Genomic DNA, 57,458 nt, shown 5'->3' on the forward strand with positions numbered 1-57,458 from the left:
GCTAAGAAAATCGCCGATTCGTTAACTGAAAACGGATATGATAACGTCTTGGAAATTGGTCCTGGTATGGGAGTTCTAACAAAATACTTGTTAGAAAAAAAGCCAAAAGTTACGGTGATGGAACTAGATTCTGAGTCAGTAACTTATTTACAAGAAACTTTTCCTGTTGAACATTTTAAATTAAATACTTCAAAAGAAAAGTTTACCATTATTGAAGGTGATTTTTTAAAAAAGAACTTTACTGAAATATTTGACAAACAACAAGTAGCTATCATAGGGAATTTCCCTTACAATATATCTTCTCAAATTGTTTTTAAGGCAATTGAAAATCGTGAATTTGTTCCTGAATTTTCAGGAATGTTTCAAAAGGAAGTAGCCCAACGAATTGCCGAAAAAGAAGGCAGCAAAACCTACGGAATTTTATCCGTATTAACACAAGCATTTTACGATGCTGAATACTTGTTTACCGTCCCTCCTTCAGTCTTTAATCCGCCTCCAAAAGTAGATTCTGGGGTTATTAGACTTACCAGAAAAGAGAACTACACACTTCCTGTTGATGAAAAATTATTCTTTAGGGTGGTAAAAACTGCTTTCAACCAACGAAGAAAAATGTTACGTTCAAGTTTAAAATCTTTTAATCTTTCGGATACCTTAAAAGAAGACCCTATATTTGCGATGCGTCCCGAACAATTATCGATACAAAAATTCATTGAGTTGACACAAAAAATAGCTCAAATTAATAGTTAAGAGCTTATTTTAAATAAGATAAGTCACCTTTTTGAATTAGATTTCGGAATATTCAAATCTCGATTATCGAGCAAAATTGCAAGCAATGGCATTAGAAATCACTAAAGACTTATTAGTAAACGTACAAGAACTGATTCAAAACCAAAAAGACACTGCTCTTTCTGATATTTTTTCAGATATTCACTATGCTGATATTGCTGAAGTTTTAGATGAACTATCTTTTGAAGAAGCTGTTTACATTATACGTTTATTAGATAGTGAAACAACTTCGGATGTATTAATGGAAGTTGATGAAGAAGTTCGTGAAAAAGTTTTTGAACAATTATCTGCCAAAGAAATTGCTGAAGAGGTTAATGAGCTTGATACCGATGATGCTGCCGATGTTATTGCAGAACTTCCTGAAGAGCGAAAACAAGACGTAATTCAGAGAATTGAAGACCGTGAACATGCCAAAGAAATTGTAGAATTACTACGTTATGATGAAGATTCTGCAGGTGGATTAATGGCAAAAGAGCTTGTAAAAGTAAATGAAAATTGGAATGTACTTACCTGTGTGAAAAAAATGCGTCAACAGGCAGAAGAAGTTACTAGAGTTCACTCTATTTATGTTGTTGATGATGATGGTAAATTAAAAGGACGTTTGTCTTTAAAAGATTTATTAATGGCGTCTACTCGTGCTAAAATTTCAGACGTTTATATTCCGCAAGTAGATTTTGTACATGTACATGATGAAGCGGAAGATGTAGCTAACATCATGCGTAAATATGATTTAGAAGCCATTCCTGTGGTAGATGAATTAGGCGTTTTGGTAGGTAGAATTACTATTGATGATATTGTTGATGTTATTAAAGAAGAAGCTGAAAAAGATTACCAATTAGCAGCAGGTATTACCCAAGACGTTGACTCTGAAGATAGTATTTTACAATTAACCAGAGCACGGTTACCATGGTTGTTTTTGGGTTTAATTGGAGGTATTGGAGCTGCAAGAATTATGGGCTTTTTTGAAGGTGCTTTAGAAGAAAATGCTATTCTTTTTATGTTTACTCCTCTTATTGCTGCTATGGCAGGTAACGTTGGAGTACAATCATCAGCAATTATTGTGCAAGGGTTAGCGAATGATGATGTAAAAGGGAGTGTTTCCAATCGCTTACTTAAAGAAATGTCTCTAGCAGCTGTTAACGGACTTGTTTTAGCTATTATTTTATTTTTCTTTATTTGGGCTTGGAAGTCAGATATGATTATAGCTTCTGCTATCTCAATCTCATTATTTGCTGTTATTATAGTAGCTGGTTTAGTAGGTACTTTTATTCCTTTGTTTTTAGACAAGAGAGGTATCGATCCTGCAATTGCAACAGGACCTTTTATTACGACAAGTAATGATATTTTTGGAATTTTAATCTACTTTTGGATAGCAAAAATGATTATTGGCTTCTAATCGATAGATTCTACTTTCTCAATCAGATTATCAATCTTACTTTCAGGGATAAACCCTTTTAACATTAACACAGCTCCAAAAACGATTAATAACACACCCATTCCTCGTTTTATTCGATAAATTACCAATGGAGTTAACCTACTTTTAAGCTGTTTGGCAAGTAGTATTTTTCCTAAATCAGCAATAGCATAACCAACTATTACAGTTCCAAAATACCAAATTAAATACTTTGGATTCATATCATACGTAGGCCCTATAACAACAATTAAACCTAACCAAAAGGCTAGTACTCCTATATTTATAAAGTTCAAGAAAAAACCTTTAAATAATAATTTTAAGTAATTATTGCTTTCTGGCAACATTACATCAGGAGCTTTTGCTTCTTTTTTATTGTTTTTATCTAAATACGTAATTAAACCGTAAACTATAAGCACCAATCCACCAATAAGAAACAAACGCGGATCATCTTTTATTTTTTCTAGTAGACTTCTACTTCCAAAATAGGCTATTAACATAAAAGAAATATCTCCTAAAATCACTCCTATATCAAAGGCAATAGCTGCTCGAGCACCTTTTAAAATACTAGTTTTAATTAGCATAAAAAATACTGGCCCTATCATAAATGCCATGAATACACCTACAAGAAATGCGTTTTTAAAATCGTGGAAGTCCATTTTATAAAGTTACGGTTTTAACTAAACATCATCAAAATCTACCACAACTTTCTGTGTTGTAGGATGTGCTTGACAAGTAAGTACCAAACCTTCTTCTAATTCATCGTCAGTTAAAATAGAGTTTTTAGTCATGACAGCTTTACCCTCGGTAACTTTTGCAATACAGCTACTACAAACTCCTCCTTGACAAGAATATGGAGCATCTAATTTATTTCGCAAGCTCGCAGCCAAAATAGTATCGGTCTTTTCCATCATAAAAGCATGCTCTTCATCATCTAACAATACCTTAACTTCAGATTTTCCATCTGGGATGTTTAGCTGAGCTTCTTCTTCTGAGATACTTGCAGTAAATAGTTCAAAATAAATATTTTCTTTGTCAAACCCGTTTTCTTGAAGTGTTTCTGAAACTGTTTGAATCATTGCTTCAGGTCCACACAAGTATGCTGAGTTAAAAGAAATATCTTTATGAATATTCTTTACAAAATAATTTATATGTCCTTTATCAATTCTACCAAACTTACTGTTGGTTCTCACCTCTTGACTGAACACATAGTGCAAGTTAAATTGAGTAGGATACTTTTCTGCTAGCTCATTTAATTCTTCATAAAAAATCGTGCTCTCAGCTTTTTTATTTCCAAAAACTAATGTAATTGTTGAAGTCAATTCGTTTTCTAGCACCGTTTTCACCATTGATAAAACCGGTGTAATACCACTTCCAGCAGCAAAAGCAATATAATTTTTGCCTGCTTGCGGCTCTAAAATAAACTTTCCTTCTGGTTCAGAAACCTCTAAAAAAGTATCTTCTTTTAGCTTCGTCGTTGCATAGGTTGAAAATGTTCCGTGGTCAACTGCTTTTACTGCAACCTTAATTTGATTGCTATTAGGTGAAGCACATATAGAATATGCTCTTCTTATTTCCCTATTATCTAAGGTAGATTTTATAGTAATATATTGTCCGGCAATAAAAGTATAGGCTTCTTTTAACTCTGCTGGAATAGCAAATAAAATAGAAACAGCATCAGCAGTTTCTTTTATTATTTTTTCAATACGTAGTTTATGAAATGTAGACATGTATTCTTTTTAAAGAGCTACAAAAATAAGAAACTCAGCACGAACAAAAGTTAGGGTTATTATAAAATATATACCTAAAAATCTTATGTATAAGAAAATTAAGTATATTTGCATACCTAAGATTTTTAGGTATATGGCAGAAACTTGTTTTTATGGGCAATCAAAAATTATACAAAGGTTCTTTACAAACCATCATTTTAAAGCTACTAGTACAAAATGATAAAATGTACGGGTATGAAATCACTCAAAAAGTAAAAGAACTTACAAAAGGGGAATTAAAAATCACAGAAGGTGCTTTGTATCCAGCTCTACATAAACTAGAAGCTGAAGGCTTATTAGATGTTGAAGTTGCCAAAGTTGGAAATCGCTTACGTAAATATTATAAACTTACTGAAAATGGGACTAAAGAAACTGCAAACCGACTCTCAGAAATGCAAGAGTTTTTAAACACCATGCAACAATTGGTAAACCCTAAATTTAGTTTGGAGTAAAAATAATTAGCTATGGAATTAACAAAAGAACAAATTAAAAAAATAGACCTTTTTTTAGAAGGAATAGGAATTGAGTATATAGATATTCGTTTTGAAATGGTAGATCATATTGCTACTGAAATTGAAAATAATATTCAAGATACTAATGCTTTTTTTAAAGGTAGAGGTTTTCAAGTGCCTTTTATAAAATATATGTTGAGTAGAAAAAAAGCTTTTAAAAATCGGTATAAGAAACAAACTAAAAGATTGCATTGGTACTACACTAAAACAATTTTAAAAGACATTCTTAAAAAAGCTATGCTACCTAAAAACATGCTAGCAATAATTTTGCTTTCATTTTTTTGCTTCTTTTTTGGCTCAAAATATGTTAAAGGAACTTCAATTTTAATTTTTAGTTCTTTAATCCTAAATCTCTTATACACTTCATTTATAACGTATAAATTCACAAAAAAACATAAAACTCTTAAATTTGTAAAAACCTATTCTTTTATTAGCTCATTGCTTATTATAGTCCCTCTTAATCTTCCGAATTTTTTCAATATTTTTTATAACGGAAGCTATCATGAAGAAGCTATATATATTTATTTAGTAGCTTTTATTTTTAACTACTTGCTTTCTCAAAGTTTTTTAGAGAAAAAAGATTTTATTGAAAAAAAATACAAGTATTTAATTCAGTAACTATGAAACTAACCGACCAACATATAGAGCAACTCTACGAGTTTACACGTCAACATTATGTAGAACATTACGATGTGCAAACCGAATTGGTAGATCATCTAGCCAACGATATAGAGCAAATTTGGAAAAAAAAGCCAACACTTACTTTTAAACAAGCACGTGACAAATCTTTTAAAAAATTTGGTGTGTTCGGGTTTATGGATGTTGTTGAGGAAAAGCAAGGTCAAATGAATAAAAAGTACTTTAAAATCATTTTAGGTTTCGTAAAAGAATGGTTTTCTATTCCTAAAATATTATTAACAATAACAATGTTTTATTGTTTTTATTTTCTCTTACAATTTCCTTTTGCACAATATTTATTTCCTGGATTTTTCTTTACCATTTTAATAATTGAATTTATTGTAATGTTTAAAAAAAGAAAAATGCTAAACGCTAAATTTAAAAAAACAGAAAAAAAATGGATGCTAGAGGATATCATTGAAACACAAGGTCATGGGAATATTGTGCTTGTATTATTCTATGTGTTTCAGTTTTTAACCCCAAACTCATATGAAAGCTTAAGTACATTAGCCAGTATAATTATTGCTGTAGCAACAACTTTTGTTTTTATTATTGGATATGTAAGTTTAGTAGTCGTTCCTAAAAAAGCAGAAAACCTATTAGAAGAACATTACCCTGAATACAGATTAGTGAACCCTACAACAATCTAATTTACTTTTTCCCATCAACTACAACTACGATTTCACCTTTAGCTGGTTTTTCAGTATAATATGCTAGTACTTCTTTTACACTTCCTCTTTTGGTTTCTTCAAACAATTTTGTCAATTCTCTAGAAACCGATAGTTGTCTGTCCTCTCCAAAATACTCTGCAAAATTTGCGAGTGTTTTCAGCAACTTGTGTGGACTCTCATAAAAAACCATGGTGCGAGTTTCTTCTGCTAAGAATTTTAACCGTGTTTGACGTCCTTTTTTTACAGGTAAAAAACCTTCAAAAACAAATTTATCATTCGGTAACCCCGAATTTACCAAAGCTGGAACAAACGCAGTAGCTCCTGGTAAACACTCTACATCAACACCATGCTGTACACATGCTCTGGTTAATAAAAAACCAGGATCGGAAATAGCGGGAGTTCCAGCGTCGGAAATCAGTGCAAATGTTTCACCGCTTTGTATACGTTTTACAATGGTATCCACTGTTTTGTGTTCGTTGTGCATATGGTGTGACTGCATAGGTGTAGCAATATCAAAATGCTTTAGCAGTTTTCCACTGGTACGCGTATCTTCCGCTAAAATATAATCTACTTCTTGTAAGACTTTAAGCGCTCTTAACGTAATGTCTTCTAAATTCCCAATCGGTGTAGGCACCAAGTACAATTTGCTCATACAACAAAACTACAAAGTTTTTAGTCTAAAAAGTTAGGAATCTCTACCTTTTTGTACTTTTGCTATATGTCGAACGACCTTTTGAAAAACATTCAAATTCCCGCTGATTTGCGCAAGCAAACATCAGAAGAATTACCACAACTCGCCCAGGAATTGCGTGAGTTTATTATTGATGTGGTTTCCACAAAAGAAGGGCATTTAGGTGCAAGTTTAGGTGTAGTAGAACTCACCATCGCCCTTCATTATATGTTTGATACCCCGAACGATTTATTGGTTTGGGATGTGGGGCATCAGGCCTACGGACATAAAATTTTAACAGGAAGAAAAGATATTTTTCATACCAATCGTCAATTTGATGGTATTTCTGGTTTCCCTAAACGCTCAGAAAGTGAATACGATACCTTTGGTGTTGGACACTCCTCTACTGCTATTTCAGCAGCTTTAGGAATGGCAATTGCTTCAAAACTTCAACATATTGAAAAACATCATATTGCTGTTATTGGTGATGCTTCTATTGCAAGCGGAATGGCTTTTGAAGCCTTAAATCATGCAGGAGACACGAATGCAAACCTTTTGGTTATACTCAATGATAATGCTATTGGAATTGACCCTTCAGTAGGCGCATTGAAAGATTATTTAACAAAAATTAAAGCTCCGCGATTAGAGATTGAACAACACAATATTTTTGAAGCATTAAACTTTGACTATTCAGGGCCTATTGACGGACATAATTTTGGTGAACTATTATCAGAACTAGAACGTTTAAAAAACATACAAGGACCTAAATTTTTACATGTAATTACTACCAAAGGAAAAGGACTACGACAAGCAGAACAAGACCAAGTAAGATATCATGCTCCTGGTAAATTTGATAAAATTTCTGGCGATGTACTACCAAAAGAAGAAAGTAAATACACCAAATTTCAAGATGTTTTTGGAAAAACTATTGTTGAACTAGCACAGAAAAACGAAAATATTGTAGGGATTACTCCCGCAATGTTAACGGGAAGTTCTTTAAAGTTCATGATGCAAGAATTTCCTGACCGGGCTTTTGATGTCGGTATTGCTGAACAGCATGCAGTGACCCTAGCTGCGGGTATGGCAACTCAAGGACTGATTCCTTTTTGTAATATCTATTCTACCTTTTTACAACGTGCTTACGACCAAGTAATTCACGATGTTGCTTTGCAAAACCTACCTGTAATTTTTTGCTTAGATAGAGCAGGATTGGTAGGCGAAGATGGAGCGACACATCATGGGGTTTTTGACTTGGCTTATTTACGTTGCATACCCAACCTAATTGTATTTGCCCCTCGTAACGAAATAGAGCTACGTAACATAATGTTTACCGCTCAACAAGGGTTGGAGCATCCAATAGCAATTCGTTACCCAAGAGGAAAAGGTAAATTAGAACAATGGCAGCTTCCTTTTAAAAAAATTGAAATTGGAAAAGGAGTTTGTTTAAAAAAAGGAACTCAAATAGCAGTGCTATCTATTGGAACAATAGCTGATAATGTCTCAGAAGCAATAAATCAACTTGAAAGCAACGAATCGGTTGCACATTACGACCTACGCTTTGTAAAACCTTTAGACAAACAACTTTTAGACACTATTTTTAAAAAATTTGATACTATTATCACTGTTGAAGACGGCACTATCAAAGGTGGATTTGGAAGTGAGGTATTAGAGTATGCTTCCGAAGCAAACTATCAAGGAAAAATCAAACTATTAGGAATTCCTGATGAGTTTATACATCACGGTACGATTCAACAATTACAAGAAGTATGTGGGATAGACACTACTTCTATTAGAAAAACAATTCAAGATTTATTATAAAAAAGGTGAAATACTAATAATATTTCACCTTTTCAACTATTAAAAAATTTCTATTTCTTAATTATTTTTTTAGATATCTTCTTCTCTCCTAATTCATCATATATTTCAACAATGTAGATTGAGTTACTTGAAATCGTGGAAATATCTATTGAATTATTAATCACAGGAGTCTCTATTACTTTTCTACCTGATACATCTACTATTTTCGCTATCCAGAAAATCGTATTCTTTCCTCCTTTAATATAAACTCTATCAATCGTTGGATTCGGATAAATACTTATTTTTGAATTATTTGTTGCTTTCTTTTGCTTACTTCTTAATTGTGTTTTTGCAGAAGTATTCAAACAAACTTGTTTCGTTTCAGAAGAGTCAAAATTCCCTCCTGATGCTAATGTATCATTATTACTATTCGTTATTTTATACGAACCGTTTCCATAACTACAGCAAATGCCATCACCATATGTATCATTAATTGTAAAGTCGTAACACCCTACTGGTAAGCATTTAGACACAGTTATTGCTTCTCCATTTCCTTCGGTATAATCTTCCCCACTCATTACAGTTTGTCCTGTACTATCCTTTAAATTCCAAGAAGTTTCTGAAGAATACTTGTCGAAGGTAATTATTACGTTTACATCCTCACAATTTGGGGTTTCTCCTCCTCCATCTCCATTATCTGGATTTCCAGTACTGTAAGTAATTACTAATTTTGGTGCACTCGCACTAGTTCCATCATATGATTCTGCTGTTCGTTCTCCTGTTCCAGAAATATAAAACATCATTGAATTACCTGTTGCCCAATTAGACTTGTTTACAACGTATTGTACCAATGATTTTAAATCTGGTGTTCTTTGTGCAGTCCCTGAAGCTCCAACTGAACTCCAAGAACTAGGATTCCAAGCAACCGATTGACTGTAATAACTTCTTGACGTAATATTATAGCTTTGAGAAGTAATGTCTGGCGCATTTGACGAATCTTGAATTTTGATGGCTAAAGATGTACTCCCTGAATTTGTTTCATCTGTGGTAAATTGTATATATGCATTTGTTACCGTAGCATTTGCAGGTATATTTAAGTTTCTAAATAACATTCCTACATGTTGATTTCCTTTTGAACTTCCATCATACACTAATTCTAAATCAGAACTATTCATATACATTTGTCCTGATGATTGATACTGCTCTGCATCATCATTGGTGCTATTAATTGTTGATGTAACCGTCTTAGAAACATTTCCTACAAAAACCGTAATTTCTTCAGAAGTAGTTTCATAACCATCATTATCCGTAGCTTTTGATGTAATAGCGTATGATTGGTTATCAACACTAGGTGTCCAATTATACGAGTAAGGAGCGCTTGTATCAGATTCTACTAAAGAGTTGTTTACATAAAACTTAACACTTGAAATTGTTCCATCACTATCATTTGCTGTAGCGGAAATTGTTACTGGAGTATTTACGGTATGTGATGATCCTGAAGACGGACTTGTAATTGTAACTTCTGGGTAGCTAACATTACTACTTATAATTGTTACTACACTTCCATTAGATGGATTCCATATATCTAAATTTGATGGTATTGTGAATGGATTTTGGTTTGAAACTGAACCTACACTATTAGCATTATCTACCTTAATAGTTCTAACTTCAATTTTAGATTCTTCAACAAAAATCCATTTAAACTGATTAAATGTACTAGCATCTCTTGTCCAGTTTTTTGAATCGTTAGATGAGCGTAAAGGTGCTCCCCAGCAGCCTTCTCCTACATATATGGTTCCATTAGCATCATCTCTAACAAAACCTTCATCGCAATTACTTCCGCTTGAACAAGGTTTTACTGGCCATGTTGTTTTTACTGTATGAGAATCTGATTCAAATACCAAATTCACTCCTTTATCATAAAACAATTGAGACCAACTAGAGTATTCATCATTTCCTTCTGATTTTGATGATACGTGTGGACGCATAGGTTTGTGATATTGAGCCGACTTCCAGATAGAATTATTTGTATTTAACTTTTGACTTAACCATGAATACTGACTGCCTCCCGCAGAAATTTCTGAATTCAACGTATAGATTGTATATAGGTTGTTACCAAACGTTATGTCGTAATAAACACTTGTTGAAGGAACATTAAACAAATTATAAATACTATTATTTGAACCTTCATGGTTTCCTCTTGTGGGCACTATAGGAAACATTCTTCCGTCGTTTGCAATCGTATATTGCCAATCGTAAAACCAATCTTGCCATTCAGAGCTTGAATCTCCGTTCGTCATATCTCCTCCAAAGAACACAGCGGTAGGCTTCAATTTAGAAACTAATAAATTAGCATTTCTTCTTGGGGTTCTATTGTTTCTTGAATCACCTCCTGCAATGAACGACATTTTATCATTGGTACTTGGAGCTGTTTTAAACCAAAAACGACTGCTTACTCCTTGGCTATCTTTAATCACAAAATAATAATTGGTATTGGGGTTTAATCCAGTTAGTTTGGCAAAGGTGTTACTCATTCCTTTATAAGAAACTGAGCGATCTACAGATTTGGAATTTGGATAATTTGACCAATTGGTTCCGTTATCAGTCGTTCCATAGTACACAATTGGATTAGATCCTGAAATTTGATTCCAACCAATCATTATGGTTGTTGCTGGATTGTCTGTGATGATTAATCGGTACTTATCATTAGAGGCATAAGTACTAAGGACTGCTAATAATAACAGTGTTAAAATAGTTTTTTTCATTGTGAGGGACTTTAAAGTTTACTAGTTGGTTACACAAATATATTTTTTCTCTTTCAAATTAATAGGTTATTTTTATTAAATTTAATTATATAATAACCTGATTAACATTCACATAACTATTGTTTTATGGTTTACTAATCTTATTTTAACAAACTACATACCCCCTATTTTTACTTTTGTTTAAACCTTTATTTATGAACACTAAAACCCTTCTCAAATTTTTAAAAATCAGTTCTTTTTTCATTTTTTTTGGTAGAGCTTATCAGCACTTATTTTGGGATGCTCCATACAGAAGTTTCTTCTGGGATCAACAATTGTTAGAACCTGTAATTAGTTTTGTTTTTGACACTACTTGGCAATCGTATGTTACCAACCTAAACACCGACCATGCTATACAATTTCTTACCAAAAGTATTGGGGTTTTATATTTAGTATGCGCAGTTATTTCTATTATAATTAATGAAAATTCAAAAAAATGGATGCGTAATATTTTAAAGTTAGGTGCAGTAAGTTTAGTTTTTTTAGCTTTAATAATTACAAAGGATAAATTTTATCATCTTACAATGTTTTTTGAACACACCATTCAGTTCGGAGTTCCTATTGCTTTATTATATTTCTTAAAACACAAAAACACACCTCTTTTACTTTTTTATCTTAAGGTTTGTATTGCCCTCGCTTTTACCTGTCACGGAATGTACGCTATTGGTGTTTTTTATCCGTTACCAGGTAATTTTGTTACCATGACCTTAAACATATTACCTGTTCAAGAAGAAATGTCTAAAAACCTATTATTTATAGCTGGTATTTTAGATTTCATTATTGCTTTTGCTATATTCATTCCTAAACTTTCAAAAATAGCTTTGCTATATGCTTGTTTTTGGGGACTCATAACTGCTTTTGCGAGAATTCTTAGTGGCTTTCATTATGATTTTTCCTTGAGTATTATACATCAGTATTTATACTTAACAATATATAGGCTACCTCACGGGCTAATTCCTTTGTTGGTTTATCTATACTTAGTCAAAAACAATTCTGAAAAGCCTAGAACTAACAACAGTTTGGTTTCTGCTTGATTTATTTACTTAATATGTGAATGACACTTGATAAAATAAATTTGAAGTTGTTTTGTTTAACTTTCAGAAACTAATGGTTTGTAAGGTTTATATTCGCGAAAAATAACCCCCAAATATTTCAAAAAAATGAAACTATTATTTAAAACTTTAGTTTGCTCTTCTTTTTTATTCCTATCGTGTAGTGACAAAGAAAGTATCCCTAACATTGAACTTAAAACCTATTCTTTTGATTCTGAAACCAATTCTAGTTTAATGTTTCAAGACGGAGAGTCACAAGAAGTAATGACTTCAGAATCTCGTATGTACGAAATTAGTAAAGTTATAAGGGTAAAGCCCATTGATCATAAAACTATAGAAGTCGCTAATTTTGCACCAATAGATATAGAAGATATAACTATTACAGCTACGATTGAGGCTGAAGGTTTTCATAAACCTATTAAATTATTTAAAATTGATAAAATAAGAGCTCATGGCAAACAAGAAATTAACTATCCTTTTGTAGATAATTCTTCTTTATTTTTAAACACCAGTAATCAAGAGGTTGATCTTTCAATATTTAAAGAAACCGGTATAAATCCTGACAATATTGTATTTGATTTTACTGGTGATAGCGAAATTATCCAGAAAATTAAAGGTTTACGTAAACTAAAATGGATGATAAAATACCACGACTTTGATACAGACAATAATCCTGATAACAATTGGGCTGAAGATATTACTGCAAAAGACATTCGTCGATTTACAGGCTTAATGATTAACCTTGGTGTTGTTTTTGCTTCTGATGATTTTAAAAATGACTTTATTAATGAAAATATAGTAGGCAATGACGGAACCACATCATTAACTAAAAGTGAGAAAGAAGAGGCTTACAATATCATTTTAAACAAACCACGCTATAACTGTGGTAAAGTTGTTAATGTTTCTGGTTTAGGTGGTGGTGCAACCTTTGGTTTAGCAGAACATGTACTTAGGGATTATATTCGTAAAGAAACTGGCTTTATAACGGCACATGAAATAGGACATACTATTGGCTACAATCATTCTTCAAATATGACTTATCCTCATGAAGTAGATGGAGTAAGCACTGGTATTAGTCCTGTCACTACTCGAATTATGAATCAGTTTTTTGAAAATGATTTATTTCCTGTAACATTAAAGAATTATTATTTATCATCCGATTTTGAATAATAAAATGACATAAAAAGAAAAGCGAACCAGATTGGTTCGCTTTTCTTTTTATGATAACTCTCAGAATATTCTGAGGAATTCTCTTTTCTTAGTTATTTAAAGCTTCTGCTCCACCAACGATCTCTAAGATTTCGTTTGTAATTGCAGCTTGACGTGCTTTGTTATACGTTAATAATAAATCATCACGTAATTCCGTTGCATTATCAGTTGCTTTGTGCATTGCAGTCATACGAGCACCGTGTTCGGCAGCAAATGAATCACGAATTGCCTTGTATAATTGCGTTTTTAATGACTTAGGAATTAATTCTAAAATAATCTCCTCTTTAGATGGTTCAAAAATGTAATCTGAATTTACATTCTCATCTCCTTCAATTGGCTGAATTGGTAAGAACTGTTCTACTTGAGGTATTTGCGTTGCCGCATTTTTAAACCTATTGTAAATGATCTCTATTTTATCGTAAGATCCATCTACATATAAATCCATTAACTGTTCAGCTATTTCGGCAACATTGTCAAAAGTTAAGTCATCAAAAATACTACTTCTATTTTCAATAACTGTGTACTCTTTTGATAAAATGTCGTTTCCTTTTTTACCAATTGTTAATAAATCAACAGCAGCATCATTGTATTTCTCGTTGATTGTTTTAACTGTTTCTTTAATAATAGACGAGTTAAAACCTCCACATAAACCTCTGTTAGAGGTAATAGTAACTAACAATACTTTGTTTATTTCTCTTTCTGTTGAATACACTCCACCTGCATCACTATCTAATGTAGCACTTAAGCTTTGTAGTAATTCGGTAAGCTTAGATGAATACGGGCGCATTGCTGTGATTGCATCTTGAGCTTTTTTCAACTTTGCAGCCGATACCATTTTCATGGCAGAGGTTATCTGCATTGTTGATTTAATCGAAGTAATTCTGTTACGTATTTCTTTTAAGTTTGCCATACTTTGTAGTATTTAGTATTGAGCACTGAGTATTGAGAAATTTCATCTCAATACTCAATACTAAAGTCTTTTTATTAAGCTGAAAATTTAGCTGAAACTTCTTTAGCAGAGTCTCTTAAAGTATCAATTACTTCATCAGTTAATTTCCCTGCTTTTAAAGTATCTAAAGTATCTCTGTGCTTAGCATTTAAATACTCTAAATAATCTTTTTCAAATTCTTTCACCTTGTTTACAGGTACATCTTTTAACAAGTTTTTAGAACCTGCATAGATAATAGCTACCTGATCTTCTACAGTGTAAGGATCGTTTTGAGCTTGTTTTAAAATTTCAACGTTACGCTTACCTTTTTCAATTACATTTAAGGTAGCAGCATCTAAATCAGAACCAAACTTAGCGAATGCTTCTAATTCACGGTACTGAGCTTGATCTAATTTTAACGTACCTGATACTTTTTTCATTGATTTAATCTGAGCGTTTCCTCCTACACGTGATACCGAAATACCTACGTTAATCGCTGGACGAACCCCTGAGTTAAATAAATCTGACTCTAAGAAAATCTGACCATCAGTAATCGAAATTACGTTTGTTGGAATATATGCTGAAACGTCTCCTGCTTGTGTTTCAATAATTGGTAAAGCTGTTAAAGATCCTCCCCCTTTTACTTTAGATTTTAATGATTCTGGTAAATCATTCATTTCTTTTGCGATAGAATCATCTGCAATTACTTTTGCAGCACGCTCTAATAATCTTGAGTGTAAGTAGAATACATCCCCTGGGTATGCCTCACGTCCTGGAGGTCTTCTTAACAATAAAGATACCTCACGATATGCTACTGCTTGTTTAGATAAATCATCATAAACAATTAAAGCTGGTCTACCAGTATCACGGAAATATTCTCCAATTGCAGCTCCTGCGAATGGTGCATATACCTGCATTGGTGCAGGATCAGATGCATTTGCAGCAACAATAGTTGTATATGCTAACGCTCCTTTTTCTTCTAACATGTTAGCAATAGCTGCTACTGTTGAAGCTTTTTGACCGATAGCTACGTAGATACAGTACACTGGTTGTCCTGCATCATAAAATTCTTTTTGATTTAAGATAGTATCAATAGCAACCGTTGATTTTCCTGTTTGACGGTCTCCAATGATTAACTCACGTTGACCACGACCAACTGGAATCATTGCATCGATAGATTTGATACCTGTTTGCATAGGCTCAGTTACAGGCTCACGGAAGATAACCCCTGGTGCTTTACGCTCTAATGGCATTTCGAAAGTTTCACCTTGAATTGGTCCTTTACCATCAATTGGTTGCCCTAATGTATTTACAACACGTCCTACAATTCCTTCTCCAGCTTTTAAAGAAGCAATTCTTTCTGTACGTTTTACAGTAGATCCTTCTCTTACTGAAGTAGAAGCTCCTAATAATACAACACCTGCATTATCTTCTTCTAAGTTTAATACGATACCTTCTAATCCGTTATCGAATTCTACTAATTCTCCGTATTGTACGTTAGATAATCCATAAACACGTGCAATACCATCACCTACTTGTAATACAGTCCCTACTTCGTTTAATGAAGCCTTAGACTCAAAATTTGTTAATTGTTCCTTTAAAATTGCTGATACTTCAGCTGGTTTAATTGCTGCCATCTTATTTCTTTTGATGTATAATTAAATTTTTGGAATGTAATGACCGTTGTCAAACTCTCTCCTTAACTCATTAAATTGGTTAGAGATACTTGCATCGTACTGCACATCTCCAACACGTAAGATAAATCCTCCTAAAATATCAGGATTCACTATATTTTCAATACTTGCATTGTTTCCTGTAAGGGCTACAATTTTAGCTTGTATTTTATCTTCTAATTCTTTTGTTAAAGCTACTGCTGTGGTAACTCTAGCAACGTTGATGTTTTTGTGGTAATCGTATATAACAGCATATTGCTTAGCAATAGACTCTAACATTACCATACGCTTATTTTCCTCTAATAAGTTGAATAACCCTTTTACAATGTTATCTACTTTATCACCAAAAAGTGCATTTAAAACTTTACATTTATCTGCAGCTTTAATTACAGGACTTTTAAGCATAAGGTCTAAATCAGCGCTTTCAGCAATTGTATCAACTATTAACTTCATGTTATCGTTTACTAAAGCTTCGTTTCCTGAATCTTTAGCTAAGTTTAAAACGGCCTTCGCGTAACGTAATGCTGCTCTTGCTTCTTTCATCTGCTGATTAGTTTAAAATAACCTCTTCTAACATTCCTTCCACAAGCCTTAATTGATCATCTTGTGAAGCTAATTCTTTTCTTACAACTTTCTGAGCTATTTCGATAGATAAGTCTCCTACCTTTTTCTTTAACTCAGCAATTGCTGCTTGTTGCTCTTGCTTAATAGTAGCCTTAGCATTCTCTACCATAGTAGAGGTTTGCTCTTCAGCTTCCTGCTTTGCATCAGCAATGATTTTATCTTTAATCTCACGAGCCTCTTTCATCATTGTATCTCTCTCAGCTCTTGCTTCTTTTAATAAACGCTCGTTATCTGCGTGCAAGTTTTGCATTTCTTTACGAGCATTTTCAGCCTGATCTAATGCATTTTGAATACCTTCTTCACGTTCTGTTAAAGCAGCCATAATTGGTTTCCATGCAAATTTGAACAATAAAACTAGTAAGATTACTAATATTAATGCTTGCATAGCAAATAGCCCTGGAGAAAAATCATTTATTAACTGATCCATTGTATCTGAAATTTAATCTTTTTACTGTTTGTTTTTGTTTAATTTGAAAACATTTCCTGCAACCAATCGTTACAGGAAAATGTTTTACTTCTTTTTTGTTTCGGAATTATTTCCCTAAGATTAAAGCACCAAATGCTAATCCTTCTAATAATGCTCCGATAATGATCATCGCTGTTTGGATTTTATTAGCTGCTTCTGGTTGACGTGCGATAGCTTCCATTGCACTTCCTCCGATTTTACCTAATCCTAATCCTCCTCCGATAACGATTAATCCTGCTCCAATTAAATTGTACATACTGATTGATTTATATATAATTAAACAAATTCTTATTCTAAATTAGTGATGCTCGTGTTCTTCAACCGCCATACCAATAAATAATGACGATAGCATTGTAAAAATAAATGCTTGTAAGAACGCAACTAAAATTTCGATTACTGTGATAAATAATGCTAACAATAATGAAATACTGGTAGATCCAAATACCGTAAAATCTTTTTTAAGGGTAATCATTAATGCTATTAAGCTCATTACTACGAAGTGACCCGCTGTAATGTTTGCAAATAAACGCACTAATAACGAGAAAGGTTTAATTAATAGAAAACCAATCAACTCGATTACTGCTAAAATTGGCCTTAAAATTACCGGTACACCTGGCATCCATAATGTATGCGCCCAGAAATCTTTACTCCCATTTGTTAAGTAAATTACTAATGTAAACAATGCTAAACATACTGTTACAGCAATCTGCCCTGTTACATTAAACCCAAAAGGGGTTAAACCTAACAAGTTCAATATCCAAATAAAGAAGAATACTGTTAACAAATAAGGCATAAACTTCATGTATTTTTTCTCACCTATATTAGGTTTTGCTATTTCATCTCTTACATACAACACTAAAGGTTCTAATACACGACCAACTCCTGTAGGAATTGCTCCTTTCTTATAACTTTTAGCTAACGAACCAAAACCTAATAACATTAACAACCCTACGAACAACATACCGAATACACTTTTAGTAATAGAAAAATCTAACACTTTATGTGCATTTTTAGCATGATGAGCTTCATCAAAAGCAACTGCCGTCTCTCCTTCGTTTAACTCGTATATTTTACTATGGATTTTAGAAAGTTTTACCCCACCTTTTTCTACAATGACATGACCATCATCGTTGTGGTGAAATTCAGAAGACATAAAAGCTTTTAAACCTTCACTCGTCCAAACAATCATTGGTAATGGAAAACCAATATGCTTGCGTTCACCTACATCGTTTGTATACGAAAACAGTGTGAAATCGTGTGAATCTGCCAAGTGATGCTTAATATATCCATCAATTTCACTTTTAGTGTTAACTCTTCCTCCATCTTTTGATTTTGAAGTTGTATCCCCTCCTCCAGCGAACGCTGTAAATGAACTAAATACTATTGCTAGTACCGTTAAAAAATAGATAGGTTTTTTTGCTATCATCATACCTTACTAAATATAGAATTATGGTCTCTAAATTTCCGTGCAAAGGTACACAATAAATTAAAACTACAAACGGTTTTTTTATTTAGTTTTCCTGAGTCTTTTAAAGGCTTACAAAAACAGGGAACTATCTATTATTCAACAACTTTGAAACACCAATAGCTTCAACCAATAAAAAAGTAAGAATAGGAAGTAATATTGAAACTTTTTCTGGTTTAGTTAAGCCTGTTTCAGAAAAAATAGAATCTTGATATAACATAATAAAGACTCCAAACTTCACCAACATTAAACCAAGGTATAGATAACCTGTTTCATTAGGTAAATAACTTATTACTATTTCTACAGCAATATAAATTAACAACGAAGCAATTACATTAAATATGTATACTGATATTAACGAAAAAGATAAGTTTAAAGTACTTCTCTCTATAAAATAATTATTAATAAAAAAGCCTAAAGCTGCTAAAGTAACTACAATTACAGCAAAAAATATAATTCGTTTAATCATCGTTTTTCGTTAGGTTTGTCACTTGTATAATTACCGAAAGCATGGCTCCGAAAACTGCCACAAGTGTACAAATTTTTACGTAAAGTTGGTTATCGTTTGGGTATTTCTGGTCTAACCATTCACCTAGTAAACTTCCTAAGTAAATAGTTAGTCCCATTTGAAGTGCGATTCCTGTGAATCGTATGTATTTATTAAGCGGTTTTTTCTTTGAGTCCTTGCTCATTTTTATTTAATTCTTTTACCGCTCCTTTCATTGCACAAGTAGCATTGAATTCAGCTCCTGGCTCCACAGATAGTTTCCCTATAATAACATCTCCGGTAATGTTTGCTGAAGATTTCACTGTAAGTGTGTTTGATACAAATAACTCTCCTGAAAACTCTCCTTCTACATCTGCATTAGTACACTCAACTTTTCCTTTAATAAGGCCAGTACTACCAATTATTACTCTGCCATTAGTTTCTATAGTTCCTTCTAAAGTACCATCGATTCTAAAGTCTCCTTCAGAGATAATTTCACCGGTTATTTTGGTGTTTTTTCCAATAATGTTTCTTTCTGCAACTTTGTTTTCGGTTGTTTTTTTACTCTCTTTACCAAACATATTCGGGGAATTTAAGGGGTGGGTTTATGCTTTATTTAATTGTTCTATTATTTCTTTTGCCTTTTTACCTTCTTGAGTAGTTGCATAACTAACCGCAACAAACTCTAACGCTTTTTTATAGGTCTCTTTGTCTTGATATTTACCTATAGCCAAGGCTTTTAGGAGTGCGAATTTAGGGATTAAATTTGATTTTTTTATTGTAGTTAAAAAATTATCTATTTCTTTAACAGTTTCTTCAAACTTATTCTCTTTATATAAATAGTATATTTCTTTGTATTTATTTAAAACCTCATCTTCTTTTTTCTCTTCTACAAGTTTTTTATCAGGATTTAAAATTATTTGAGCAAAACTTGTTTTTGGGTATTTCTGTAAGATAACATTCTTATACTCATTTGCTTTAGCTACATCACCTTCCTTTTTATATATTTGATACAAATGGTAACTTATTGGTAACTCCAACTTATCATCTGTACTAACTTCTCTTAAGCGTTCTAAGTTTTTAATTGCTAGTGTAGCATTTGTAAACTGCTCTTTATAAATTAGCCCTAATTGGTATAATGCATCATTTCGCTCTTGTACAAGGTCACTAATTACTTTTTCATCTGTAGGTATTGTGTCAAGGTATGTTGAAAGTTCATATCTCTTGTTTATTTTTCTTTCATTATCATCTTCTGACACATTATCTGCAACACTAATGGATTTGTCTGATAATCGCCAGTTATCTTCTAAAGGACGTGTTCCCCATATTTTTTGAAACTCTGCTCTTCCAAATCCTAAGGCTTGTGTGTTATAAAAATACCACTTCCCTTTATTCGCGGTATTATTTATAGATGTTCCTCCACCAAAACCACTTCCAAAGTTTTGAGCATTGAGTATTTGTTGTCTTTTTTCTTCGTCCTCTTTTTTTATTTTTTCAATATATGCTTCAAAAAAAGAAGTTCTTTCATCTGGTGTCATTGCCACCAAACCAAGAATACTATCGTTGTTTTTTACTGTTTCTTCATATTTTCTTAAGGTTGTTAGTCCTTTATTTTTTCTACGAATTCTACGGATTCTTTTTTCTTGATCAAACTCTTTAGAAACTACTTGCATTACACTATCATAATACAAACCCGCTAGCAGGTAATTCTCTTTTTCAAAAGCCATATTTGCTAAACGTTCGTACGCATAGGTTTTTTGATAATTGTTATTATGTTTTGCTTCTAGAGACTTTTTATAATATTCTGCTGCCGCTTCTGGACTATTTCTTCCTTCTTGAATAACTCCTGCCTGGTAGTATAATTCGTTTAAGAACTTTCGGTTATCTGAATTTTTAATTAATTTTCTTAACCTAGCTAGCATCAATATTAATGTTGAGTCATTCGGAGTATTCTTAGCAAGTTCAATATCAGCTCTAATGCGAAACCTATCTGGTGCTCTTTTATGGTCTGCTAGTTTTCGAAACACCATTCTTGCCGAATCTTTTCTATCTAGTTCGCTATAAATTTGTCCTAAAACAAACATGTTTCGAGCTGATTGTTCTTTGTTGTAATGTGTTTTAGTTGCTAACTTTAGATAATCAACCATTTTTTGAATGGTATCTGTTTGTTCATAGGCCATTGCCATGGCTGTATAAGCTTGCTCTTTTACAGATTTATTTATTTTTTCTTTCTCATCTAAAACGTCTAATAATAACGATAATGTTTCTATAGCTCTTTTTTCGTTACCTAAACGAATATTTGTTTTAGCTCTCCAAATTTTTGTTTCGTAGTTTAAATCGGCTTTAGGATAGTTAACTATCACATAATTAAAAGCTTCTAATGCAGGAATGAAACGTTGTGTATAGTATCTAGACTTTCCTAACAGTAAATAAGCGTCATCTATTTGGCTATTTCTTTCATACCCGTTAATATTCATCGAATGGGTTTGAACAGCTTTTATAGCTTTTTCTTCCGCTTTTTCAAAAGGGGTTAGGTTTTTGTTTTCTTCCTCTTCGTCAGTATTAAATCCTGTACCGGGAGTAAGCACTTTTGTAGCTAACTTACTTTCATCAAAAGTTATAGGCTCTAATTGTAAACGCTTCCAGAAATTATCTTCATGTTTTTCTTGAATTTCTTCAAGTCCTTTTAAATACGCTTGCTCTCCATTAAAAAGCACATTGTATTTCGTAGTAACAGCGTGATAACTTCTATTTAAAAAAGCATCCTTTTTAACACTACACGAATACGCGATAGCCGCTAAAACACTGAACACTATTATATTTACCCCTTTTTTCATATACTTTTACTTTTACAGTACAACAACGTAATAATTATGTTTTTTGTACGTAAAGAGGTAAAAATAATAATTATAAGGTGATTTTTACCCTGTTTTATGCAGAAAAATAGCTTTCTAATTCTTGCAGGGTTTCTTGTGATGTATTTATATCTTTTACAACGTTCCCTTTATCTAAAACTACGATACGCTCGCAAACCTCAGTTACATGGCTTAAATCATGGCTTGAAACTAACACAGTTACATCATTATTCTCTGTTAGTTTTTTAATTATTTTTTTTAATCTGATTTGCGTTGTAGGGTCTAAGTTTGCAAAAGGTTCGTCTAAGATTACTACTTGTGGATTTCCCATCATTGCAGCTACAATACCAACTTTCTTTTGATTTCCTTTACTTAAACTTCGTAAATACTTTTTCTTTCCTAAAATCTCCTCATTAAAAAACTCGTCAAATTGAGCTAAGAACCCTTTTACATCTGCCTTATTCATTCCACGTAAATCTCCAACAAAATCGAAATACTCTTCAGGTGTTAAGTATCCTATTAAAAAAGTTTCATCTATAAACGACCCTGTAAATGTTTTCCAGTTCTCACTTTTGTTTACAGTAGCTTCATTATTTATAATTTCTCCTGTTGTTGGTCTAATTAAATCTAATAACAGGTTAAACAAGGTTGTTTTTCCTGCTCCATTATTCCCTACTAACCCAAAAGATTGTCCGCTAGGAATCTTCAACTCTTCTAGGTTTAAAACTTGTGTACTTCCGTATGTTTTTGAAATATTATGTATAGATATCATTTTGTTTAGTTTTAGTTGGTTATGATTTTTGGCTAAATGCATGTATTACTGCGTACTTACTTTTAATGTATCTTTTCTCTATGAAACCCATAAAGTAATTTTTAAATGCAAGAGCTAATGTTCCAGCAATTGCAATTGCTAAAACACCTGCATTAAAGCTAACAAACTTGTTGAAAACCCAAAAGAGGAGCATAGGAATTCCCATTATTGGAATTATTATTAAAAATTGTGTTGCACTGGTACCTTGGTAGTTTGAAAATCCACTTTTATTTAAGTCTATACGCTTTCGGTTAAAAGAACCTGCAAACAGTAAAAAGAGAGAGTTAAACCCTATATTAAAAATTGCCCCAGCGGTTATCATTAAAAAAATATCTAATCCGTAGAAATAAACATAAGGGATACTTAACAGGTACAATGCTCCTGATACTACAACCATTAAATACCATTTACTTTCTAAAAACTTTCGATAACGGATATTTTGACTCATAAGCATTTTATAATACTCACTATCCCATGCAGGGATGAACTGCCCATAGTTTAGCGTAAACCCTCCTGTAACAAAAACTGCAGCAAAGACTAAAAAGGCAGGCATTTGTTCTCGATACATTTCTTGTCCAAAGAAAATAGCTCCGTAGAAAAGAAATAAAAACGACATAAAAAACACTGTTTTAGTACGTTTATTTCTCCAAATTTGACGAATATCATTTTTAATAAATGGCGCCACATCTCCCAATCTATCAACAAAAGATAAGTCTGATTCTTTTGCTACTTCTTCTTTGCTTTTTATAGCATCATCTAAATATACTTTTTCTCTTAATAATTTAAAATTTACATAGTATAGTCCTACTAGCAAGACCACTCCTATTACTGACAAAGCAGGAAAGTTATATACTGATTGAAAAATAGGCGCAAATACATCATTTACGTTAAATAACTGATATTTATTTGTAAGAAATAACATTCCGAGTACAGCAATCATCCCTCCTAATGCATAATTATTTTTATTGATTAGAAAATTTACATAATTCGCACTTAATACTAGCATAACCATTAAAAACAACCATCCTAAAACTCCCATGACATTGTATCCTTGACCTATTAATACTATTGAAAAAGGCACGTAAAAAAACAGCGGCATTATGTTGAAGAATGACAAAGCTGATTTTCCTAATACAAAATGAACAAGTTTTTCTTTTTTTACAGGTAAGTTTAGAAACGGCTTGATGTTTAATACTGGTAATTTTTGCATTAAATAGCGAAAAATTAAATCTCCAATTAATAAAAAAACAAGAAATCCATTAACAAAAAAAAGTGGATCTGTATTTGGGTATTCTTTTTTAATGAAAAAATACCCTCCTATTCCTATCATTAAAAATGAAACTAGCATCCATAATGCAAAAAAGCTCATGATTATTTTTAATGCAATGCTTTTTCCGAAATAAGAAGAGCGAAAAAACTGCTTCCATTCTAACTTTAAAAAATGTGCAATCATTTGGTTATGTATTTGGTTGATTATCTTATATGTCTTTTTCTACAACTTTTTGTTACATAAAAAAAGCATCAATTTAAAAATTGACACTTTTGAATTTATAATTTTAAAAGATTATTACGCCCATTGGCAAATTACTCCTCCCATTAAGGCTAATGTAATAATCCAATAACCAGCATTAATAGCTACATACCTAACGCTTTTTCTTTCAAATAATGCTTGTGTAGCCAAAATAGGTAAACCTATAAGTAAACCTATCATAGTTCCGTGTAAAGCTCCGTGTTTAAATGTTCTAAATCTATCTCCAAAATTGGCCATAAATTCTTGGAAGTAAGCATAAGCTCCGCCTGTTTGTTCTACAAAACCTGGCTCACCCATTAAGGCTGATTGAACTCCCCATTGATGAATAACTAATGTTTGTAAGATAAAAGCTAATAAGAAGCTAAACACATAAGCTAACCCAAAAATAAGTCCCATATTTGAACCTTTCATAGATTCATCGGTAAAACCTACCTCTTTCATCCATGCGTTTTTAAAAAGTATAGGTCCATACCAAATGAATCCCATTATCATAGGAACTAATGCAGCAATTGCCGTAATTAAAAAATTAAATTTCATAAGATTATAAAGTTTTGGTTGTCAATCAAATATAACAAAAAAAGCATCAAACTTACGTTTAATGCTTTTACTTATTTCTTATGAGTTATCTTTTATTTTATTTTTAAAGACTTTGCTATCGCTTCTAATTCAAAGATGAAATCTCGTTTGTTTACTGATGGAGCATAAGTAAATCCTTCAAAAACAATGACACGTTTGTTTTCTTTATCAATTATTGTATAGTTAATAAATGGCCCTGCCATGAAATCGTTTTTTACTTCCCATTTACCTCTAGTTTCATAGGCTTTTTTACCATCAATTTCTGCATCAAAAGTAAATGGAGTGTATGCTTGTTCGGTAATCATGTGCATCCCTTCTTTAGTTCCAGGGATGTACTTTTTACCAATTGTATCTCTCATTCTTGTAATGTTGTCTGCGACCTTGCTTTCGTCTTCTAACGGATAACTATACACTAAAACATTGTTAGTTCCATCACCTCTTGCAATTCCACTTTTTAAGTGTTGACGTAACCATAAAAAGTCTCCTGTATCTTCAACAAGTTTAAACCTTTCAGGAATGGTTAATGAAATACCTAATTTTTTTATTGTTTTGAATTGGCTTTCATCTAATTTTTCTTTTTTAAAAATGTTTTGAGTAAATTTTACATCTTCATCTTTAAATAATTTAATAATCTCTTTTCCTCTGTTGCGAATCAAGTCAACCAAAGCTCCTTTACTTTTAGCTGTTGCATAAACTAAAATTTGAGGTTCAGCATATTTGTTTTTTTCTACTGCTATTTTTTCTTTTTCTCCTTCTCTAAGAATCAAAACAGCTCTTGCATTCCTTATAAAACCTTTAAATCCTATAGGATCTATTTGTCCTACTGAAAGTAATGTTTCAGGCTGTGGTAATCCTACCTGATGCTCTCCAAAAACAGAGCGAATTTCATCACCAATTTTACCTTCCCAATCATTTCCTTTAATAACTACCAATATTTTATTGGTATTTCCATTTGAAGTTGGTAAAATATAATCGCTTTTCCCTTTATTTTTACACGAAACTGTTATAAAAATCAGGACAAATAATGCTATTAGTTTATTCATAGTTTGTGGTGTTTAGTAGTTGTATTTTTAGCTTTTAAAAATTTTAAGTTTCATTCCTGGCTTTAAACTTTTAACACTCCAAATATTGTTCCATTTTTTTATTTCATCAACAGAAACTGATGGATATTTTTTTGAAATGGTCCATAATGAATCTCCTTCTTTAACAACATACACCTCATGCTTACCTGTTGGTGTTTTATATTTTTTCTTTGAAACCTTTTTTGGAACAGCCATTCTTTTAGGGTAAACACTTAATCTTTGTCCTATTTTTAAGTGATGTGTTCGTAAGCCATTCCAACGTTTAATATCTCTTACTCGTACCCCAAATTTATTAGCTATTTTACCTAAATAGTCTCCACTTCGAACCCTATAGCGAATGCGCTTATCCATTTCGAAGTATTTTGGTAATGGCTTCTCTCTTTTAGCATCATCTTCGTTTGCTAAAACGTAAATTTCTTTTTCCTTTTCTAAGAAGTCCATTAAGTCTCTTCGAGGTAATCGAACTGCATAGTTTTTTTCTTTTACATACGGAATAACATCTAGCTTATACGACGGGTTTAAGAATGCTAATAAATCAGAATCTATACCTGTTTTTTCTGAAATTTGATCAAAACTAATTGTTCTTTTTACACGAACGGTATCGGTTTCAAAATTGAAAATCTTAGGTGCTTCTGGATAAATGTGATGCTTTTCTGCATATTCAAAAATATACATCGTTGCGTAAAATGCTGGTACATACCCTGCCGTTTCACGAGGTAAAAACGGACGAATATTCCAATAATTTTTATAGCCTCCAGAACGTCTTATCGCTTTTGATACATTTCCTGGACCTGAGTTGTATGCTGCTAAGGCTAAATCCCAATCACCAAAAACTTTATACAACTGACTTAAGTATTGACATGCTGCTTTTGTTGATTTTACTGGATCTTGACGTTCATCTACATACGAGTTCACCTTTAAATCAAACTGAATTCCTGTTCCATACATAAACTGCCATAACCCCGTTGCTCCTACCCAAGAACGAGCATCTGGTCTCAACGCTGACTCAACAATAGCCAAATATTTCATCTCTAAAGGGATGTCGTATTGATCTAGGTATTGCTCAAACATTGGAAAATAATATTGAGCACGAGCCATTAATGCAGGATAGTATTTTTTGCGATATTTTAAATAACTATTAATCACTTTTTCTAACGCAGGATTGTACTCTAAATGAAAAGGTGTTCTTACGTTTAAGTCTTGTAACCTTTTCTTTAATAAATCGGTTGTAAGAATTGTGGTTGTGTTACCTAAAATGTCCTTATCATTAATTACGTATTGAATACTATCAAACAATGATGAATTAAATTTTTCTTCAACTAGTAAGCTATCAATCATCTTTAAATCTTCCGTAGAAAATAGCTCTTGGTTTTGCGCTGAGTTTATAGAATCATTTACCACAACATCAACACTGTCTTTAGCTACAGAAAGGCTATCAATAGGTTGTTGTGCAAAAATTGAAGTTGTAAAAAGGAGTAGTGTTAGTAATTTTTTCATGTTGGTTTTATAAATCTAATTCAACTGCAATTGGGCAATGATCTGAATGTTTTGCTTCTGGTAAAATATACGCTCTTGAAATTTTGTCTTTTAAAGTTTCAGTTACCATGTTGTAATCAATACGCCAACCTTTATTGTTTGCTCTTGCGTTTGCTCGGTAGCTCCACCAAGAGTATTCTTGTTTTTCTGGATGCAAATGACGGAAACTATCTATAAATCCACTATCTATAAATTTTCCTAACCACTCACGTTCTTCTGGTAAAAAACCAGACACTCCTTTCATTTTAGGATTGTGAATATCTATTTCTTCATGACAAATATTATAATCTCCACAAATAACCAAATTCGGAATGGTTTTTCTCAATTCTGTGGCATATTCAAGAATTTCATCCATGTAATTGAATTTATAGTCTAATCGAGCACTATTTGTTCCTGAGGGTAAATACATGCTCATTACAGAAACCTCATCAAAATCTACACGAAGATTTCTTCCTTCAAAATCCATCGATTCTATTCCTGTTCCGTACTCTATATGTTTTGGTTCTTCTTTACAGAAAATTGCTACGGATGAATATCCTTTTTTTTCTGCTGAAAACCAATAATGATATAGATACCCTGCATTTTCAAACTCAGTTACATCTAACTGCTCTTTGTGTGCCTTGGTTTCTTGAATACATATTACATCTGGGTCTGCCGCTTGTAACCAATCGATAAATCCTTTTTTTAATGCCGCCCTAATTCCGTTTACGTTGTATGAGATTATTTTCATCTATATATTTAAAATACAAAAACGTAAAGCATAGTGCCTTACGTCTTTATTTAATCCTATAATTTTGTTAAATATCCATTTCTGGGATGTCTCCTTCGACAATCAGAGTTCCTTCTGTAGCTGCTTTAATTTCTTCCACTGATACTCCAGGAGCTCTTTCTAATAAGTAAAACTTATTGTCTTTAATTTCTAATACGGCCAAGTTTGTTACAATTTTTGTTACACAACCTACTCCTGTTAATGGTAATGAACATTTTTTAAGTAGCTTAGATTCCCCTCTTTTATTAGTGTGCATCATCGCTACAATAATGTTGTCGGCAGAGGCTACTAAATCCATCGCTCCTCCCATACCTTTTACCATTTTTCCTGGTATCTTCCAGTTCGCTATATCACCGTTTTCAGCAACTTCCATAGCTCCTAAAATAGTTAAGTGTACATGCTTACCTCGAATCATTGAAAAACTAGTAGCAGAATCAAAAAAACTAGCCCCTGGCATAGTTGTTATGGTTTGTTTTCCTGCATTGATAACATCAGCGTCTTCTTCTCCTTCAAAAGGAAAAGGTCCCATACCTAGTACTCCGTTTTCTGATTGAAATTCTACCTCAATATCATCACGAACAAAATTGGCTACTAATGTTGGAATTCCGATACCAAGATTTACATAATATCCGTTTTTTACTTCTTTTGCGATTCTTTTCGCTATTCCGTTTTTATCTAACATTTTCTTTAATGTATCAATTTAATAATGTAACAATATAGCAATGAGCTACTTATTACTTTTAATACTTGTACTTAATATTTTGTATAAAATCAACCCTAGTTCCTTAATTTTTTCAGTTAAAACTTTATTTGTAGGGTAATTTTTAGACTTTTCACAAAGAGTTAACCAATACTTGGTTTCATCTAATTCTTTGGTCGCAATCTTTATTTTATGAATAAAGTCTGCTTTACTTTCGGCGTTCTGAGCTTCATGTATATTGGCTCCAATACTTGTTCCTGATTTTAACAATTGACGACCAATTACATATTTTCGTTCGTTTTCTAACTGTTCACAATATTCAATAACCAACAATGCAACTTCTACTGATTTATCTACTACAGGGTTCTTCATTGTTACATTTTCAAATTGATACATTGTTACATTATAAGGTATTAGTCTCGTTTACGAACGGTTCGTTGTTCAATTCTCTTCTCATACTTTTCTCCTTGGAAAATGCGTTGTACAAAAATTCCTGGAATATGAATTTGATTTGGATCTAATTCTCCTACTGGAACTAATTCTTCAACTTCAGCAACTGTTATCGTAGCTGCCCCACACATATTTGGATTAAAGTTTCTTGAAGTCCCTTTGAATATTAAATTTCCTGCTGCATCACCTTTCCATGCTTTTACAAAGGCAAAATCTGCTTTAAACGCTGGTTCTAAAACATACATTTTTCCGTCAAACTCACGAGTTTCTTTTCCTTCTGCTACTTCTGTACCATAACCTGCTGGTGTGTAAAAAGCGGGAAAACCTGCTTGTGCAGCCCTACATTTTTCTGCTAAAGTTCCTTGTGGTGTTAATTCTACTTCTAATTCTCCGGACAACATTTGACGCTCAAACTCATCATTTTCTCCAACATAAGAAGAAATCATTTTTTTTATTTGATGATTTTGCAATAACAACCCTAAACCAAAATCATCAACTCCTGCATTATTAGAAATACAAGTAACATCTTTTACTCCTATTTTTACTAACTCAGCAATAGCATTTTCAGGTATTCCACACAAACCGAACCCTCCTAACATAAAGGTCATGCCGTCTTGTACACCTTGTAATGCTTCTTGTACGTTATTTACTTTTTTATTTATCATTATAGTTGTTGTTTTTAAGCTTTACTCAATAAGTGAGGTTTTAAATACGCTACAATTATACTAAAAATCTGTATCGTCTGGGGCTGTTTCTTCTTCTCCTTCTTTCGTTTCCTCTGTTTTTGAGCAATCTAAATTTATACTTATATTTTTAGGCTTTTCAAAACTTCCTTTACTTACCTCTAATGTCTTATCTTCATAGCACTTCCTCATAAATATAGCCCATGTAGGTAGCGACATTGTTGCTCCTTGACCATATTTTAATCCTGCAAAATGTGTAGCTCTATCTTCTCCTCCTGTCCAAACTCCTGTTGCTAAATTAGGAACAATCCCCATAAACCAACCATCTGATTGGTTTTGTGTGGTACCTGTTTTACCTGCAATTGGATTGGTAAATTTATAAGGGAAACCTGTTGCAGCATCACCTGCGGAAGTCCATGTTGATCGTAAACGTGCTCCTGAACCTAATCTTGTTACTCCTTGCATCAAGTCTAAAATTACATATGCAGATTCTTCACTTAATACTTCTTTGGTTTGAGGTACAAATTCTTCTAAAACAGTTCCGTTTTTATCTTCAATTCGAGTAACCATTAGTGGACTTACACGTAATCCTTTGTTAGCAAAAGTTGAATATGCACTTACCATTTCTAATAATGATAAATCAATTGCTCCTAATGCGATAGACGGATTTGCCTCTAATTTAGACGTTATTCCTGAAGATTCTGCTAGTCGAACTACATTTATTGGTGAAACTTTGTCAATTAGCTGTGCTGTAATTACATTTACTGATTTTGCTAAAGCTTCTTTTAACGTAAGTTCCCCTCCATATTTACCTCCTGCATTTTTAGGTGTCCAATCTTTTGGCATTCCATATTTTTCCTTAGGAATAGTGTATGGTGTGTTTGGCAATTTATCACAAGGTGACATTTTTAATTGATTAATTGCAGTAGCATATACAAAAGGTTTAAACGTAGAACCTACTTGACGTTTTTGTTGCTCAACTGCATCATATTTAAAATACTTATGATTTATTCCTCCTACCCAAGCTTTAATGTGACCTGTTTGCGGTTCAATAGAAACTAACCCTGAACGTAAAAAGTATTTATAATGGCGTATTGAGTCATAAGGTGTCATTACTGTATCGCGTTCACCTTTCCATGTGAAAATACGCATATCAGTAGCTGTATTAAAGACCTTATCTATTTCTTTTTCAGATTTACCAGCTGCTTTCATTCGTTTGTAACGATCTGAATTTTGCTTTGCTCTTCTTATTATTTTTTCTATTTCTTTTTTGTTTATATCATAAAAAGGAGCTTTTTTATTTCTTTTTTGTTCTTTGTTAAAATAGGCTTGAAGATTGGCCATATGCTCATTTACTGCTTCTTCTGCATATTGCTGCATACGAGAATCTATCGTAGTATAAATTTTTAATCCGTCTCTATAAATATTATACTCTTCTCCATTTGGCTTTGGATGCTCTTTTACCCATTCTTTCAAAATACTTCTTAAATGCTCTCTAAAGTATGTTGCTAAACCATCACTATGACCTTCTCTATTAATATTAAGCCCTAAACCTAGTTTTTGTAAGGAATCTTTTACCTGTTCAGTAATAAAATCATTTCTATTCATTTGCTTTAAAACAACATTTCTACGTTGTTTTACCATCTCTTTTCTTCTTAATGGATTAAAAAGAGAAGAGTTTTTAAGCATTCCTACCAGCATTGCAGATTCTTCTACATCTAGCTCTTTTGGTTCTTTTCCAAAATAAATTCGAGCTGCTGAACGAACTCCTACTGCTTGATTTAAGAAATCGTATTTGTTTAAATACATGGTTATGATTTCTTCTTTAGTATATTGACCCTCCAGTTTTACGGCCACTACCCATTCTTTTACTTTTTGAAGTACTCTTTTAAAAATATTTCTAGAAGCTTTTCCTGTAAATAGCATTTTTGCTAACTGTTGGGTTATGGTACTTGCTCCTCCACTCCCTGGTTTTAAAACGGCTCTTGCTGTTCCTCTAAAATCAATTCCTGAATGTTCATAAAAACGCTCGTCTTCCGTTGAAACCAAGGCTTTCACCATATTCTGTGGAATGTCTTTATATTTTATAGGTGTTCTATTTTCAACAGCATATTTCCCTAAAGTTTTACCATCCGAAGAAATAATTTCGGTTGCTAAATTATTCTCTGGGTTTTCTAACTCCTCAAAAGTTGGCAATGCTCCAAACACTCCCCAAGAAGCTAGTAAAAAAAGTAGGCAAACAAACAGGAAACCTCCTAAAATGATACCCCAAAACCATTTAATGTACTTACTAAAACTTGTTGTTTTTTTCTCTGTCATTACTTTATTTTTTCAATTCTAAACCCTACATGAGTTATCCCTTTCAGTTCTTCAACACCTTCTATTTCTCCATTTTTTCGCATGGCTTGTCGAACTTTAAAAGTATACTCTCCTTTGCGGGGAAACGTTATGTTTTCTTTATAAAAAAGTTTGTTTTCTTTAATATCAGTAAAACCCTGTCCTAAAAACTTCCCTCTAACATCTGCCATATCATACTCCAATGTATCTATGATTATTTGCCCATCAGGAAAATTCATTTGTGTAATTAAAAAAAGATTACTGTATGCATAATCTTTATTATTTCTAAGGTTTATAAAAAGGTTTTTCTTACCAATAGAATCGTTAATTGGAAATGTAAATTGTATTGCATTTTTTTTATTCCATGAACTTTTTGGAAGCGCCAGATAGTTGTCAAACTCACTATTTGAATCACATGAAGCAAATAGCGTAGCTACTAAAAAAATGATGCCAATTTTACTTCTCATTATTGGTGTTATCTTTATTATCGTTATTGTTTTTTTTACGTTGATTGTTGTTTTTTCTTCTTTGGTTTTTTTGCTTTTTATGTTGCCCTTGTGGTTTTTCAGCTGTATTACCTTCTGGTTTAGGTTTTCTGCTTCTTGGGTTGTTTTTAGGTTTTGGTTTCCTATTATCAACTCTCTTCTTTTCTGTTTTCTGACCTCCTTCAGTCTTTGCAGGTTTTCCTTGTGGCTTTTTGTTTCTAGGTGTAGAAGGTTGTTTATCTGCTTGTTTCTTATTTGTTGGGTTTCTTTTCTTACGTCTATTATTTTTACGTCCTTTTTTAGGCACATCAAAACGTGTTAAACTGTCTTGGCCAACAACATTTTCAAAATCAACAGAAACTTCTTCAGTAATTTCTAATTCGTACTCTTCTAACGGTAAAGCAAGTTCATTATTTTTATTTAATTCTATAATCTCTTGAACTTGATCTAACGACAGTTTATACCATTTAAAACTTTCTTCCTTGTAGGTATACCAAAGTAATTTTTTGAAGATGTCCATTTTAACGAAAACAGCATCTCCTTTTTCTGTTTTTAGTACTTTGTCTTGTTTAGGGAAACTTTGTAACGCATCTAAATACGTATCTAATTCATAATTCAAACAGCATTTTAACTTACCACACTGTCCTGCTAACTTTAGCGGATTTAATGATAACTGCTGATAACGAGCTGCTGCGGTATTTACTTTTCTAAAATCGGTTAACCAAGTTGAGCAACATAGTTCTCTACCACAAGAACCTATTCCCCCTAAACGGGCTGCTTCTTGACGCATACCAACCTGACGCATTTCTACACGAATAGAAAAAGCACTAGCCAGATCACGAATTAACTGACGAAAGTCTACACGTTCATCTGCTGTGTAATAAAAAGTAGCTTTTGTTCCATCTCCCTGATATTCAACATCAGAAAGTTTCATTTTTAAGCCTAAACGACTAATAATTTCTCTTCCTTTTCGTTGGGTTTCTTGCTCGCGATCACGAGCAGTTTGCCAAACATCAATATCTTTTTGAGATGCTTTTCTGTAAATTTTCTTTACATCATCACTATCTGCAGTAATTTTTCTTTTTTTCATTTGAACTCTTACAAGCTCTCCTGCTAAAGAAACAATACCAACATCGTGTCCTGAAGATCCTTCAACCGCAACCACATCTCCCATAGAAAGGGTTAGGTTTTCAGGATTTTTATAAAAGTGTTTTCGTCCGTTTTTAAAACGGACTTCAAAAACATTAAATGGAGCTTCACCCGTAGGTAAAGTCATGTTCGATAACCAATCAAAAACAGCGAGCTTATTTCCACTTCCACATGTGCCCGTAGCACAATTTCCGTTACTCTTACAGCCATTCGGCACACCGCTTTTGTTAGTTGAGCAACTGCTACAACTCATACGATAGTATATTTTTTTGAAATGTTTTTTAAACCTGTGGTATTTACAGTATCAAAAAACATTTTTATTATTTGATTTTCAGTTGTATAAAATTTATCTTATAACAACTATCCTTAATCTGTAAAGATACATATTCTAATGAAAAGTGAAAATTGATTTTTTTGTTAAAAAAAACGCCACTTTTTAGTTAAAAGCAGCGTTTTTTATTTGTTTTATACCTTTTGGCACTATTTATTCTTTTTCGCCCAATTATCTCGTAATCCAACAGTTTTATTGAATACTAAATTTTCGGGTGTTGAATCGTCATCAACATTAAAATACCCTAAACGTTGGAACTGAAAACGGTCTCCAATTTTTGCTGTTTGTAAACTTGGTTCAACATAAGCCGTGATTTTTTCTAACGAATTTGGATTTAAAAACGCCATAAAGTCTTTGTCTTTGTGACTGTCTGGTGCTTCATCTGAAAACAACCTGTCATACGCTCTTACCTCAGCTTTTACCGCGTGTTTTACCGACACCCAATGTAAGGTTCCTTTTACCTTACGCTTACTTTCTTCGGTTCCACTTCCTGATTTTGTTAATGGGTCGTACGTACAGTGAATTACAGTAATATTTCCATTTTCGTCTTTTTCCACGCTATTAGCTGTAATAAAATATGCATTCTTTAAACGGACTTCTTTTCCTAATTTTAAACGGAAGAACTTTTTGTTTGCTTCTTCTCTAAAATCTTCACGTTCTATATAAATTTCTCTTGAAAAAGGCACTTCTCTCGTTCCAGCATTTTCATCTTCTGGATTGTTTTCTGCAATTAAGATTTCTTCTTGATCTTCTGGGTAATTATCTATCACCACTTTTACTGGATCTAAAACTCCCATCACTCGATTCGCTGTTTTGTTTAAATCTTCACGGATTTTAAACTCTAACAATGCTACATCAATCACATTTTCACGCTTAGAAACTCCTACAGTATCCACAAAACTACGAATAGCTGCCGGTGTGTACCCACGACGACGCAACCCTGAAATGGTTGGCATACGTGGATCATCCCATCCAGAAACGATTCCTTCTCCCACCAATTTCATCAACTTACGTTTACTCATTACCGTATAACTTAAGTTTAAACGTGAGAATTCTCTTTGTTTTGGTGGTAATGGGTATTCTGATTGACTATATTCATACACATTATCTCTAAACCAATTATAAAGTTCACGGTGAGGTTTGAACTCTAATGAACATAGTGAATGAGAGATTTGTTCGATATAATCACTTTCACCATGGGTCCAGTCATACATTGGGTAGATTACCCAGTCACTTCCTGTACGATGGTGTTCTTTCTTTAAAATACGATACATAATAGGGTCGCGCATTAACATGTTTGGTGAAGCCATGTCTATTTTAGCGCGCAATACATGAGAGCCTTCTTCAAATTCACCGTTTTTCATACGTGTGAATAAATCTAAATTCTCTTCAATACTTCTATCTCTATTCGGACCTGCTACTCCTGATTCCGTTGGCGTTCCTTTTTGTTCTGCCATTGCCTCAGAAGATTGGTTATCTACGTATGCTTTCCCATCTTTAATCAATTGAACTGCCCAATCGTATAATTGCTGGAAATAATCAGAAGAATAACATTCTTTTTCCCATTGATATCCTAACCAAGATACATCACGCTTAATAGCATCTACATATTCTTGCTCTTCTTTTGCTGGGTTTGTATCATCAAAACGAAGATTTACTGGAGCACTGTATTTTTCTCCTAAACCAAAACTAATACCAATAGCTTTTGTATGTCCTATATGTAAGTATCCGTTTGGTTCTGGCGGAAAACGAAAACGCAAATTTTCTTTTGGCATTCCATTTGCCAAATCTTCTTCAACAATTTGCTCTAAAAAATTCAATGATTTCTTTTCTTCTGACATCTTTATAAATTATGTACGTGTTCTATTTTTACAGCCTTCTATAGTTTTCTCTTAAAATAGAATCAATCAAGAGCTTCCTAAAAGGTCTAAGCAACAAAATTACATAGAATCTATGAGATAATTACACAAAGAAAATTATGGATTAAGTTTTAGCAATAAAAAAACGGAAAACCTATATAGATTTTCCGTTTTAATAATTTTATTTGGCTTGAACTTACTTTCCGTAAGAGTTGTTTTCCTGATTTACATCTGCCATTAATTTAGATGGATCTATCTCAACTGATTTCACCTCTTTTTTTGTTGTAAAAGTGTACGTTGGATGTGCAAAAGTCCAGTCTGTAATAACTGTAGCATTGGTTGGTTTTTCTCCACGCATCATACGTAACGGAATATTAAATGATTCTTTTGAACCGTCAGTATACGTTACCTCAACATCAATTGGCATTGGCATTTTACCAATACGTTCTAAGGTAACTTCTTTTCCGTTTACTGATTTAATTCCGTAATCAATAGTATGTGTCGTTTGTGTCCATTCATTCAAATACCAATCTAACTGAAGTCCTGAAACTTTTTCAGCAGTACGTTTTATATCATTTGGTGTTGGATGTTTAAAAGAAAAGTCTTCAAAATACTTTTGTAACGTTTTTGCTACATTTTCTTTTCCGATAACATATTCTAACTGAGATAAGAAAATGTTTCCTTTTGAGTAACTAGCTACTCCATACGCTGTGTTCGTATGATATCTATCAGCGTGCGTTGTTAAAGGCTCTTCCATATTATTCTTTACCACGTAATTATATCCTCGGTAAGAACCTGCATGTGGATTTTCTTTTCCTTCTCCTAAAATCTCGTTTTCTGCTTTGTTTGAAATATAGGTGGTGAACCCTTCATCCATCCAAGGGTGCTTGCTTTCGTTAGTTGCTAATAAGAATTGGAACCAAGTATGTGCTAATTCGTGTGCTGTTACTCCAAATAAGCTTCCCCATTTACGTTGTCCTGTAATTAAAGTACACATTGCATACTCCATACCTCCATCTCCTCCTTGGATAACCGAGTATTGCCTGTATGGGTATTGACCAATATGTGAACCAAAATAACCCATTAACTCTGCTGTCTTAGGTTGTAATTTTTTCCAATTCTCTAAATATTCAGCATCTAATGTTTTTTTGTATAAAAAGTGTAAATCTACTCCATTATCCATTTTATAAGTATCGTGAATAAACTCTGGATCTGCTCCCCAAGTAAAGTCATGTACATTTGGCGCTGTAAATTTCCAAGTTAATTTATCTCCTGACGGAAGATTTAAAGGTTTTGCTTTGTCTTCGTAACCATGACCTACTTCCTGCGGATTTTGCACATATCCTGTTCCTCCTACTACATAGTTTTTGTCAATATGAAGTGTTACATCGAAATTACCCCAAACTCCGTGAAATTCTCTCCCTAAGTATGGCGGTGTATGCCAACCTTCAAAATCGTATTCAGCCATTTTAGGGTACCATTGTGTCATTGACAAAGCAACTCCTTCTGCGCTATTACGTCCCGAACGGCGGATTTGTTTTGGCACTTGTGCATCAAAAATCATATCAAACGTTACACTTTCTCCTGGTTGAATTGACTTATTTAGTGTAACTTCTAAAATGGTTCCAATAGTTTCATGCTTTACTACTGATCCATTTTGTTTTAAAGAGTTTACTTTAATATATCCTATTTCTGAAGGTGTTAATTTACTAATGCGATCTCCTACTCTCCTGTCCGGGTCTTGAATATTTCTTGAACGAGCATCCATTTGAGAGTTTGGCTGAAACGCATTGAAGTATAAGTGATAGAATACTTTATTTAACGCATCTGGTGAGTTGTTTGTATACACCAATTTTTGTGTTCCTTTGTATTGATATGTTTTAACATCCATATCAATATCCATGGTATAATCAACATGTTGTTGCCAATACGCTTGGTTTGATTGCTTGTGTACTTTTGTTTTTGTTACGGTTTTGTTTTTTGTACTATTTACAGTAGCACAAGAAATAACCGGTAACAATAAAAGGCTTAAGATTATTTTCTTCATATTAAACTGGTTTAATTCCCATTGAGGTTAGTGTTTTCTTAAAGTCATTTAGTTCTTTTTCGTTTTTTAGCACTGGAAAACTACGCCTTTTTCCGTTACGTAACTTTAGAAAAACTCGTTCTTTTCCATAAACTTTCCTTGTTTCTATTCCTTCAATTTCATCAAGCAGGTATTTAGATTTCCATGATCTTTTTACCACATAATAAAATATTACTACTACAGAAACTACTGCAAGTAAAAACATAAAAACAAAAAGAGTTTCATTGTTTTTATAACTCATTAAATACAACTGAACTCCCATATTAATTCCATTAATTAACATCAAAGAAATAATTAACCATGAATGCATTGGCACTTCATCTTTAATTGTTAATTCTTGTGTTTTCTTATTGAATTCTAGTTGCATTGTGTTTTCTTATAACAAAAAAAGAGCATCAAAAAATAATGCTCTTTTTTAGCTTGTTTATAATGGTTTTATTTTCTTCCGTTTACCATTCTATCAGCCATTCTAACCGCGTTGTATGCGTTTACAACACGCCCTGACACTGATAATTCTGAGAAAGGTACCATCTCATCTCTAGTTCCTGGTTTAACAACCTCTAAATCTATCTTAGTTCCAGAGTTCATTAAAATGTGCTTTACTTGACTTGCCGTTAACTCAGGGTAGTAAGAACGCACTAATGCTGCTACTCCTGCTGCTGCTGGAGAAGCCATTGAAGTACCACTAATTGATTCATAAGTATCATCTGGAAAAGTAGAGTAAATTTTCACACCTGGAGCAAATACATCTACGTTATTTTTACCATAATTTGAAAAAGTTGCTGGCAATTCTTCAGTATACTTTGCGCTCATAGCTCCAATTGTTAATACATTGTCTGTAATTTCATTCTCTAAATCTGGAGTATCATTAGGGAAGGTTTTTTCTACATCAATATTTTTTCCATCGTTTCCTGCTGCAATAACAACCAAAACATCTTTTGATGCTGCATACTTAATCGCATCGTAAACCCATTTTTTGTTAGGAGAAAACCCTTTACCAAAACTACCATTTATTACTTTTGCTCCATTATCAACTGCATAACGGATACCCAAGGCAACATCCTTATCATACTCATCTCCTTCAGAAACTGAACGTACTGCCATAATTTTAACATTATCAGCAACCCCATTCATTCCTTTTCCGTTATTACGAGTAGCTCCTACAATTCCTGACACATGAGAACCATGCGCTTCGTCTTTTACAGTATGTCCTGTATTACCGTTTCCATAACCTGGTTTATCATTAATATCATACGCATCATCACCAACTACTGTACGGTAATCTGTTTTTAGGTTATCTCCTTTAATTGTTTTCTTAGCTTTCTCTAATAAACTTGTTATTTCTTTTTTAGCCTTAGATAAAGACAGTCCAAAACCATTCATTCTTTTAGCTGTTTCTATAGCTAAGAGTAAATTAGAGTTAGAAGTATTAATTGCTTCAATTTCTTCAATAGTGTAATCTGATTTATTAAAATACTTCGTTAACTCTTCATCTGACTTACTAACTGCTGCTAAGATCTGACTATAACGTTGTTCATTAGTTTTTGCCTCCTTAATTTTTTCTGCTTGATACGCTTTTGCTTCTGCTAGGGTTTCCGCATCTGCTATAGAAGGTCTCATTAAAATACGCTCATACTCTAAATGCTCTTTGTAAGCGTCTCCTAAGAAATTCCACCCGTTGATATCATCAACATAACCATTTTTATCATTATCAATTCCGTCTCCAGCGACTTCTTTAGTATTTACCCAAGCTACATCAACTAAGTCTTCATGTTTTAAATCAGTACCCGAATCAACAATTCCTACTACTACTTGGACGCTCTTTTTTCCTTTTAAGAACTCATACGCTTTATTTACACTCATTCCAGGAATTGTATCTGTAGCCAAGTCTAAATGTTGCCAGTTTTCTTTCTCGTAGTCTGTTAATTCAGCTTTTTTTGCTGGGATATTCACTACGGTATTACTTCCTGTTGGTACAGGAATGTTGCTTACTGTCTTACAACTAGCTAAGGTAGCTACTGCAATTGCCGAGTAAAATACGGGCTTTAAAACTCTCATAATCTCTATCTTAATTAAAAATATCTGTAAACTTAAATGTTTCTTTTAAACGAACTCCTTTTTCTGTATGCTTTACTGTTATTACTTCATTGTAGGCATCGTGTTCTAAAAACAAGTAAAACTCTTTATCGGCTGCTTCGTTTAAAAAGGCTTCTTTTTCTTTTAAGGTTAGTAGCGGTCTTGTATCATACCCCATCACATACGGCAAAGGAATATGACCTGCTGTTGGCAATAAATCTGCCATAAACACTACTGTTTTTCCTTGGTATTCTATTTTTGGCAGCATTTGTTTTTCGGTATGTCCATCCTTAAACAACACATCAAACCCTACATAATCTTTTGCATTTAGGTGCAAAAAATTTAGTTGTCCACTTTCTTCAATTGGCAGGATGTTTTCTTTTAAAAAAGATGCTTTTTCTCTGGCATTTGGGTGTACTGCCCAGTCCCAATGACGTTGGTTACTCCAAAAACGTGCATTTTTAAAAGCTGGTTCATACCCTGTTCTGTCTTTATTCCATTGAATTGCTCCTCCACAATGGTCAAAATGTAGATGTGTTAAAAACACATCGGTAATATCGTCTCTATGGAATCCATATTTTGCTAAAGAAGTATCTAATGAAAAGTCTCCATATAAGTAGTAATACCCAAAAAACTTATCGGATTGCTTATTACCAATTCCTGTATCAATTAGTGTTAAACGATCTCTATCTTCAATCAACATACAACGCATGCCCATTGAGATCATGTTCTTTTCATCGGCAGGATTTGTCTTTTGCCAAATCGTCTTCGGAACCACGCCAAACATAGCGCCACCGTCTAATTTAAAGTTTCCTGTTTCTATCGGATAAATTCGCATAGCTACAAAGATGCAGAATTTTAGCGAATTATTTTGTTAAGAAAAACAAAAAGTGCCTAGTTTCTAGAAATGCTATCTGCCATAATTAAAGCATTGTACGCGTTTAAAACTTTCCCTGATTTTGATAATTGATTAAAAGGTTATCACCTCTTTTTTCTAATTCTTTCAAAAAATAAGAAGGTTTGATTCCTTTAGCTTTAAAAAATGCCTTAGAAAACGATTCTGCACTGTTAAAACCTGCCTCTTTAGCAATGGCTTTTACTGTATATTTTCTTAAAATAGCATCCTTTTTTAACCTCTCTATAATATATGAGATTCTTAAATCACTCAGATAAGCAGAAAAAGATTTACCTTTATAATAGTTAACTACTTTAGATAGGTACTGAGTATTAGTATTTAACTCTTTCGCCAGAGAACTTAATGTAATATTATTAGCTATAAATTTTTGCTCTATTTCAAACTTGTCCAGTCTTTTTAAAATAGCTTCACTAATTTGTTTCGGTATTTTAATATTTTCTTTGGGCTTTTTTACATCTTTAACAACTTCCTTAGAATTAATTACTTCTTTGAATCTTTGTTTGTAAACTCTCTTCTTGTGATATTGATAAATAAAAAGAACCAATAATAAAACTACTATTAGAGAAATCATTATAATGACAAAGTAAAAAAAGGCGTTGTTTTTCTTCATTTGTTTTATTACAGTTTCTTTTTCCGATTTTAATTTTGGAATATCATACTCTCTATAAATTTTTCTGTTTAAATACCTCTCATTGTAATTTATAATACTGTCGTATTTGATAAACTTGTTGATATATAATAGTTGATTTTTTAAATTATTATCTTTTTTATATTTATTAATTAAGACTTCATATGCTTCTCTTATAAATAAAAAAACTGGTTTCTCTAACTGGAATAAGGAATCTACTTTCTTATATGCTCTTATTTTTTGCCTTTCTTCATTAATTCCCTCAAAAGATTTTCCCAGATAGAAATAAATGTAAATTAAATAATTATTTAAACTTTTATTTTTAAAAAAGGAAGCTTCATTTTTAAGTATATTAATAGCTATATTATAATTCTTTTTATGACATTCAATAATTCCTTGATTCATATTTAAATGATGAAGCATTAAAGTATCTTTTAACTTTAAGTATATTTTTTTTCCTCTATTTATATAGTTTTGAGCAGAGTCAATTTTTTTTGAATCTGTATAAAGATTTGCCAGTTCCATTATTGAATTTAGCCTTCTATTTTTTAAATCATTCTTCTCCGCGTATTTTAAGTTTTCTTTAAAAATTATGGCAGCTTCATCATAGATTTGAAGTCTTCTTTTCAATGAACCAATACTATTTTTAATACTAAACGCTAATGACTTACTATTATGTTTTTCTGTATATTCTAGTGCTAATAGGTAACTATCAATTGCATCATCATATTGATAATTTTTTTGATAGTAATATCCTTTTTTCATATAAGCAACTGAAGGGTAATACTTAATACTCTTCTCAGACATTAAATTAATAACACTATCACTATATTTCAATACTCTATCATCCTCATATAAATCTGATAAAACCCAATAGCCCGCGGAAATTCTTTGTCTGTGTTTTTCTCTTTTAGCTACCTTTAAGAAAGCTTTTATATACTTAATTTTATCTTCTTTGTTCTCACTTTTTTCATAATAAGAGAATAATTCTTCCATTGTTTTACTCGAAAGGATATCAACTTTACTTTGTCCAAAAGAACTTATGATCAAAAACAAGAAAAAGAATAGTGTAATCTGTTTTTTATGTGTCTTTAATTTATTTTTCATTTCTCTACTAATCTCTTTTACTTTTTTCACTAAAAAAACCATTCAATGTTTTTTAAATTTTACAAAGGCAAATGTAATAGCAGACAAGACAAACACATATATATACTTAGAGGTATTAATCGATATTTATAAATAACTGCCTTTTTCATATCGTTTTAAATAAGAATACTACAATTTATGGCAACAACAAATGCCTCAAATAAGCTAAATAAAAAAAGCTCATCAAATTTGATGAGCTTTTTGAGGTGTCGAGCGGATTCGAACCGCTGTAGATGGTGTTGCAGACCACTGCCTAGCCACTCGGCCACGACACCTTATATTGATAAGGACTGCAAATTTACAGCTTTTATCTTTTTTTGCAAGCTTTTTTTACTTTTTACGCACTTCTGATAAAACAATTGCTACCTCAGCAACATTTCCTCCAATAGGTGGGTTAATTTTTGCTACGCTAACTTCCGCTTCATCAACCAGTTGTATTTCTTTAAAGATTCTATCTAAAATTCGTTGAGCAACATGCTCTAATAATTTAGAACGAATTGCCATCTCTTCTTTTACAATTTGATTCAAATGCACATAATCTACCGTATCAACTAAATCATCAGTTTGTGCTGATTTTTGTAAATCGGCTTTTACTTCGATATCTACTCGGTATTCCGAACCTATCCTTGCTTCTTCCTTTAAGCATCCGTGATTTGTAAAAACACGAATGTCGTTTACATGTATTATTCCCATACCGCAAAAATAGGAATGTTTGCTTATTTAAACTTATTGTTTTTCGAAAAGCGTAAAAGACCTTAACACGGTTATTCACTTTTTTAAGTAATAAGATTTCTCACTTCGTCAGAAACGACGTATTTATTAATTCGTAAAGAAACTAAAAAATGTTACAAACTACTTTATTTCAAATGTTTGATTTAACTCACCCATCGTTACTTTATATTTCCCTTTTGGTAAATAGTATTTGTCATTCTTTGCTTCTTTAATTTCAGCATCTTTATGCTTTTTCAGATACTTCTTTCTTCCTTTTTCTGAAAAAGAAACATCATACACAACCTCGTTAAATCCTTTTGTTGCGTTAGCCTTTATAGTATTTACCAAAACTTTACCTGAATACACTTTTAACTCAACTTCTTTATTCGCATTAACATAAAACGGAATGGTAATTTTTGGTGTATTAGGTTCTAACCATTTGCTCCAAGAACTCCCCCAAGATTTTCTTTTCTTAATATCCTTAATGCTGAAAATAGCTTCTTTATTATCAAACTCTTGTAAAGAAGTAATATTTGCTTTGTATAAACTACGCCCATGTGTTCCTACTAATAAATGTTTTGCTTTAGGTTGAATTACTAAATCGTGTACTGCAACATTTGGTAATCCGTTACTAAAAGCTTCCCATGTTTCACCTTGACTGAAAGAAACGTACAATCCATTATCAGTTCCAAGATATAGGATATTTTCTTTTTCTGGATCTTCCTTAATCACATTTACCGCAGAAGTCGGAATGTTACTACTAATGTTTTTCCATGTTTTCCCGTAGTCATCAGACATGTATGCATACGAAGTAAAATCATCAAAACGATACCCGTTTAACGTAACATACACTCGTTCTTTCTTATATTTTGAAGCTATTACACGACTTACCCATAAGTTTTGTGGAAAAGTGTTTGAAATTTTTTCCCAACTTCCTCCTCCGTTTTTAGTTACTTGTACCAATCCATCATCAGAACCTGCATAGATTAACCCAAATTGAAACGGACTTTCAGAAATGGTGGTTAAGGTTCCGTAAGCTACATTTCCTTCCTTTTCTCCTTTGGTTAAATCTCCTGAGATTTCTTCCCAATCATTACCTTTATTTAGTGAGCGGTGCAACTTATTTCCTCCTAAATATAAAATATCTTGATTGTGTTTTGATAACTGAATAGGAGTTTGCCAATTAAATCGGTAAGCTGGTTTGTCTTCTTTGGGTTTTGGCTGAATGTAAGTCTGTTTTCCTGTAGCTCTATCTATTCGATAATAGTTTCCAAATTGATATCCTGTATACACAATATTAGGATTTCTGTCATCTACAGCAACTTGCATTCCGTCACCACCCATTAAACTTTCGTAAGGATTCTTTCCTGTTTGATGCCATCTTTTATCAATCTTAGCATTATGGTCTCCAACCCAAACGCCATTATCTTGCATGCCTCCGTACACCTTATAATTTTCCTGATTATCGGCATATACGGTGTAAAATTGACCAACTGCTGGCTGATTTAATTTAACCCAACTTTCACCGTCATCGTATGAAATATTTAACCCTCCATCATTTCCATCAATTAAATGTCCTTGTTTTTTAGGGTTTATCCATAGTGCTTGATGATCGGCATGTACATTTTCTTTACTAATAGATGTGAATGTTTTTCCACCATCTTTCGATTTTAAAATTGGAACTCCTAATACATAGATTCCATTTTGGTCTTGCGGATCAACACGAATTTCGCCAAAATAATATCCATACGAATAGTATAAATCATCTAAATACCCTTCGTGTGTTTTTTTCCATGTTTTTCCTCCATCAGTCGTTTTAAAAACCTCTGCCCCTATTACTGGAGTATCAAATAATGCTGCATTCGCATCTTTTAAATAACCAACTAAATCACTTGGTTTCATTTCCCCAGGACTTGAACGTATAATTTGTTTTACATTCTCTGCTCGGTATTTTTCTTGAAGACCATTCATTTTGATATATGAATTCAGCTTTTTGTCTTTCATATTTAAAAACTCATCAGTCGAAATTGATGCGAGTTCTTCTTTTGTCAAAGCCCCAGAATCTTTTGCATTTTTAGTAGAGTCCTTTTTTCTTCGGAATTGATTATCGTGAAAAACATATACTGTGTTTTCACTATACACTGCTAACCCTATTCTACCAACTCCTTTTCCATTTGGAAAACCATTATTATCAGAAATTTTAGTCCATGAACTTCCAGCATCTGTCGATTTATAAATTGCTGATTTTTTTCCATCTCCATCAAAATTCCATGCTTTACGCTCGCGTTCCCATGCAGCAGCGTATAAAATATTGAAGTTGTTTGGTACAGGCTGAATATCTATAATCCCTGTGTTTTCATCAATAAACAACGTTTTTTTCCATGTTTTTCCTCCATCAATAGTTTTAAAAACTCCCCTTTCTTTATTTGATGAGTATAAATGACCAATAGATCCAACGATTACCTCATCAGGGTTATTTGGGTTTATTAAAATACGACCTATATGATGCGAATCGAGTAACCCAACATTTGTCCAAGTTTTACCTTTATCCGTAGACTTTAAAATTCCGATTCCTGCATACGACGAACGAGAAGAATTGTTTTCTCCTGTTCCTACCCAAATAGTTCCACTTTTCCAGTCTACAGCAATATCACCCACGTTTTGTGTTGGAGAATTATCTAAAATTGGAGTAAAAGTAGTTCCGTTATTATTAGTATACCATACTCCTCCTGAAGCATATCCTACATAAAACTCAGTCGTATTTTCTGGATTTACATCAATATCTACCACACGCCCGCTCATTACAGTAGGTCCAATATTTTTAAACGGTATATTTTTTACTGTAGAAGTTAGAGTTAATGCTTCTTTTTGTTGTAACGCTTGTTGTATTTTTTCTGCGGAAGTGGGCTGCTGCGCAATTACTGTAAACGGAAAGAAAGCTATAAAAGCTTTGGCTAAGATTCTCATTATAATTTGGTTTAGAAAAAGTGAAAATACTGTAAGCAAATACTATTTCAAAAAAATTAACAGAATATTGAGAGACTTCTTTAAGCAGTTTTTGTCAAACAAAAAAATTAGTAGCTTTGTTTAACCTCAAATTTTTAGGCGATGACTATTTTTATTCTTTCTGTTAGTGACCAAATTTATTCAACACAAAGAATATATAAAGAAGCTCACCGTCGTGGACATAACGTTGAGATTATAAACCATTTAAAATGCTCTATAAAACTAGGAAATGGTAAGCCTGAAATTATCTATCAAGGAGAAGATATTATTGATATTCCTGATGTAATTATTCCTCGAATAGGTGTTTCAGCCATGAAACACGGAGCTACGGTTGTAAAAGAATTTGAAATGAATGGAATTTACAGCTCTGCTAGTTATTTAGGTATTGTTAATGCTCAAAACAAAGCTCGTACCTTGCAAATAATGAGTCGAAATGGACTTCCTATTCCGCAAACTGTTTTTTCAGTTGATACTGAAAATATTGGTGAGCAAATAAATTTATTAGGCGGTTCTCCTGTAATTATTAAATTACAAGAAGGAACACATGGCTCAGGTGTAATTTTGGCTGAAAGTAAAAAATCTGCCATGTCTATTATTGATACTATGCACGGAACAAATACCAGTATTTTACTACAAGAGTTTATTAAAGAAAGTAATAGTGAAGATATTCGTGCTTTTGTTGTAAATGGTAAAGTAGTATCTTCAATGAAACGTAAAGGGCTAGAGGAAGATTTTCGTTCTAACATTCATAAAGGAGGAAGCGGGCACAAGGTTGCTTTAACTCCTGAAGAAGAAGAAATAGCTATTAAAGCTGCTCAATATTTAGAACTTCCAATTGCTGGGGTTGATATGATTCGCTCAAAACGAGGCTCTTTATTAATTGAAGTTAATTCTACTCCTGGTTTACAAGGAATTGAAGCGTATACTAAAGATAATATTGCCAAAGCCATTGTTAAATTTTTAGAAGAAAAATGTTCGAACAAAACTTTAAAAACGAAATCATAGAAATTCGTGGACAAAAAATTGGTTTAGGTGAATCTAAATTAATTAAAATTCCTATTGATAGGTTACCTACAGGAACTCTAATAGAAATTCCTGTGTATATTTTTAATGGTGATCAATTAGGGCCAACTATTCTACTACAAGGTGGTTTACACGGTGACGAAGTAAATAGTATTGAATTGGTACGAAGAATGTTAATTGATAAATCGTACAAAATTCATCGTGGTTGTGTTATTGTAGTTCCATTGTTAAACGTTTTTGGTTTTTTAAACATGTCTCGCGATATGCATGGTAAAGATGTAAATAGAAGCTTTCCAGGTTCAAAAACGGGTTCTTTGGCAAGCAGAATGGCATATTACTTAATGAAAGAGATTACCAATAACGTAGATTTTGCTATTGATTTTCATACAGGAGGTGAGCAACGAAATAACTTTCCGCAAATACGATATACTCCTGAAGATGAAAGAGGATTTCAACTAGCCAACATTTTTAATGCACCATTTATGTTTGGTTCTAAATTGATTCCAAAATCATTTAGAAACCAATGCTACAAAAACAACATTCCTGTAATTGTATATGAAGGAGGAGAATCATTACGTCTCGAAGAAAAAGCTATTGAACAAGGTATCAACGGAACACTTCGTGTTTTAAAACACTTTAAAATGATAAACGGAAGTATTCAAACACCTGAAAATAACACCTCTATACAAATTAATAAACGAAAATGGGTTCGGGCTAAGGTTGCTGGTTTATTCACTCCCATTGTACATAATGGTGAAAAAGTAAAAAAAGGGCAAGTTTTAGGGCATATTATGGACACTTATGGAGAAACAAACTTCTCAGTAAAGTCTCCTTACGACGGTTATGTAATTGCTAAAAACAATTTCCCTATTATTAACATGGGCGACGCTTTGTTTCATTTAGGAAAAATATAACAAACTGATTTTATTTGTTTTATCCGTAATTTTTCACTTACTTTAATTCCAATTAACTAATCAAAATTATAAATTATGGAATTTCTTATTAGCTTATTAAGTGGAGCAGTAGGTGGTAATCTTGCCGGAGCTGTGTTAAAAAAGTATTCTTTAGGTACTCTTTGGAACTCTGTTGTAGGGATTTTAGGTGGTGGCCTAGGAGCTCAATTATTAGGAATGTTAAATATTGATATTTCTGGTATTATCGGTAACATTGCAGGTAGTGGTGTTGGTGGAGCTGTTTTACTCGTTATTGTTGGTCTTATTAAAAGTGCCATGGCTAAAAGTTAAACACATATTAAAATTCAAAAAAAGACGTCTTAAATAAGGCGTCTTTTTTATTTATAAACGAAGCCAATAAATAGCAGTACCTTTGTTGGCTCATAGTAGTTGTTTATTTAAATACTACTGAAGAATTATATATGACATTTACATCGTTAGGTTTATCAAAAGCTTTAGTGAAAGCTGTAACCGAAAAAGGGTACGAAACACCCTCTCCTATTCAAGAAAAAGCAATTCCCGTTATTTTAGAAGGCAAAGACGTATTAGCCTCTGCACAAACTGGAACCGGTAAAACAGCAGGGTTTACTTTGCCTATTTTACAAAACATATCAGAAAAAAAGAATCCGAAATACCGTCCAATTAAAGCATTAGTGCTAACCCCTACAAGAGAATTAGCAGCTCAAGTATATAATAATGTGCGCGAATATAGCACGCATTTAAATATTAAATCTACCGCTATTTTTGGTGGTGTAAAGCCAAGTTCTCAAATAGCTACTCTTAAAAACGGAATTGATGTTTTGGTCGCTACTCCTGGTAGATTAATTGATTTACACGAGCAAAATCAACTCTCACTGAAACGTGTAGATGTTTTAGTTTTAGATGAAGCTGATAGAATGCTTGACATGGGTTTTTTACGAGATATTAAAAAAATTATCTCTTTTTTGCCACAGAAACGTCAAAATTTATTGTTTTCAGCTACTTTTTCGAAAGAAATAAAAAAATTAGCACAAGGTATTTTACACAACCCTGTAATGGTTGAAGCAGCTCCTGAAAATACAACTGCTGAAAAAGTAAATCAGAAGTTATACAAAGTTCCTAAAAGCAAAAAAACTGAATTAGTTGGTCAACTGATTTCAAAAGGAAATTGGAGTCAAGTCTTAATTTTTACTCGAACTAAACATGGCGCTAATAGGTTGACTGAAAAACTTGTTAAACGAGGAATTTCTGCCGCAGCTATTCATGGAAACAAAAGTCAAGGAGCAAGAACCAAAGCTTTAAAAGGCTTTAAAGACAATTCTATTAGAGTATTGGTAGCTACTGATATCGCTGCACGTGGATTAGACATTCCATTATTACCACACGTTATTAATTTTGAACTCCCTAATGTTCCTGAAGACTATGTACACCGAATAGGTAGAACAGGAAGAGCAGGCGCTAGTGGAGAAGCAATCTCATTGGTATCACAAGAAGAAGAAGCTTATTTAAAAAGTATTGAGAAATTATTAGGGCAAAAAATTATCATTTCTAAGTTAGAAGGGTTTGATTTATCTACCATAAAAGAAGAAGTAAAAACAGAACGACCAAAGCAGCAACCTAGAAATAAACCTGCTAAAAAGTCGTTTAAAACATCTTCTGACTCAAAGAAAAAAACAAAAAAAACTTCAGCAGAAGATACTAAAAAACATACTCCTAGAAAGCGAAACAACCGTAATAGAAGGAACAATAACAAAACTTCTCACTAACTTATTAGGTCTTTTGAAGTTTTATTCCTGACGGAGCCTCTGTATTAACTACTTGAAAAGTTGAGGAAGTCGCCGAAGCATTAGATAAAAACACTCATCTTGGTACAGTTGAGTTAGAATAGCTCATCGACATAAATTAATCAAAGGATGCTACAAAAAAGCATCCTTTTTTATACTTTTAAGCTAAAATTTATTCCGTAAAAATGGAAGCTTCAAAAAAAATAGTAGCACAACACCTTCAAAAAATCGTAAACAATGATTTATTAAATGATCTCATTCCTGAGATTGTCAATCATTTTAACGAGTTTTCATTATCAAAAAATCAATATTTTGTTGAAAAAGGAGAAGTTTGCTCCTATTTCTGTTTTGTAGAAAGCGGCATTTTACAACATGCTGTCTCGGTTTCTGGAGAAGAAAAAACCACCTATTTAGCTTTAAAAAATAGTTTTACCTCATCGTTAAAAAGCTTTTTACAACAAACCCCTTCACCTAAAAGCATTAAAGCTTTGAGTACTTGCAAACTTTGGGTTATTACCATAGATGACTTTAAGCACTTGATGAAACACAACAAAGCCTTTCATCAGTTTTATTACAATTTAGTTGAGCATCAAATTTTTTTAATTGACGATTACCGCATTGACCTGCTGACCTTAACTCCTGAAGAGCGTTATAAAAAGCTTCTTGTAAATGAACCTAAATTACTTCAAGAAGTTCCGCTACATTATTTAGCTTCTTTTTTAGGAATTTCTACTCGCCATATGAGTAGAATTCGAAAAAATATAAATTAGCGCCAAATGGCTAATATTTGCACAGTTTCTTTCCGTATTTTTGAGGGAATCTTATCAATTTAATTGAATCATTATGAAGTACGACGCAATAAACAGTCAATTATTTATAAAAAACCGTAAAAACTTTATGGCTCAGATGAAGCCTAATAGTTTAGCTGTTTTTAACTCAAACGATATTTATCCTGTAAGTGCCGATAGCACTTTACCTTTTGAACAACACCGTGATATTTTCTTTTTAAGTGGAGTTGATCAAGAAGAAAGTATCTTAATTTTATTTCCTGATTGTCCGAAAGAAAATTTACGTGAAGTATTGTTTTTACGTGAAACTAATGAACATATTGCTGTTTGGGAAGGTGAAAAACTAACCAAAGAAAAAGCGTTGGAAACTAGTGGTATTAAAAATGTACACTGGTTACAGGATTTAGAAAAAGTATTAGCTGAAATGATGGCTTTAGCCGATACCGTTTACATTAATACCAACGAACACTATCGTGCCAATGTTGAAACTGAAACTCGTGAAGCACGTTTTACAAAATGGTTATTAAACAAATACCCTGCTCATTCAGTAGCAAAAAGTAATCCTATTTTGCAACGTTTACGTTCTGTAAAAGATCAAATTGAAATTGATTTAATTCAAACCGCTTGTGATATTACTGAAAAAGGATTCAGACGTGTATTAGATTTCGTAAAACCGGGTGTTTGGGAACATGAAATTGAAGCGGAATTTATTCATGAATTTGTTAGAAATCGTTCTAAGAAATTCGCTTATACGCCAATCATTGCTTCTGGTAACAATGCAAACGTATTACACTATATTGAAAACAACCAACAATGTAAAGCAGGTGATTTATTGTTGATGGATGTTGGAGCTGAATACGCTAATTATTCTTCTGATATGACACGTACTATACCTGTTTCTGGACGTTTTACTGATAGACAAAAAGCAGTGTACAATGCTGTAAACCGTGTAAAAAATGATGCTACAAAAATGTTAGTTCCAGGAACTCTTTGGGCTGATTATCATGTAGAGGTTGGTAAGTTAATGACCTCAGAATTATTAGGCTTAGGCTTATTAGACAAAGCTGATGTTCAAAATGAGGATCCTAACTGGCCAGCATACAAAAAGTACTTTATGCATGGTACTTCTCACCACATGGGCTTAGATACGCATGACTACGGATTGTTACACGAGCCAATGCAAGCAAACCAAGTATTTACGGTAGAACCTGGTATTTATATTCCTGCTGAAGGTTTTGGTGTTCGTTTAGAAGATGATGTAGTAATTCAAGAAACAGGTGAGCCATTTAACTTAATGCGTAACATACCTATTGAAGCAGACGAAATTGAAGATATTATGAATAAATAGTATCATTTCCCATATTTTAAAACGTCATTAAAGCTCCTTTTTATGGAAACTTAATGGCGTTTTTCTTTTACATTAAGAAGGTGTTTTTTACTTTATTCCCATTATTTTTACTATTTTTAGTACTTAAAAAATTGTTATTATAATGACTTATTTAGGAATGATTGGAGTATGGCAAATTATAGTACTCCTAATTGTGGTATTACTTGGTATCTTACCAACAATTATTGCGCTTATTGATATTTTAAAAAGCGAATTCAAAGGAAACAATAAAATTATATGGGTTCTCGTTGTTTTATTAGCTAACTTTCTTGGCGTTATTTTGTATTTCTTAATTGGGAGAGAACAAAAAATAAAGAAACAAACACAAAACCCTTCATAATGAAAAACCTACTTTATATATTCGCTTTTGCATTAATTTCTTGTGCTTCTAGCCAAATAAACAAGATTGATAATTCCGATATAGTCGGAACATGGAACTGGACAAATACCGATGGTGGTTTTGGAAACCATATTCATAAAACTCCTGAAACACTCAACAAAAAAATACAATTAACCTTGTTGAAAAATTATCAGTTTTCAATATCAGAAAATGGTACCCTTGTTTCAAAAGGTACATACACCCTAGAAATGAAAAAAGCGATTTATTCTAACAAACAAGAACGTTTTATACAACTTTCCGACGATCAGCAACTTTCAGGAATTGTTCTTTCTGGAATCATTAGGCTCGTAAAACCAAACACTTTAGAAATTTCGGACAATAACTACGACGGACTTGGAAGTAGGTTTGTAAAATTGAATTAAAAACCCGTAAAAAACGGGTTTTTATTATTAATCAATTATTAAAATACTACTCTACTGTTAAAGTATATTGAGGTGTTGGGTTAAGCGGACAAAAGTACACGTATTCTCCTTTTGTTAAGGTTACTTTTTTAGAGCTTGACTTGCTATTGTTTTTCACCAAAGATGTTACATATGCATTTTTTATATGATGCTTTTCATCTGTTTTTCCTTTAGGCGCCAATACAAAACCTACATCATGCCCTACATTGTTGTTTGATATTTCAAAAACATAGGCTCCTTCTGAAAGAGTTAACGATTGTTGGATAAATTTCCCTTTTGTTTGTTCTAAAGAAATCGTTTTTGCTTTTTGTGCATTTGCTGTAAATGCAAATCCAACTAATAATACTAAAATGGCTACTACTTTTTTCATTTTTATTGATTTTTATGGTTTTACTTTTTATAGATGAATAGCTCTGTAACCTAAAACCCCGTAACTACACTTTGTAAATAAGGCTACAAGAGCTATTCATTTTTTATGCATTTTGTGTGAATTTCCCTGCTTCTACTTTTGGAAAATCAACTTCAGTTTCTGCTATGTGATTTACATAGTTTGTTAAAGTGTTCGCTACAACATTTAATACAATTTCTAAAATATCTCCGTCGTTATATCCTGCTGCTTTTACCTCAGCTATTTCTACTGAACTTACATTTCCTTTGTTTTTTGTAACACTTTGTGCAAATTTTAAACCTGCTTTGGTTTTAGCATCAGAAGCCTCCGCTTGTCGGTTTTGTTCAATTTCTTGTGCTGACAAGCCATTGTTTTTTCCTATTGCCGTGTGTGCTGATAAACAATAGTTACATTCATTTTCTTCTGCAATCACTAATGCTAATCGCTCTCTAAATTTGTTTGAAAAATTCCCACTTCCGTTTAATTCTCCTAAGCTTAAATAGCTTTGTAAAAGAGCTGGTGAATTCCCCATTACTTTAATTAGGTTTGGAATAAATCCTAACTTATTTTGAACTGCATCAAACAATTCTTTTGATTTTCCTGTTGTGGTTTCTGGATCTAAAGTTTCAATTCTTGTACTCATAATTTTACTATTTTAAAGTTGTCTTTTTAGTTTATTTTTTCACAGTTACATAATTCTCTTTCAGGAAACTGCTCATCGTATTCTTGATATCCCCAACAATTAGGGCATTGGTTAATTTCTGTTCTCATAATTCGTTGTTTTTGAATTCTGATACAAAGGTGCGACAGGAATAAGCCTTAAAAAATGGACAAAGGTTCTTAAAACTTGGACAAGCTATTTTTGCTAACATTTTTCTTACAAAAAACTAGCTTTTTATTCATGGTTTCGTAAAATACAGGTAACGTAACAACACCTTTATAGCAGTACTTTTAAGTCGTCGAAAAGGTTGTTTGTATTAGTTTAACAAAAAACTTTATTAGTTGTGTAGTTTACCACGCGTTGCGTGGTTTTTTCTTTTATGAGTTATAGCTTTTTTTAAATTGCTTTGGTGATTGCCCAGTAGCTTTGGTGAAAAAGCGAGAAAAATATGCAGGATCATTAAAACCTAAATCAAAAGCAATTTCTTTAATAGAATCATTTTTATATAGTAACAATCTCTTTGCTTCGGTAATAATTCTATTTTTAATAAAGTCACTTGGTGTTTGCGTTCCTATTTTTTGAAGATGTTTGGTTAACGATTTTGGCGATAAGCCTAATCGAAAAGCATACCCTGTAACTCGGTGTATTTTTTTAAAATTTTGTTCTACCAATAAACTGAAATCTTTAAAAAGTTTGGTTTCTATACTCTCTTTTACAACATCTTTTTCTTTTTTTATACGTACTGAATATACAATAAACTGCTTTAAAAGTGATTGTAGCATATCGTATTGTGCTGTTTCTTCTAACTCAAACTCTTCTTTTAGGTTTTGAAGGATAAAATCTAATTTTTGTATTTCTTTTTTTGAAGGTACTACAAAAGGTGTTTCGTATATATTATTAAATAATACTCCGTTACATGATACCTCAGCATCGTGTGTTTGAATACAATAAAAATCTCTTGTAAAACTAAGTTGATAAGCGTCTTTAATTTTTTCTGAGTCTACTGAAAACACTTGTCCTGGTGATAAAAAAAACAGCACCCCATTTGAAAAGGAATAGCTTTTAAAATCGATATTATACCTCCCTTTTCCTTCTTTTATCCAAAACACCTTGTATTGATCTATTTGTTGTAGTGAGTTTACTACACACGATTCTTCAAACTGAACGGTTTGTAACGAGAAAATGTTTTGATAGGAGTAGTTTTGAATATCTTGTACCGCCATTTATACATAGTTTTATCATTTGTCGAAAAAAACAGGAAAAACTGACAAGTTTCTTACAACTAAAAATTCGTTTAAAAATCCGAACAGTTAATAATTCGGGTTTTTAAACGAATTTTTAACTTCTATGATTGAATATTAATTCTTTTAATTAAACAATCGGTATCCTACGCCTACATTATGGGTAGGTTGATTGAGTTGGTTGATATTTAATCGGTAACTAGCAAACCACTTTCCTTTTCGGTTATATTGCAGTCCGAAACTGAGGTTGTCAAAGGTTTGTGGGTTTCCTCCTATTTCAGAGAAGAGATACAAGCCACTTCTGTAGGTTTTTGGATGCTCAATCGTTTTGGTAATAGTTATTTCTCGTGGTACTTTAAGCTTATATGAGAACTGACTGTCTAACAGTTTTCCTTGTACCAAATCATAGTTATAAATCTCTATATCGGTGTTTTTTAAGGTATCTCGGTATATTTTTGCGGCTACGTAATTAGTGGTATCTTTTATAAAAATGGTGTCTTTTACAATCTTGGTGACGTCATTTTTATGTACATACACTTTTTTGTATCGGATAGTTTGTACTTTAAACGTATCAACTTTGGTTTGCCAAACCGTATCTTTTACTACAGTTATTTTTGGGGTTTGTGGGTTTGTTTTTTGGTATCTTTTAGTAAAAAGATTGACAAATAACAGCACTATAACGACACCCAATAACAACCTATCGGTTTTATGATTAAAAAAATTCATGCTATTTTGTTTTAGGGTTTAGAAAAATGTTTGTCAGTTCAAAGAGCGAAGAATGAGTGATGGGAAATCACATAAAAATGAGATTTCTCCTCGATTGCTTCGCAACATACTTTCAATCAAAATATATTTTGATTTCAGTAGCGATCGAAATGACACAGAACACTAAAAATTACTTGAAAAAAGAACCACTAAAAACGAATGTTAGTGGTTAGACTTTGGTTGTTGGTTATGGGGTGTATATATTAGTTCTATAAGTTAGATTCAAACAAATTTCTCCATTAGAAAAATTAACATTATCAATATAAGAGCCATTTAATTCTCTAAATCTAAGCGTTCCAGAACCTATATTGAAATCTACTAATAGTTTATCTGGACTTGCATAATTACCTCCATTGAAAAAAGTCATATTTGAAGAAATCCAATAACCAGAAGCTGATGCAGGGAAAGGCATATCATCTATGTTCAAATCTAATGTACTTCCTGTTCCATTTATATTTTGTATTTGTAAATACAAATGAACTAAATTACCTATTCTAACATAAGATGAACCAGTAGTACTACCATTAGTATAAGCACCTCCTCCAAGTACTGGAGTAAAAGCACCCTCTTCATAAAAATTTGCTTTTTGTAAACCTGCGTTGGTGGCATCTGCTATAGGTAAAACTGCGTCTGTTCCTGTACTAGAAGCTACCGTTCTTGTGGCTGCATCATATGATAAATTGGTAGTTCCTCCGCTACCTGTTGTTGCATTGATTACAGGTTGTAATGGATCTGTAGTATCAATAGTAATATTTGTTCCTGCTTGATATTGTGGAACATCATCTAAATGAGCTATAATACCAGATTTACCTTGAAGTGTATGAACTGTGCTCCCTACAATATCTGCTTCAATGGTAGCTGAACCTGCATTTCCAGACTCAGTAAAATCTAAGGCATTCCCTCCTGTCCTAATCCTTCCTCCTGATGTTATATTTTTTGCCACATTTACAGAATCATTACTTT

The 57,458-nt window shown here is 32.6% G+C and carries 55 protein-coding genes and 1 tRNA gene (1 of these 56 only partly in view); 16 read left to right on the top strand and 40 right to left on the bottom strand.

The genetic code is table 11. The features are described from left to right. Together rsmA and mgtE are read left to right on the top strand one after the other, a co-directional pair. A protein-coding gene (rsmA, locus tag C7448_RS01120; RefSeq protein ID WP_115899525.1) for a 16S rRNA (adenine(1518)-N(6)/adenine(1519)-N(6))-dimethyltransferase RsmA crosses the window boundary here: on the top strand, positions 1 to 747 show its 3' portion. 57 nt of this gene lie to the left of the window's left edge; 747 of the gene's 804 nt are visible here — the last part of the coding sequence; its start codon lies off the left edge, out of view; its stop codon occupies positions 745 to 747. 85 nt (positions 748 to 832) lie between these two features. Next, positions 833 to 2,182 (top strand): magnesium transporter, encoded by a 1,350-nt coding sequence (gene mgtE, locus C7448_RS01125; protein ID WP_115899526.1) that lies wholly within the window; start codon positions 833 to 835, stop codon positions 2,180 to 2,182. Here the strand turns inward: mgtE and C7448_RS01130 are convergent. Together C7448_RS01130 and C7448_RS01135 are read right to left on the bottom strand one after the other, a co-directional pair. Then, the gene (locus tag C7448_RS01130) at positions 2,179 to 2,856 is read right to left on the bottom strand and encodes a LysE family translocator (protein WP_115899527.1); all 678 of its coding nucleotides are present in this window, start codon (positions 2,854 to 2,856) and stop codon (positions 2,179 to 2,181) included. The two genes, mgtE and C7448_RS01130, sit on opposite strands and share 4 nt — an antisense overlap. A gap of 21 nt (positions 2,857 to 2,877) precedes the next feature. Then, the gene (locus tag C7448_RS01135) at positions 2,878 to 3,927 is read right to left on the bottom strand and encodes a ferredoxin--NADP reductase (protein ID WP_115899528.1); all 1,050 of its coding nucleotides are present in this window, start codon (positions 3,925 to 3,927) and stop codon (positions 2,878 to 2,880) included. Positions 3,928 to 4,079: 152 nt separating this feature from the next. On the opposite strand from C7448_RS01135, the gene C7448_RS01140 reads away from it, so the two are divergent. From C7448_RS01140 to C7448_RS01150, 3 genes are read left to right on the top strand one after another with little or no spacing between them, the layout of a single operon-like run. Next, the gene (locus C7448_RS01140; RefSeq protein WP_115899529.1) at positions 4,080 to 4,418 is read left to right on the top strand and encodes a PadR family transcriptional regulator; all 339 of its coding nucleotides are present in this window, start codon (positions 4,080 to 4,082) and stop codon (positions 4,416 to 4,418) included. A gap of 12 nt (positions 4,419 to 4,430) precedes the next feature. Further along, entirely contained in the window at positions 4,431 to 5,096 is a 666-nt protein-coding gene (locus tag C7448_RS01145) for a hypothetical protein (RefSeq protein ID WP_115899530.1), read from the top strand. A 2-nt stretch (positions 5,097 to 5,098) separates the two neighbouring features. Further along, positions 5,099 to 5,806, top strand: a complete 708-nt coding sequence (locus C7448_RS01150; protein ID WP_115899531.1) for a hypothetical protein — start codon at positions 5,099 to 5,101, stop codon at positions 5,804 to 5,806. 1 nt (position 5,807) lies between these two features. Here the strand turns inward: C7448_RS01150 and rsmI are convergent, their stop codons facing one another. Then, the gene (gene rsmI, locus C7448_RS01155) at positions 5,808 to 6,479 is read right to left on the bottom strand and encodes a 16S rRNA (cytidine(1402)-2'-O)-methyltransferase (RefSeq protein WP_115899532.1); all 672 of its coding nucleotides are present in this window, start codon (positions 6,477 to 6,479) and stop codon (positions 5,808 to 5,810) included. A 66-nt stretch (positions 6,480 to 6,545) separates the two neighbouring features. Here rsmI and dxs point away from each other — a divergent pair, with 66 nt between their 5' ends. Beyond that, on the top strand, positions 6,546 to 8,315 hold the full coding sequence (gene dxs, locus C7448_RS01160) for a 1-deoxy-D-xylulose-5-phosphate synthase (protein WP_115899533.1): 1,770 nt from the start codon (positions 6,546 to 6,548) through the stop codon (positions 8,313 to 8,315). 50 nt (positions 8,316 to 8,365) lie between these two features. Here the strand turns inward: dxs and C7448_RS01165 are convergent, their stop codons facing one another. Beyond that, positions 8,366 to 11,059 carry an Ig-like domain-containing protein gene (locus C7448_RS01165; RefSeq protein WP_115899534.1) on the bottom strand — a complete coding sequence of 898 codons (2,694 nt, stop codon included), beginning with the start codon at positions 11,057 to 11,059 and terminating at the stop codon, positions 8,366 to 8,368. A 194-nt stretch (positions 11,060 to 11,253) separates the two neighbouring features. Here C7448_RS01165 and C7448_RS01170 point away from each other — a divergent pair, with 194 nt between their 5' ends. Next, positions 11,254 to 12,132 carry a hypothetical protein gene (locus C7448_RS01170; protein ID WP_115899535.1) on the top strand — a complete coding sequence of 293 codons (879 nt, stop codon included), beginning with the start codon at positions 11,254 to 11,256 and terminating at the stop codon, positions 12,130 to 12,132. 126 nt (positions 12,133 to 12,258) lie between these two features. Beyond that, entirely contained in the window at positions 12,259 to 13,320 is a 1,062-nt protein-coding gene (locus tag C7448_RS01175) for a zinc metalloprotease (protein WP_115899536.1), read from the top strand. A gap of 88 nt (positions 13,321 to 13,408) precedes the next feature. On the opposite strand, the gene atpG is transcribed toward C7448_RS01175, so the two are convergent. The 31 genes from atpG to C7448_RS01330 all read right to left on the bottom strand — a co-directional run bounded on the left by atpG (position 13,409) and on the right by C7448_RS01330 (position 46,686). Next, positions 13,409 to 14,269 carry an ATP synthase F1 subunit gamma gene (atpG, locus tag C7448_RS01180; protein ID WP_115899537.1) on the bottom strand — a complete coding sequence of 287 codons (861 nt, stop codon included), beginning with the start codon at positions 14,267 to 14,269 and terminating at the stop codon, positions 13,409 to 13,411. A 74-nt stretch (positions 14,270 to 14,343) separates the two neighbouring features. Then, positions 14,344 to 15,924 carry a F0F1 ATP synthase subunit alpha gene (gene atpA, locus C7448_RS01185; protein WP_115899538.1) on the bottom strand — a complete coding sequence of 527 codons (1,581 nt, stop codon included), beginning with the start codon at positions 15,922 to 15,924 and terminating at the stop codon, positions 14,344 to 14,346. Between the two features lie 21 nt (positions 15,925 to 15,945). Next, a complete protein-coding gene (atpH, locus tag C7448_RS01190; protein ID WP_115899539.1) occupies positions 15,946 to 16,503 on the bottom strand; it encodes an ATP synthase F1 subunit delta in 558 nt (185 codons plus the stop codon). A gap of 7 nt (positions 16,504 to 16,510) precedes the next feature. Continuing rightward, the gene (locus C7448_RS01195; protein ID WP_115899540.1) at positions 16,511 to 17,011 is read right to left on the bottom strand and encodes a F0F1 ATP synthase subunit B; all 501 of its coding nucleotides are present in this window, start codon (positions 17,009 to 17,011) and stop codon (positions 16,511 to 16,513) included. Positions 17,012 to 17,117: 106 nt separating this feature from the next. Beyond that, entirely contained in the window at positions 17,118 to 17,306 is a 189-nt protein-coding gene (locus C7448_RS01200; protein ID WP_099215024.1) for a hypothetical protein, read from the bottom strand. Positions 17,307 to 17,348: 42 nt separating this feature from the next. Beyond that, positions 17,349 to 18,479: a F0F1 ATP synthase subunit A gene (gene atpB / locus C7448_RS01205; protein WP_115899541.1), complete on the bottom strand. Its 1,131-nt coding sequence runs from the start codon at positions 18,477 to 18,479 to the stop codon at positions 17,349 to 17,351. A gap of 124 nt (positions 18,480 to 18,603) precedes the next feature. After that, positions 18,604 to 18,984: a DUF6168 family protein gene (locus C7448_RS01210; protein ID WP_115899542.1), complete on the bottom strand. Its 381-nt coding sequence runs from the start codon at positions 18,982 to 18,984 to the stop codon at positions 18,604 to 18,606. Further along, complete coding sequence (locus C7448_RS01215) at positions 18,977 to 19,207, bottom strand: AtpZ/AtpI family protein (RefSeq protein WP_115899543.1); 231 nt, start codon at positions 19,205 to 19,207, stop codon at positions 18,977 to 18,979. The genes C7448_RS01210 and C7448_RS01215 overlap by 8 nt, the downstream gene beginning before the upstream one ends. Beyond that, positions 19,176 to 19,583 (bottom strand): bactofilin family protein, encoded by a 408-nt coding sequence (locus C7448_RS01220; protein ID WP_115899544.1) that lies wholly within the window; start codon positions 19,581 to 19,583, stop codon positions 19,176 to 19,178. Before C7448_RS01220 ends, C7448_RS01215 begins: the two co-directional genes overlap by 32 nt. Before the next feature lie 24 nt (positions 19,584 to 19,607). After that, positions 19,608 to 21,839 carry a type IX secretion system periplasmic lipoprotein PorW/SprE gene (gene porW / locus C7448_RS01225; protein ID WP_115899545.1) on the bottom strand — a complete coding sequence of 744 codons (2,232 nt, stop codon included), beginning with the start codon at positions 21,837 to 21,839 and terminating at the stop codon, positions 19,608 to 19,610. Positions 21,840 to 21,933: 94 nt separating this feature from the next. After that, positions 21,934 to 22,629 carry an ABC transporter ATP-binding protein gene (locus tag C7448_RS01230; RefSeq protein WP_115900106.1) on the bottom strand — a complete coding sequence of 232 codons (696 nt, stop codon included), beginning with the start codon at positions 22,627 to 22,629 and terminating at the stop codon, positions 21,934 to 21,936. A 19-nt stretch (positions 22,630 to 22,648) separates the two neighbouring features. Further along, a complete protein-coding gene (locus tag C7448_RS01235) occupies positions 22,649 to 24,121 on the bottom strand; it encodes a DUF5687 family protein (RefSeq protein ID WP_115899546.1) in 1,473 nt (490 codons plus the stop codon). A 114-nt stretch (positions 24,122 to 24,235) separates the two neighbouring features. After that, a complete protein-coding gene (locus tag C7448_RS01240; protein ID WP_115899547.1) occupies positions 24,236 to 24,736 on the bottom strand; it encodes a DUF1761 domain-containing protein in 501 nt (166 codons plus the stop codon). A gap of 92 nt (positions 24,737 to 24,828) precedes the next feature. Further along, positions 24,829 to 25,818: a DUF4837 family protein gene (locus C7448_RS01245; protein ID WP_115899548.1), complete on the bottom strand. Its 990-nt coding sequence runs from the start codon at positions 25,816 to 25,818 to the stop codon at positions 24,829 to 24,831. Positions 25,819 to 25,845: 27 nt separating this feature from the next. After that, positions 25,846 to 27,354 (bottom strand): lytic transglycosylase domain-containing protein, encoded by a 1,509-nt coding sequence (locus C7448_RS01250; protein ID WP_115899549.1) that lies wholly within the window; start codon positions 27,352 to 27,354, stop codon positions 25,846 to 25,848. A gap of 7 nt (positions 27,355 to 27,361) precedes the next feature. Beyond that, positions 27,362 to 28,123 carry an exodeoxyribonuclease III gene (locus tag C7448_RS01255; RefSeq protein ID WP_115899550.1) on the bottom strand — a complete coding sequence of 254 codons (762 nt, stop codon included), beginning with the start codon at positions 28,121 to 28,123 and terminating at the stop codon, positions 27,362 to 27,364. Positions 28,124 to 28,190: 67 nt separating this feature from the next. Then, the gene (locus tag C7448_RS01260) at positions 28,191 to 28,844 is read right to left on the bottom strand and encodes a 3-oxoacid CoA-transferase subunit B (RefSeq protein ID WP_115899551.1); all 654 of its coding nucleotides are present in this window, start codon (positions 28,842 to 28,844) and stop codon (positions 28,191 to 28,193) included. Between the two features lie 45 nt (positions 28,845 to 28,889). Next, positions 28,890 to 29,234, bottom strand: coding sequence for a four helix bundle protein (locus C7448_RS01265; protein WP_211321874.1), 345 nt, complete (start codon positions 29,232 to 29,234; stop codon positions 28,890 to 28,892). Positions 29,235 to 29,275: 41 nt separating this feature from the next. After that, positions 29,276 to 29,977, bottom strand: a complete 702-nt coding sequence (locus C7448_RS01270; protein ID WP_115899553.1) for a CoA transferase subunit A — start codon at positions 29,975 to 29,977, stop codon at positions 29,276 to 29,278. 60 nt (positions 29,978 to 30,037) lie between these two features. Next, on the bottom strand, positions 30,038 to 32,314 hold the full coding sequence (locus C7448_RS01275; protein ID WP_115899554.1) for a penicillin-binding protein 1A: 2,277 nt from the start codon (positions 32,312 to 32,314) through the stop codon (positions 30,038 to 30,040). Then, positions 32,314 to 32,799, bottom strand: coding sequence for a gliding motility lipoprotein GldH (locus C7448_RS01280; protein ID WP_115899555.1), 486 nt, complete (start codon positions 32,797 to 32,799; stop codon positions 32,314 to 32,316). The genes C7448_RS01275 and C7448_RS01280 overlap by 1 nt, the downstream gene beginning before the upstream one ends. Beyond that, entirely contained in the window at positions 32,789 to 34,219 is a 1,431-nt protein-coding gene (ricT, locus tag C7448_RS01285; protein WP_115899556.1) for a PSP1 domain-containing protein, read from the bottom strand. Before ricT ends, C7448_RS01280 begins: the two co-directional genes overlap by 11 nt. A gap of 227 nt (positions 34,220 to 34,446) precedes the next feature. Continuing rightward, positions 34,447 to 36,138, bottom strand: a complete 1,692-nt coding sequence (locus C7448_RS01290) for a glutamine--tRNA ligase/YqeY domain fusion protein (RefSeq protein ID WP_115899557.1) — start codon at positions 36,136 to 36,138, stop codon at positions 34,447 to 34,449. Positions 36,139 to 36,352: 214 nt separating this feature from the next. Continuing rightward, on the bottom strand, positions 36,353 to 38,203 hold the full coding sequence (locus C7448_RS01295) for a M1 family metallopeptidase (protein WP_115899558.1): 1,851 nt from the start codon (positions 38,201 to 38,203) through the stop codon (positions 36,353 to 36,355). A gap of 1 nt (position 38,204) precedes the next feature. Next, positions 38,205 to 38,609, bottom strand: a complete 405-nt coding sequence (locus tag C7448_RS01300) for a hypothetical protein (RefSeq protein WP_115899559.1) — start codon at positions 38,607 to 38,609, stop codon at positions 38,205 to 38,207. Between the two features lie 68 nt (positions 38,610 to 38,677). Beyond that, positions 38,678 to 40,300, bottom strand: a complete 1,623-nt coding sequence (locus C7448_RS01305) for a S8 family serine peptidase (protein WP_115899560.1) — start codon at positions 40,298 to 40,300, stop codon at positions 38,678 to 38,680. A gap of 10 nt (positions 40,301 to 40,310) precedes the next feature. Beyond that, the gene (locus C7448_RS01310; protein ID WP_115899561.1) at positions 40,311 to 41,156 is read right to left on the bottom strand and encodes an MBL fold metallo-hydrolase; all 846 of its coding nucleotides are present in this window, start codon (positions 41,154 to 41,156) and stop codon (positions 40,311 to 40,313) included. Between the two features lie 103 nt (positions 41,157 to 41,259). Further along, complete coding sequence (locus C7448_RS01315; RefSeq protein WP_170136983.1) at positions 41,260 to 42,999, bottom strand: helix-turn-helix domain-containing protein; 1,740 nt, start codon at positions 42,997 to 42,999, stop codon at positions 41,260 to 41,262. A gap of 213 nt (positions 43,000 to 43,212) precedes the next feature. Next, positions 43,213 to 43,283: transfer RNA gene (locus C7448_RS01320), tRNA-Cys, on the bottom strand. A 55-nt stretch (positions 43,284 to 43,338) separates the two neighbouring features. Continuing rightward, on the bottom strand, positions 43,339 to 43,701 hold the full coding sequence (folB, locus tag C7448_RS01325) for a dihydroneopterin aldolase (RefSeq protein WP_115899563.1): 363 nt from the start codon (positions 43,699 to 43,701) through the stop codon (positions 43,339 to 43,341). 159 nt (positions 43,702 to 43,860) lie between these two features. Beyond that, a complete protein-coding gene (locus C7448_RS01330) occupies positions 43,861 to 46,686 on the bottom strand; it encodes a VPS10 domain-containing protein (RefSeq protein ID WP_115899564.1) in 2,826 nt (941 codons plus the stop codon). Positions 46,687 to 46,827: 141 nt separating this feature from the next. Here C7448_RS01330 and C7448_RS01335 point away from each other — a divergent pair, with 141 nt between their 5' ends. The 8 genes from C7448_RS01335 (at position 46,828) to C7448_RS01370 (ending at position 53,401) form a co-directional block, all read left to right on the top strand. Further along, positions 46,828 to 47,730 carry an ATP-grasp domain-containing protein gene (locus C7448_RS01335; RefSeq protein WP_115899565.1) on the top strand — a complete coding sequence of 301 codons (903 nt, stop codon included), beginning with the start codon at positions 46,828 to 46,830 and terminating at the stop codon, positions 47,728 to 47,730. Continuing rightward, positions 47,697 to 48,662, top strand: coding sequence for a succinylglutamate desuccinylase/aspartoacylase family protein (locus tag C7448_RS01340; RefSeq protein ID WP_115899566.1), 966 nt, complete (start codon positions 47,697 to 47,699; stop codon positions 48,660 to 48,662). Before C7448_RS01335 ends, C7448_RS01340 begins: the two co-directional genes overlap by 34 nt. 75 nt (positions 48,663 to 48,737) lie before the next feature. Then, a complete protein-coding gene (locus C7448_RS01345) occupies positions 48,738 to 48,992 on the top strand; it encodes a hypothetical protein (RefSeq protein ID WP_115899567.1) in 255 nt (84 codons plus the stop codon). 131 nt (positions 48,993 to 49,123) lie between these two features. Further along, a complete protein-coding gene (locus tag C7448_RS01350; protein ID WP_115899568.1) occupies positions 49,124 to 50,446 on the top strand; it encodes a DEAD/DEAH box helicase in 1,323 nt (440 codons plus the stop codon). A gap of 203 nt (positions 50,447 to 50,649) precedes the next feature. After that, positions 50,650 to 51,234 carry a Crp/Fnr family transcriptional regulator gene (locus C7448_RS01355; RefSeq protein ID WP_115899569.1) on the top strand — a complete coding sequence of 195 codons (585 nt, stop codon included), beginning with the start codon at positions 50,650 to 50,652 and terminating at the stop codon, positions 51,232 to 51,234. A gap of 73 nt (positions 51,235 to 51,307) precedes the next feature. Further along, positions 51,308 to 52,600, top strand: coding sequence for an aminopeptidase P family protein (locus C7448_RS01360; protein ID WP_115899570.1), 1,293 nt, complete (start codon positions 51,308 to 51,310; stop codon positions 52,598 to 52,600). Between the two features lie 142 nt (positions 52,601 to 52,742). Beyond that, complete coding sequence (locus C7448_RS01365) at positions 52,743 to 52,979, top strand: PLD nuclease N-terminal domain-containing protein (RefSeq protein ID WP_211321875.1); 237 nt, start codon at positions 52,743 to 52,745, stop codon at positions 52,977 to 52,979. Further along, positions 52,979 to 53,401 (top strand): hypothetical protein, encoded by a 423-nt coding sequence (locus C7448_RS01370; protein ID WP_115899571.1) that lies wholly within the window; start codon positions 52,979 to 52,981, stop codon positions 53,399 to 53,401. The genes C7448_RS01365 and C7448_RS01370 overlap by 1 nt, the downstream gene beginning before the upstream one ends. Before the next feature lie 46 nt (positions 53,402 to 53,447). On the opposite strand, the gene C7448_RS01375 is transcribed toward C7448_RS01370, so the two are convergent. The 5 genes from C7448_RS01375 to C7448_RS15750 form a co-directional block, all read right to left on the bottom strand. Continuing rightward, positions 53,448 to 53,810: a plastocyanin/azurin family copper-binding protein gene (locus C7448_RS01375; protein ID WP_115899572.1), complete on the bottom strand. Its 363-nt coding sequence runs from the start codon at positions 53,808 to 53,810 to the stop codon at positions 53,448 to 53,450. A gap of 103 nt (positions 53,811 to 53,913) precedes the next feature. Beyond that, complete coding sequence (locus C7448_RS01380; protein ID WP_115899573.1) at positions 53,914 to 54,471, bottom strand: carboxymuconolactone decarboxylase family protein; 558 nt, start codon at positions 54,469 to 54,471, stop codon at positions 53,914 to 53,916. Positions 54,472 to 54,866: 395 nt separating this feature from the next. After that, on the bottom strand, positions 54,867 to 55,712 hold the full coding sequence (locus C7448_RS01385; protein WP_115899574.1) for a helix-turn-helix domain-containing protein: 846 nt from the start codon (positions 55,710 to 55,712) through the stop codon (positions 54,867 to 54,869). A gap of 144 nt (positions 55,713 to 55,856) precedes the next feature. Further along, positions 55,857 to 56,456 carry a hypothetical protein gene (locus tag C7448_RS01390; RefSeq protein ID WP_115899575.1) on the bottom strand — a complete coding sequence of 200 codons (600 nt, stop codon included), beginning with the start codon at positions 56,454 to 56,456 and terminating at the stop codon, positions 55,857 to 55,859. A gap of 226 nt (positions 56,457 to 56,682) precedes the next feature. After that, on the bottom strand, positions 56,683 to 57,458 hold a 776-nt coding region (locus C7448_RS15750), incomplete at its 5' end, for a hypothetical protein (RefSeq protein WP_170136984.1).

Origin of the sequence: Tenacibaculum gallaicum (genome assembly GCF_003387615.1) — a bacterium.
Classification (GTDB): domain Bacteria; phylum Bacteroidota; class Bacteroidia; order Flavobacteriales; family Flavobacteriaceae; genus Polaribacter; species Polaribacter gallaicus.

What these genes read in the sequence shown, in the direction of transcription:
- mgtE (WP_115899526.1), top strand. Translation starts at nt 833, where the DNA reads ATGGCATTAGAAATCACTAAAGACTTATTAGTAAACGTACAAGAACTG.
- C7448_RS01130 (WP_115899527.1), bottom strand. Translation starts at nt 2,856, where the DNA reads ATGGACTTCCACGATTTTAAAAACGCATTTCTTGTAGGTGTATTCATG.
- C7448_RS01135 (WP_115899528.1), bottom strand. Translation starts at nt 3,927, where the DNA reads ATGTCTACATTTCATAAACTACGTATTGAAAAAATAATAAAAGAAACT.
- C7448_RS01140 (WP_115899529.1), top strand. Translation starts at nt 4,080, where the DNA reads ATGGGCAATCAAAAATTATACAAAGGTTCTTTACAAACCATCATTTTA.
- C7448_RS01145 (WP_115899530.1), top strand. Translation starts at nt 4,431, where the DNA reads ATGGAATTAACAAAAGAACAAATTAAAAAAATAGACCTTTTTTTAGAA.
- C7448_RS01150 (WP_115899531.1), top strand. Translation starts at nt 5,099, where the DNA reads ATGAAACTAACCGACCAACATATAGAGCAACTCTACGAGTTTACACGT.
- rsmI (WP_115899532.1), bottom strand. Translation starts at nt 6,479, where the DNA reads ATGAGCAAATTGTACTTGGTGCCTACACCGATTGGGAATTTAGAAGAC.
- dxs (WP_115899533.1), top strand. Translation starts at nt 6,546, where the DNA reads ATGTCGAACGACCTTTTGAAAAACATTCAAATTCCCGCTGATTTGCGC.
- C7448_RS01165 (WP_115899534.1), bottom strand. Translation starts at nt 11,059, where the DNA reads ATGAAAAAAACTATTTTAACACTGTTATTATTAGCAGTCCTTAGTACT.
- C7448_RS01170 (WP_115899535.1), top strand. Translation starts at nt 11,254, where the DNA reads ATGAACACTAAAACCCTTCTCAAATTTTTAAAAATCAGTTCTTTTTTC.
- C7448_RS01175 (WP_115899536.1), top strand. Translation starts at nt 12,259, where the DNA reads ATGAAACTATTATTTAAAACTTTAGTTTGCTCTTCTTTTTTATTCCTA.
- atpG (WP_115899537.1), bottom strand. Translation starts at nt 14,269, where the DNA reads ATGGCAAACTTAAAAGAAATACGTAACAGAATTACTTCGATTAAATCA.
- atpA (WP_115899538.1), bottom strand. Translation starts at nt 15,924, where the DNA reads ATGGCAGCAATTAAACCAGCTGAAGTATCAGCAATTTTAAAGGAACAA.
- atpH (WP_115899539.1), bottom strand. Translation starts at nt 16,503, where the DNA reads ATGAAAGAAGCAAGAGCAGCATTACGTTACGCGAAGGCCGTTTTAAAC.
- C7448_RS01195 (WP_115899540.1), bottom strand. Translation starts at nt 17,011, where the DNA reads ATGGATCAGTTAATAAATGATTTTTCTCCAGGGCTATTTGCTATGCAA.
- C7448_RS01200 (WP_099215024.1), bottom strand. Translation starts at nt 17,306, where the DNA reads ATGTACAATTTAATTGGAGCAGGATTAATCGTTATCGGAGGAGGATTA.
- atpB (WP_115899541.1), bottom strand. Translation starts at nt 18,479, where the DNA reads ATGATGATAGCAAAAAAACCTATCTATTTTTTAACGGTACTAGCAATA.
- C7448_RS01210 (WP_115899542.1), bottom strand. Translation starts at nt 18,984, where the DNA reads ATGATTAAACGAATTATATTTTTTGCTGTAATTGTAGTTACTTTAGCA.
- C7448_RS01215 (WP_115899543.1), bottom strand. Translation starts at nt 19,207, where the DNA reads ATGAGCAAGGACTCAAAGAAAAAACCGCTTAATAAATACATACGATTC.
- C7448_RS01220 (WP_115899544.1), bottom strand. Translation starts at nt 19,583, where the DNA reads ATGTTTGGTAAAGAGAGTAAAAAAACAACCGAAAACAAAGTTGCAGAA.
- porW (WP_115899545.1), bottom strand. Translation starts at nt 21,839, where the DNA reads ATGAAAAAAGGGGTAAATATAATAGTGTTCAGTGTTTTAGCGGCTATC.
- C7448_RS01230 (WP_115900106.1), bottom strand. Translation starts at nt 22,629, where the DNA reads ATGATATCTATACATAATATTTCAAAAACATACGGAAGTACACAAGTT.
- C7448_RS01235 (WP_115899546.1), bottom strand. Translation starts at nt 24,121, where the DNA reads ATGATTGCACATTTTTTAAAGTTAGAATGGAAGCAGTTTTTTCGCTCT.
- C7448_RS01240 (WP_115899547.1), bottom strand. Translation starts at nt 24,736, where the DNA reads ATGAAATTTAATTTTTTAATTACGGCAATTGCTGCATTAGTTCCTATG.
- C7448_RS01245 (WP_115899548.1), bottom strand. Translation starts at nt 25,818, where the DNA reads ATGAATAAACTAATAGCATTATTTGTCCTGATTTTTATAACAGTTTCG.
- C7448_RS01250 (WP_115899549.1), bottom strand. Translation starts at nt 27,354, where the DNA reads ATGAAAAAATTACTAACACTACTCCTTTTTACAACTTCAATTTTTGCA.
- C7448_RS01255 (WP_115899550.1), bottom strand. Translation starts at nt 28,123, where the DNA reads ATGAAAATAATCTCATACAACGTAAACGGAATTAGGGCGGCATTAAAA.
- C7448_RS01260 (WP_115899551.1), bottom strand. Translation starts at nt 28,844, where the DNA reads ATGTTAGATAAAAACGGAATAGCGAAAAGAATCGCAAAAGAAGTAAAA.
- C7448_RS01265 (WP_211321874.1), bottom strand. Translation starts at nt 29,234, where the DNA reads ATGAAGAACCCTGTAGTAGATAAATCAGTAGAAGTTGCATTGTTGGTT.
- C7448_RS01270 (WP_115899553.1), bottom strand. Translation starts at nt 29,977, where the DNA reads ATGATAAATAAAAAAGTAAATAACGTACAAGAAGCATTACAAGGTGTA.
- C7448_RS01275 (WP_115899554.1), bottom strand. Translation starts at nt 32,314, where the DNA reads ATGACAGAGAAAAAAACAACAAGTTTTAGTAAGTACATTAAATGGTTT.
- C7448_RS01280 (WP_115899555.1), bottom strand. Translation starts at nt 32,799, where the DNA reads ATGAGAAGTAAAATTGGCATCATTTTTTTAGTAGCTACGCTATTTGCT.
- ricT (WP_115899556.1), bottom strand. Translation starts at nt 34,219, where the DNA reads ATGAGTTGTAGCAGTTGCTCAACTAACAAAAGCGGTGTGCCGAATGGC.
- C7448_RS01290 (WP_115899557.1), bottom strand. Translation starts at nt 36,138, where the DNA reads ATGTCAGAAGAAAAGAAATCATTGAATTTTTTAGAGCAAATTGTTGAA.
- C7448_RS01295 (WP_115899558.1), bottom strand. Translation starts at nt 38,203, where the DNA reads ATGAAGAAAATAATCTTAAGCCTTTTATTGTTACCGGTTATTTCTTGT.
- C7448_RS01300 (WP_115899559.1), bottom strand. Translation starts at nt 38,609, where the DNA reads ATGCAACTAGAATTCAATAAGAAAACACAAGAATTAACAATTAAAGAT.
- C7448_RS01305 (WP_115899560.1), bottom strand. Translation starts at nt 40,300, where the DNA reads ATGAGAGTTTTAAAGCCCGTATTTTACTCGGCAATTGCAGTAGCTACC.
- C7448_RS01310 (WP_115899561.1), bottom strand. Translation starts at nt 41,156, where the DNA reads ATGCGAATTTATCCGATAGAAACAGGAAACTTTAAATTAGACGGTGGC.
- folB (WP_115899563.1), bottom strand. Translation starts at nt 43,701, where the DNA reads ATGGGAATAATACATGTAAACGACATTCGTGTTTTTACAAATCACGGA.
- C7448_RS01330 (WP_115899564.1), bottom strand. Translation starts at nt 46,686, where the DNA reads ATGAGAATCTTAGCCAAAGCTTTTATAGCTTTCTTTCCGTTTACAGTA.
- C7448_RS01335 (WP_115899565.1), top strand. Translation starts at nt 46,828, where the DNA reads ATGACTATTTTTATTCTTTCTGTTAGTGACCAAATTTATTCAACACAA.
- C7448_RS01340 (WP_115899566.1), top strand. Translation starts at nt 47,697, where the DNA reads ATGTTCGAACAAAACTTTAAAAACGAAATCATAGAAATTCGTGGACAA.
- C7448_RS01345 (WP_115899567.1), top strand. Translation starts at nt 48,738, where the DNA reads ATGGAATTTCTTATTAGCTTATTAAGTGGAGCAGTAGGTGGTAATCTT.
- C7448_RS01350 (WP_115899568.1), top strand. Translation starts at nt 49,124, where the DNA reads ATGACATTTACATCGTTAGGTTTATCAAAAGCTTTAGTGAAAGCTGTA.
- C7448_RS01355 (WP_115899569.1), top strand. Translation starts at nt 50,650, where the DNA reads ATGGAAGCTTCAAAAAAAATAGTAGCACAACACCTTCAAAAAATCGTA.
- C7448_RS01360 (WP_115899570.1), top strand. Translation starts at nt 51,308, where the DNA reads ATGAAGTACGACGCAATAAACAGTCAATTATTTATAAAAAACCGTAAA.
- C7448_RS01365 (WP_211321875.1), top strand. Translation starts at nt 52,743, where the DNA reads ATGACTTATTTAGGAATGATTGGAGTATGGCAAATTATAGTACTCCTA.
- C7448_RS01370 (WP_115899571.1), top strand. Translation starts at nt 52,979, where the DNA reads ATGAAAAACCTACTTTATATATTCGCTTTTGCATTAATTTCTTGTGCT.
- C7448_RS01375 (WP_115899572.1), bottom strand. Translation starts at nt 53,810, where the DNA reads ATGAAAAAAGTAGTAGCCATTTTAGTATTATTAGTTGGATTTGCATTT.
- C7448_RS01380 (WP_115899573.1), bottom strand. Translation starts at nt 54,471, where the DNA reads ATGAGTACAAGAATTGAAACTTTAGATCCAGAAACCACAACAGGAAAA.
- C7448_RS01385 (WP_115899574.1), bottom strand. Translation starts at nt 55,712, where the DNA reads ATGGCGGTACAAGATATTCAAAACTACTCCTATCAAAACATTTTCTCG.
- C7448_RS01390 (WP_115899575.1), bottom strand. Translation starts at nt 56,456, where the DNA reads ATGAATTTTTTTAATCATAAAACCGATAGGTTGTTATTGGGTGTCGTT.